The organism is Fibrobacter sp. UWB13 (genome assembly GCF_900177805.1).
Taxonomy (GTDB): Bacteria; Fibrobacterota; Fibrobacteria; order Fibrobacterales; family Fibrobacteraceae; genus Fibrobacter.
The window spans coordinates 402,061-459,571 of the sequence record NZ_FXAX01000001.1; the positions used below are offsets into that span (position 1 = coordinate 402,061).

At 49.4% G+C, this 57,511-nt stretch carries 52 protein-coding genes and 3 tRNA genes (2 of these 55 running past the window's edge); 35 read left to right on the forward strand and 20 right to left on the reverse strand.

The window, feature by feature from the left end; all coding sequences use genetic code 11:
* The 3 genes from B9Y77_RS01780 to B9Y77_RS01790 form a co-directional block, all read left to right on the forward strand.
* A protein-coding gene (locus B9Y77_RS01780) for a hypothetical protein (protein WP_085490240.1) crosses the window boundary here: on the forward strand, positions 1-272 show its end. It extends 1,045 nt beyond the left edge of the window; only the last 272 of its 1,317 coding nucleotides appear in the window; the start codon falls outside the window, past its left edge; the stop codon is at positions 270-272.
* 36 nt (positions 273-308) lie between these two features.
* Positions 309-1,193 carry a hypothetical protein gene (locus tag B9Y77_RS01785; protein WP_085490241.1) on the forward strand — a complete coding sequence of 295 codons (885 nt, stop codon included), beginning with the start codon at positions 309-311 and terminating at the stop codon, positions 1,191-1,193.
* A 133-nt stretch (positions 1,194-1,326) separates the two neighbouring features.
* Positions 1,327-2,433 (forward strand): hypothetical protein, encoded by a 1,107-nt coding sequence (locus B9Y77_RS01790; protein ID WP_085490242.1) that lies wholly within the window; start codon positions 1,327-1,329, stop codon positions 2,431-2,433.
* Positions 2,434-2,553: 120 nt separating this feature from the next.
* Here B9Y77_RS01790 and leuB read toward each other — a convergent pair whose 3' ends face one another.
* Positions 2,554-3,645 (reverse strand): 3-isopropylmalate dehydrogenase, encoded by a 1,092-nt coding sequence (gene leuB / locus B9Y77_RS01795; RefSeq protein WP_014547244.1) that lies wholly within the window; start codon positions 3,643-3,645, stop codon positions 2,554-2,556.
* Positions 3,646-3,829: 184 nt separating this feature from the next.
* On the reverse strand, positions 3,830-5,038 hold the full coding sequence (gene metK / locus B9Y77_RS01800; RefSeq protein ID WP_085490243.1) for a methionine adenosyltransferase: 1,209 nt from the start codon (positions 5,036-5,038) through the stop codon (positions 3,830-3,832).
* Between the two features lie 234 nt (positions 5,039-5,272).
* Between metK and B9Y77_RS01805 the strand changes: the two genes are divergently transcribed.
* From B9Y77_RS01805 to B9Y77_RS01825, 5 genes are all read left to right on the forward strand, one after another.
* A complete protein-coding gene (locus B9Y77_RS01805) occupies positions 5,273-6,037 on the forward strand; it encodes a Nif3-like dinuclear metal center hexameric protein (RefSeq protein ID WP_085490244.1) in 765 nt (254 codons plus the stop codon).
* A 174-nt stretch (positions 6,038-6,211) separates the two neighbouring features.
* Entirely contained in the window at positions 6,212-7,132 is a 921-nt protein-coding gene (locus B9Y77_RS01810; protein ID WP_085490245.1) for a M23 family metallopeptidase, read from the forward strand.
* 49 nt (positions 7,133-7,181) lie between these two features.
* Positions 7,182-8,435 (forward strand): lamin tail domain-containing protein, encoded by a 1,254-nt coding sequence (locus tag B9Y77_RS01815; protein ID WP_085490246.1) that lies wholly within the window; start codon positions 7,182-7,184, stop codon positions 8,433-8,435.
* A gap of 61 nt (positions 8,436-8,496) precedes the next feature.
* Complete coding sequence (locus B9Y77_RS01820; protein ID WP_254899883.1) at positions 8,497-9,207, forward strand: hypothetical protein; 711 nt, start codon at positions 8,497-8,499, stop codon at positions 9,205-9,207.
* 25 nt (positions 9,208-9,232) lie between these two features.
* Positions 9,233-9,979: a hypothetical protein gene (locus tag B9Y77_RS01825; protein WP_139260812.1), complete on the forward strand. Its 747-nt coding sequence runs from the start codon at positions 9,233-9,235 to the stop codon at positions 9,977-9,979.
* A gap of 118 nt (positions 9,980-10,097) precedes the next feature.
* On the opposite strand, the gene B9Y77_RS01830 is transcribed toward B9Y77_RS01825, so the two are convergent.
* The 7 genes from B9Y77_RS01830 to B9Y77_RS01860 form a co-directional block, all read right to left on the reverse strand.
* Positions 10,098-10,173, reverse strand: a tRNA-Asp gene (locus tag B9Y77_RS01830).
* Between the two features lie 25 nt (positions 10,174-10,198).
* A tRNA-Val gene (locus tag B9Y77_RS01835) sits at positions 10,199-10,273 on the reverse strand.
* Positions 10,274-10,279: 6 nt separating this feature from the next.
* A complete protein-coding gene (locus B9Y77_RS01840; protein WP_073424350.1) occupies positions 10,280-10,471 on the reverse strand; it encodes a hypothetical protein in 192 nt (63 codons plus the stop codon).
* A gap of 201 nt (positions 10,472-10,672) precedes the next feature.
* Positions 10,673-10,748 (reverse strand) — tRNA-Asp (locus B9Y77_RS01845).
* Positions 10,749-10,845: 97 nt separating this feature from the next.
* Entirely contained in the window at positions 10,846-13,122 is a 2,277-nt protein-coding gene (locus B9Y77_RS01850) for an HD family phosphohydrolase (RefSeq protein WP_085490248.1), read from the reverse strand.
* A gap of 11 nt (positions 13,123-13,133) precedes the next feature.
* Positions 13,134-14,096 carry a PhoH family protein gene (locus tag B9Y77_RS01855; protein WP_085490249.1) on the reverse strand — a complete coding sequence of 321 codons (963 nt, stop codon included), beginning with the start codon at positions 14,094-14,096 and terminating at the stop codon, positions 13,134-13,136.
* Positions 14,086-14,445: a hypothetical protein gene (locus tag B9Y77_RS01860; RefSeq protein ID WP_073424347.1), complete on the reverse strand. Its 360-nt coding sequence runs from the start codon at positions 14,443-14,445 to the stop codon at positions 14,086-14,088. The genes B9Y77_RS01855 and B9Y77_RS01860 overlap by 11 nt, the downstream gene beginning before the upstream one ends.
* Before the next feature lie 82 nt (positions 14,446-14,527).
* Here B9Y77_RS01860 and B9Y77_RS01865 point away from each other — a divergent pair, with 82 nt between their 5' ends.
* The 5 genes from B9Y77_RS01865 to B9Y77_RS01885 all read left to right on the forward strand — a co-directional run bounded on the left by B9Y77_RS01865 (position 14,528) and on the right by B9Y77_RS01885 (position 24,046).
* On the forward strand, positions 14,528-15,904 hold the full coding sequence (locus B9Y77_RS01865; protein ID WP_085490250.1) for a M24 family metallopeptidase: 1,377 nt from the start codon (positions 14,528-14,530) through the stop codon (positions 15,902-15,904).
* A gap of 50 nt (positions 15,905-15,954) precedes the next feature.
* Positions 15,955-19,380 (forward strand): MFS transporter, encoded by a 3,426-nt coding sequence (locus tag B9Y77_RS01870; protein WP_085490251.1) that lies wholly within the window; start codon positions 15,955-15,957, stop codon positions 19,378-19,380.
* Between the two features lie 118 nt (positions 19,381-19,498).
* Positions 19,499-20,416 (forward strand): hypothetical protein, encoded by a 918-nt coding sequence (locus B9Y77_RS01875; RefSeq protein WP_085490252.1) that lies wholly within the window; start codon positions 19,499-19,501, stop codon positions 20,414-20,416.
* Between the two features lie 114 nt (positions 20,417-20,530).
* A complete protein-coding gene (locus tag B9Y77_RS01880; protein ID WP_254899884.1) occupies positions 20,531-22,855 on the forward strand; it encodes a DUF6055 domain-containing protein in 2,325 nt (774 codons plus the stop codon).
* Between the two features lie 126 nt (positions 22,856-22,981).
* Positions 22,982-24,046, forward strand: coding sequence for a sialate O-acetylesterase (locus B9Y77_RS01885; RefSeq protein WP_085490254.1), 1,065 nt, complete (start codon positions 22,982-22,984; stop codon positions 24,044-24,046).
* A 99-nt stretch (positions 24,047-24,145) separates the two neighbouring features.
* On the opposite strand, the gene B9Y77_RS01890 is transcribed toward B9Y77_RS01885, so the two are convergent.
* A complete protein-coding gene (locus B9Y77_RS01890) occupies positions 24,146-25,531 on the reverse strand; it encodes a TrpB-like pyridoxal phosphate-dependent enzyme (protein WP_014545144.1) in 1,386 nt (461 codons plus the stop codon).
* A gap of 379 nt (positions 25,532-25,910) precedes the next feature.
* On the opposite strand from B9Y77_RS01890, the gene tgt reads away from it, so the two are divergent.
* From tgt to B9Y77_RS01920, 5 genes are all read left to right on the forward strand, one after another.
* Complete coding sequence (tgt, locus tag B9Y77_RS01900; protein WP_085490256.1) at positions 25,911-27,053, forward strand: tRNA guanosine(34) transglycosylase Tgt; 1,143 nt, start codon at positions 25,911-25,913, stop codon at positions 27,051-27,053.
* 21 nt (positions 27,054-27,074) lie between these two features.
* Complete coding sequence (locus tag B9Y77_RS01905) at positions 27,075-28,037, forward strand: DUF2156 domain-containing protein (RefSeq protein WP_083555643.1); 963 nt, start codon at positions 27,075-27,077, stop codon at positions 28,035-28,037.
* Positions 28,038-28,080: 43 nt separating this feature from the next.
* Positions 28,081-28,524, forward strand: a complete 444-nt coding sequence (locus tag B9Y77_RS01910) for a hypothetical protein (protein ID WP_085490257.1) — start codon at positions 28,081-28,083, stop codon at positions 28,522-28,524.
* Positions 28,525-28,661: 137 nt separating this feature from the next.
* On the forward strand, positions 28,662-29,834 hold the full coding sequence (gene nirJ1 / locus B9Y77_RS01915; RefSeq protein WP_085490258.1) for a putative heme d1 biosynthesis radical SAM protein NirJ1: 1,173 nt from the start codon (positions 28,662-28,664) through the stop codon (positions 29,832-29,834).
* Positions 29,815-30,906: an Lrp/AsnC family transcriptional regulator gene (locus tag B9Y77_RS01920; RefSeq protein ID WP_085490259.1), complete on the forward strand. Its 1,092-nt coding sequence runs from the start codon at positions 29,815-29,817 to the stop codon at positions 30,904-30,906. The genes nirJ1 and B9Y77_RS01920 overlap by 20 nt, the downstream gene beginning before the upstream one ends.
* Positions 30,907-30,911: 5 nt before the next feature.
* On the opposite strand, the gene B9Y77_RS01925 is transcribed toward B9Y77_RS01920, so the two are convergent.
* A complete protein-coding gene (locus B9Y77_RS01925) occupies positions 30,912-31,577 on the reverse strand; it encodes a hypothetical protein (RefSeq protein WP_073424336.1) in 666 nt (221 codons plus the stop codon).
* Positions 31,578-31,711: 134 nt separating this feature from the next.
* Here B9Y77_RS01925 and hemA point away from each other — a divergent pair, with 134 nt between their 5' ends.
* Positions 31,712-33,016, forward strand: coding sequence for a glutamyl-tRNA reductase (gene hemA / locus B9Y77_RS01930; RefSeq protein ID WP_085490260.1), 1,305 nt, complete (start codon positions 31,712-31,714; stop codon positions 33,014-33,016).
* A gap of 11 nt (positions 33,017-33,027) precedes the next feature.
* Positions 33,028-34,071 (forward strand): hydroxymethylbilane synthase, encoded by a 1,044-nt coding sequence (gene hemC, locus B9Y77_RS01935; RefSeq protein WP_085490261.1) that lies wholly within the window; start codon positions 33,028-33,030, stop codon positions 34,069-34,071.
* A gap of 146 nt (positions 34,072-34,217) precedes the next feature.
* On the opposite strand, the gene B9Y77_RS01940 is transcribed toward hemC, so the two are convergent.
* On the reverse strand, positions 34,218-34,775 hold the full coding sequence (locus B9Y77_RS01940; RefSeq protein ID WP_085490262.1) for a deoxycytidylate deaminase: 558 nt from the start codon (positions 34,773-34,775) through the stop codon (positions 34,218-34,220).
* A gap of 54 nt (positions 34,776-34,829) precedes the next feature.
* Between B9Y77_RS01940 and cobA the strand changes: the two genes are divergently transcribed.
* The 5 genes from cobA (at position 34,830) to hemL (ending at position 40,540) form a co-directional block, all read left to right on the forward strand.
* Complete coding sequence (gene cobA, locus B9Y77_RS01945; protein WP_085490263.1) at positions 34,830-36,464, forward strand: uroporphyrinogen-III C-methyltransferase; 1,635 nt, start codon at positions 34,830-34,832, stop codon at positions 36,462-36,464.
* Complete coding sequence (locus tag B9Y77_RS01950) at positions 36,464-37,384, forward strand: NAD(P)-dependent oxidoreductase (RefSeq protein ID WP_073424332.1); 921 nt, start codon at positions 36,464-36,466, stop codon at positions 37,382-37,384. Before cobA ends, B9Y77_RS01950 begins: the two co-directional genes overlap by 1 nt.
* A 5-nt stretch (positions 37,385-37,389) precedes the next feature.
* Complete coding sequence (gene hemB, locus B9Y77_RS01955) at positions 37,390-38,355, forward strand: porphobilinogen synthase (protein ID WP_073424331.1); 966 nt, start codon at positions 37,390-37,392, stop codon at positions 38,353-38,355.
* Positions 38,356-38,422: 67 nt separating this feature from the next.
* On the forward strand, positions 38,423-39,232 hold the full coding sequence (locus B9Y77_RS01960) for a mechanosensitive ion channel family protein (protein WP_073424330.1): 810 nt from the start codon (positions 38,423-38,425) through the stop codon (positions 39,230-39,232).
* 21 nt (positions 39,233-39,253) lie between these two features.
* A complete protein-coding gene (gene hemL, locus B9Y77_RS01965; protein WP_073424329.1) occupies positions 39,254-40,540 on the forward strand; it encodes a glutamate-1-semialdehyde 2,1-aminomutase in 1,287 nt (428 codons plus the stop codon).
* Between the two features lie 98 nt (positions 40,541-40,638).
* On the opposite strand, the gene B9Y77_RS01970 is transcribed toward hemL, so the two are convergent.
* Genes B9Y77_RS01970 through fabF form a run of 4 tightly spaced genes read right to left on the reverse strand, consistent with a single transcriptional unit; the run spans position 40,639 to position 44,556 of the window.
* A complete protein-coding gene (locus B9Y77_RS01970) occupies positions 40,639-42,366 on the reverse strand; it encodes an AMP-binding protein (RefSeq protein WP_085490264.1) in 1,728 nt (575 codons plus the stop codon).
* 18 nt (positions 42,367-42,384) lie between these two features.
* On the reverse strand, positions 42,385-43,155 hold the full coding sequence (locus tag B9Y77_RS01975) for a polysaccharide deacetylase family protein (protein WP_085490265.1): 771 nt from the start codon (positions 43,153-43,155) through the stop codon (positions 42,385-42,387).
* Positions 43,156-43,158: 3 nt separating this feature from the next.
* A complete protein-coding gene (locus B9Y77_RS16165; RefSeq protein ID WP_254899885.1) occupies positions 43,159-43,290 on the reverse strand; it encodes a hypothetical protein in 132 nt (43 codons plus the stop codon).
* 15 nt (positions 43,291-43,305) lie between these two features.
* Positions 43,306-44,556 carry a beta-ketoacyl-ACP synthase II gene (fabF, locus tag B9Y77_RS01980; RefSeq protein ID WP_073424704.1) on the reverse strand — a complete coding sequence of 417 codons (1,251 nt, stop codon included), beginning with the start codon at positions 44,554-44,556 and terminating at the stop codon, positions 43,306-43,308.
* A gap of 243 nt (positions 44,557-44,799) precedes the next feature.
* Here fabF and B9Y77_RS01985 point away from each other — a divergent pair, with 243 nt between their 5' ends.
* From B9Y77_RS01985 to B9Y77_RS02030, 10 genes are all read left to right on the forward strand, one after another.
* Positions 44,800-45,126: a hypothetical protein gene (locus B9Y77_RS01985; RefSeq protein ID WP_139829237.1), complete on the forward strand. Its 327-nt coding sequence runs from the start codon at positions 44,800-44,802 to the stop codon at positions 45,124-45,126.
* Positions 45,127-45,358: 232 nt separating this feature from the next.
* Entirely contained in the window at positions 45,359-46,351 is a 993-nt protein-coding gene (gene nirJ2 / locus B9Y77_RS01990; RefSeq protein WP_085491413.1) for a putative heme d1 biosynthesis radical SAM protein NirJ2, read from the forward strand.
* 2 nt (positions 46,352-46,353) lie between these two features.
* Positions 46,354-46,926: a tRNA adenosine(34) deaminase TadA gene (gene tadA, locus B9Y77_RS01995; RefSeq protein ID WP_254899886.1), complete on the forward strand. Its 573-nt coding sequence runs from the start codon at positions 46,354-46,356 to the stop codon at positions 46,924-46,926.
* A 67-nt stretch (positions 46,927-46,993) separates the two neighbouring features.
* A complete protein-coding gene (locus tag B9Y77_RS02000) occupies positions 46,994-47,842 on the forward strand; it encodes a hypothetical protein (protein ID WP_073424324.1) in 849 nt (282 codons plus the stop codon).
* Complete coding sequence (locus tag B9Y77_RS02005; protein ID WP_085490267.1) at positions 47,839-48,555, forward strand: right-handed parallel beta-helix repeat-containing protein; 717 nt, start codon at positions 47,839-47,841, stop codon at positions 48,553-48,555. The genes B9Y77_RS02000 and B9Y77_RS02005 overlap by 4 nt, the downstream gene beginning before the upstream one ends.
* A gap of 9 nt (positions 48,556-48,564) precedes the next feature.
* Positions 48,565-49,482 carry a hypothetical protein gene (locus B9Y77_RS02010; RefSeq protein WP_085490268.1) on the forward strand — a complete coding sequence of 306 codons (918 nt, stop codon included), beginning with the start codon at positions 48,565-48,567 and terminating at the stop codon, positions 49,480-49,482.
* A gap of 7 nt (positions 49,483-49,489) precedes the next feature.
* On the forward strand, positions 49,490-51,388 hold the full coding sequence (locus tag B9Y77_RS02015) for a fimbrial protein (protein WP_085490269.1): 1,899 nt from the start codon (positions 49,490-49,492) through the stop codon (positions 51,386-51,388).
* 2 nt (positions 51,389-51,390) lie between these two features.
* Positions 51,391-52,041, forward strand: coding sequence for an OmpA/MotB family protein (locus B9Y77_RS02020; protein ID WP_014545120.1), 651 nt, complete (start codon positions 51,391-51,393; stop codon positions 52,039-52,041).
* Positions 52,041-52,706, forward strand: coding sequence for a hypothetical protein (locus B9Y77_RS02025; RefSeq protein WP_085490270.1), 666 nt, complete (start codon positions 52,041-52,043; stop codon positions 52,704-52,706). Before B9Y77_RS02020 ends, B9Y77_RS02025 begins: the two co-directional genes overlap by 1 nt.
* A gap of 41 nt (positions 52,707-52,747) precedes the next feature.
* Positions 52,748-54,046, forward strand: coding sequence for an FISUMP domain-containing protein (locus B9Y77_RS02030; RefSeq protein ID WP_085490271.1), 1,299 nt, complete (start codon positions 52,748-52,750; stop codon positions 54,044-54,046).
* Positions 54,047-54,233: 187 nt separating this feature from the next.
* On the opposite strand, the gene argH is transcribed toward B9Y77_RS02030, so the two are convergent.
* The 4 genes from argH to B9Y77_RS02050 all read right to left on the reverse strand — a co-directional run.
* On the reverse strand, positions 54,234-55,637 hold the full coding sequence (gene argH / locus B9Y77_RS02035) for an argininosuccinate lyase (protein ID WP_085490272.1): 1,404 nt from the start codon (positions 55,635-55,637) through the stop codon (positions 54,234-54,236).
* Between the two features lie 76 nt (positions 55,638-55,713).
* Positions 55,714-56,163 (reverse strand): hypothetical protein, encoded by a 450-nt coding sequence (locus tag B9Y77_RS02040; protein WP_085490273.1) that lies wholly within the window; start codon positions 56,161-56,163, stop codon positions 55,714-55,716.
* A gap of 71 nt (positions 56,164-56,234) precedes the next feature.
* Positions 56,235-57,257, reverse strand: coding sequence for a hypothetical protein (locus B9Y77_RS02045; protein ID WP_085490274.1), 1,023 nt, complete (start codon positions 57,255-57,257; stop codon positions 56,235-56,237).
* Positions 57,258-57,459: 202 nt separating this feature from the next.
* On the reverse strand, positions 57,460-57,511 hold the 3' portion of the coding sequence (locus B9Y77_RS02050) for a lysophospholipid acyltransferase family protein (protein ID WP_254899887.1). It continues 725 nt past the right edge of the window; only the last 52 of its 777 coding nucleotides appear in the window; its start codon lies beyond the right edge, outside the window; its stop codon occupies positions 57,460-57,462.

Below are 57,511 nucleotides of genomic sequence, written 5' to 3' on the forward strand. Positions count from 1 at the left end.
ATTCTGTACCACTATCTGATTCATCGAAAAAATGTCTAAAAAGTACCCTTGATAGCTTGAGCGCTTTGCATGCAGAGAAATCAGCAGATGACGTTTCACGTCCTTGTGACAATCCTCAACCTCTAAGGTTTGCATGTGCCGATGGAACTGAAAGCGAATCGCTTGAGTATGCAGAAATACAAGAGGAATTTAGTAAGATGGTAGAATCTCTTGGTGGAGTGGCTGCAACTACCGATTCCCTCTTTAACTATTGCATGTCTTTAAATAATTGATTTGTAATTGAATCATAAAAACGAGTTAGGGTGAAAATGAAAGTTTCTAAAATTGCTTATGCCATGTTGATGGCTGCTGCGTTGACAGCTTGCTCGGATGTCGGTGATTCGGTGATGGATCCTGCTCTGAGTGAACAAGATAATCGCGTAGCTCTTGACAATATCACGGTCGAAGGCCATGCCTCGCATCTATCTGCATCGACCGCAACAAATTCAACGATGTTGCGACGTGTGGCGGATGCGGGTACCATGGTAAGGATGGCGGAACTAGATTCCGTTACCTTGGATACAACGGGTGTGGTGTTCTATAGCCGCTGCGATGGTTCTACAGGTGAGTTTTCGTTTGACCATGTCTCACTGAACAGTCCGTATGTGAAAATTGAACTCGCTCCATATGCGGAAAGCGAATCATGGCAATGGAATGGCGACTGGTCCTTTGATATGTTTGATCAGGAAAAAGACCGTTTTGTGGCATCGTATGGAGTGATTGTCGATTTGAGAAAATCGAGAACCGTCGACATAAACGTGATGACATTTTTGGAAACATTTCGTTTGCATCGTTTAGTTTACTTAGACTATAGTTTGGCTGAAGCTAAAGAACGTGCCGATAAAGAAATCATGAGTGCCGCTGGGCTTCCGGGCGAAACATTCGATTTTGATAAACGAGAATTTGCTCATAATCCGGGCCACTTGATTGTCAATAATCTGTTAGAGGATTTGATTCTTGAGTGGTCTGTCAATCTATCGCCATTGCAAATTGCAAATTCCTTTGGCTACACGGGCTCGCTTTCTACGAATAATCTTATTAGAGATTTTTTTATCAATGAGCTAAATGCGTGGAAAGAACAAAAGCCAGAAGGCGATAGCGCAATTGTTTTTATAAATGGGTTTATAGCAGCCCTTCAAGGACAAAGAAAATAAAAAATCATAGGAGAGAGAACCAAAAGGCGGCTAGAGAAATCTGGTCGCTTTTTTTTATTTGAAAAAGTTTGTTTTTTATGTATAAACTTTGTATATTTGGCGTTACGATTAAAATAAAAAAGGAGTGTTATATATGAATTACAAAAAGATTGGCGTGGGCCTTTCTCTTTCTATGGCTATGGGCTTTATGGCGTGTGGTGACGATTCTTCGTCTCCGATTGCGGCTTCCGATACGCCTGATAAGCAGGTCTCTTCTAGCTCTGTTGAATCGTCTCCGAATTCTAGTTCCGATGTTGCTAGTTCTTCGAGTGCTGCTGAAGAACCGTCTAGCTCTTCTGTAAAAGAAGCTGATCCCTGTGGCTTTGCGGCTACGGACGATGTTTGGACGATTTCGTACAAGGGGAGTGATGGCAAGAATAATGCTAAGATTACGACAACGTATGAAATCAAGGGTGAAGACCTTGTCATTCGCGATTCCATCCGCTATACGGGCGGCATGACGAGCATGATGTGCCGCATTGACCCGACTTCGTCCAATAAGTCTTCTGATGGTGCGTTTGTGGGTGAACGCTCTTGCGATGAAGATGGCAACACGGTTATCTATGTTTCTAGCACGACGGAAAAGGGTTACTTTGCAAATAATGCTCGCGAAACGGTTTTCAATGCTGTGCAGAATGCATGCAAGGCCGCTGTTGGGGATGGCAACTACGATAAGATTACATTTGAGCCTGAAACCAAATGCGACTTTACCATGGATGATGCTGAATGGAGCTACTTCTATAAGGATGAGGACTTGAAGGGCGATACGGTTCCCAAGAAGAAGCTTGTGTTCCTTGATCCGGAAGATGGACGTTATGTCAATATGAACTACTCGATTTACCCGATGTCTCATATTGAATGCGTTGCCAAGAACTTTGCCGATTTCAGCGGCATCCACTACTGCTCTGCTGATGCCTATTTCAATATTGCATCTTCTAGCACGTCCTTTGATAAGGCTACGCTTTTTGAAATTGAACAGAAGGCTTGCAAGGAATTTTTGCCGGCAGAATCTAACACGACCGAAGAACCTGAAAACAATCAATCTGGTGAAACGCCGGCAGGTGACATGGTCTCTTGCGATATCCCGGGTGTCTTGGGCGAATGCCTTGAATTCCCGGCAGGTAGCGATGAAGCCATTGCGATGACGGCTCAGTGCGAATCTGTTTTGGAAGGTACGCTCGGCACGGGTTGCGCTAAGTAATAAGCGTAGTCAGCCTCACAAGGGTTTGATTTCCCATCATACAAAAAAGCGACCGGAGAAATCCGGTCGCTTTTTGCAAAGAATGGTGATTCCGGCACGGAGGCCGGAATGACAATGCGATTATGCGAGTGCTTTAATGATGGCATCACCCATACCAGTTGTGCCGACCTTGGTGCAGCCTTCTTGGTAGATATCGCCAGTGCGGTAGCCCTGAGCTATGACCTTTTCGCAAGCAGCTTCGATAGCCTTTGCAGCTTCTTCTTCCTTGAAGGTGTAGCGGAGCATGAGGGCCACGGAGAGGATCTGTGCGAGCGGGTTAGCAATACCCTTACCTGCGATGTCCGGAGCAGAACCACCGGCCGGTTCGTAGAGACCGAAGGAACCTTCGGCGATAGAAGCGGACGGGAGGAGACCCATGGAACCAGTGAGCATTGCGCATTCGTCGGTGAGGATGTCGCCGAAGAGGTTCGGGCAGAGGAGCACGTCGAATTCACGCGGGCGCTTGAGGAGCTGCATGGCAGCGTTGTCCACGTAGAGGTGTTCAAGAGTGAGTTCCGGATAGTCCTTGATGACTTCGTTCACGACTTCGCGCCAGAGTACGCTCGTGGTGAGCACGTTGGCCTTATCGATAGAAGCGACTTTCTTGTTGCGGAGCATAGCGGCGTCGAAAGCGAAACGAGCGATGCGTTCGACTTCGTAGCGGCTGTACTTCATGGTATCAAAACCGATTTCTTCCTTGGAACCCGGAACGCCTTCGCGGCCCTTCGGCTGGCCAAAGTAAACGTCACCCGTCAGTTCGCGGACGGTGAGGATGTTGAAACCGTCGCCAACGATGTCAGCACGGAGCGGGCATGCGCCAGCGAGTTCCTTGTAAACGCGGGCCGGGCGGAGGTTGCAGAAAAGCTTGAAGTGCTTGCGGAGCGGGAGGAGTGCGCCGCGTTCCGGCTGGAGGTTCGGCGGAAGGTGTTCCCACTTCGGGCCACCGACAGAACCGAAAAGAATACAGTCAGAAGCTTCACCGAGCTTGAGGGTGCTTTCCGGAAGCGGAGAACCGCTTTCGTCGTATGCTGCACCACCGACGTTTGCCCATTCGGCGTTCACGTCGAAACCGAACTTCTTGGAAACGACGTCCAACACGCGGACAGCTTCTTTCATCACTTCCGGACCGATACCGTCGCCCGGGAGCACTGCAATCTTGTAATTCTTGCTCATTGTTAATCCTTGTTTAAATTTGAACGCTGTAAAGATAGCAAAACGGAGCCTGGAAATAGAGGAAATTGTGCGACAAAGGCGCGAAAAATAAAAAACGATCCGCATTTTATTGCGAATCGCTTTTATTTAATTTGTTTGAACTAAACGGTCTTGTCGACGTTGTTAAAGTTCAGCAGTGGCTTTTTTAGACGTCGTATTCAGCAATAATTTCTGCTGCTTTTTTCAAATCTTCAGCCTTGTCGGTCTTTTCCCAAGTGAAACGTTCACCGGTACGGCCGAAGTGACCGAGAGCGGCGGTGGCGACATAACCCGGCTTGCGGAGGTCGAGCATCTTTTCGATGCCTGCCGGAGAAAGGTCGAAGTTCTGTGCGACAATTTCTTCGATCTTGCGGTCGTCGATCTTGCCTGTGCCAAACGTGTTCACGAGCACGGAAACCGGCTTGGAGTAGCCGATAGCATAGGCAAGCTGCACTTCGCAACGGTAGGCGAGGCCTGCTGCGACAATGTTCTTGGCGACATAGCGTGCGGCGTATGCTGCGCTGCGGTCGACCTTGGACGGGTCCTTACCGCTGAATGCGCCACCACCATGACGGCCCATGCCACCGTAGGTGTCGACGATGATCTTACGACCTGTGAGGCCGCAGTCGCCGTGCGGACCACCGACAACAAACTTGCCGGTCGGGTTCACGAGGTAACGGGTCTTCTTGTCCAAAAGCTTGGCAGGAATAACCTTCTTGATAAGCTTTTCGATGATTTCCTTTTCGATCACGGAGTGCTTGAGTTCCTTGCCGTTCACCTTGTCGTCGTGCTGGGTAGAGATGACGACGGTGTCAACGCGGACCGGCTTGTCGTTTTCGTCATATTCGACGGTGACCTGGGACTTAGCATCCGGACGGAGCCACTTAATCTTGCCCTTTTCGCGGAGGTTCTGGATTTCTTCCATGAGCTTGTGAGCGAGGCTGATCGGGAGTGGCATGAGTTCCTTGGTTTCCTTGACGGCGTAGCCGAACATCATACCCTGGTCGCCAGCACCCTGCTGGTCGTCTTTCTTACCGACGGCAGCCTTGGCGTCAACGCCCTGGGCGATATCGGGAGACTGCTTGTCCATAGCGACGAGCACGGCGCAGCCCTTGTAGTCGAACTGGAGGTCCGGGTTCACGTAGCCGATGTTCTTGATCGTGTTGCGTGCAACTTCCTGGAAATCGATAACTGCCTTGGTGGTAATTTCGCCGCTGATAACGACGAGGCCGGTGTTCACGAGCGTTTCGCAAGCGACACGGCTATACGGGTCCTGGGCGAGGCAGGCGTCGAGGATGGAGTCGGAGATCTGGTCGGCAACCTTGTCCGGGTGGCCTTTAGAAACGGATTCAGAGGTAAAAAGATAATGTGCCATTTGGGGCTCCTATAATAATTCTTTCATTTTTCTTTCTATGCGTAAATTTAGTTAAATGCATAGATTTTGACAACGAAAAAATAATCCAAAAGGCTTTTTTGTGCCCTAAATCGCGTTTTATAGTTGTAAATAAAAATTATGTATCTATATTATCTATAGCTAACGATAAGAGTTGGATGGTGGAGAGTTGATTCTGGCATGGTGTCAGGATGTTTTGTTCAACAAGGAGAATTTATGGATCTGTCTTTTATGACCGCATGGTTTGATGACCTGCTTGACCCGAAATCCTTTAATGATTACTGTGTAAATGGCCTTTGTGTCGAGGCTAGTGATAAGGTGACTAAAATCGTGACGGGCGTGAGCCTGCGTGACCAGTTGATTGATGCCGCCATTGCCGAAAAAGCGGATTGCATCATCGTGCACCATCCCAATGGTTTCTGGAAGGGCGAGTCCCAGCTCCCGGTTGGCAAATTTGCTGAACGCCTTCGTAAGTTGATGAACAATGGAATTTCCGTGTTCGGTTTCCATTTGCCGCTTGACGGACACCGCGAAATCGGTAACAATGCCGTGATTGCGAAACTTTTGGGCTTGAATCCAGTCCATGAGTTTGTTCATGTCGGCATGCGTGCCATTGGCGTGATTGCTGAATGGAATACGCCTGCGACTCGCGAAGAGTTTTTGGATTGCCTGAATACTACTTTTGCTCATGGCGTGCAGAACCAGTTCTTCTATGGTCCTGAAGAAATCAGGCGTGTTGCTATTTGCAGTGGTAGTTGCAGTGTGTCTGACATCAGGGAAGCTATGGAAATGAACTGCGATGCTTATATTACGGGTAGCATCAAGGAAGAAGTTCCCATATTCTGTCAGGAAAACGGGGTGAACCTTGTCTCTTGCGGGCACCATAGAACCGAGATTTTTGGGGTCAGTGCCCTTGCTTCTAAGATTCAAACCGAACTGAGCATTCCGTCTAAATTCATCGATTTGGACAACCCGATTTAAGTGGGGTTCGCATCATAAGCCTCATGTAAACTTTTATTAGAAATGGCTTGTGACGGTGCTAAATGGCTATAGGTTTGTTACAAAAATGGCACAATTTTCTATATATGGCTTGTAATAAAAAAATACGGATAAATCCTTTGAATTTTTAGTGCCATTTATTTACATTATCGTCTGATGAATTTTGTGAAGGCATCCATACACTTTCAGAAGTCGTCACGGGCTTTGACCGTGAAGGTGCCTTCGTTTATTCTCCGCGGTTCTCTATTTATTCGAATTGTCGTTGTTATCGGATTTATCCTTTTCCTTGTACAAGTGCTTTCGACCTCCGTTTATGACGGTGTGTTGAAGCATGCTTTTTCTAGCCGTCAGAAGCTGAACAAGGAACTTTCACAGATCCAGAACACGGTGGATTACATTTCCAGTACGTCCAAGGATTTTTTCAAGGCCGAAAAGATGCTCCATGCTAAGCTTGGACTCCCGCTGCCGGATGAAGCTTCTCGCAAGCTTTCGACAGGTGGCCATATTGAGCCGAATGTTCAGCTTTTGCGCAAGAGTTCCCCGGTGTTTGAACGTACCGCCAAGATGCACGAAGATGTCTGGCGTATCTTTGGACAGATCCAGAACAACGAAGAATCCTTTAATTCTCTGACCAAGTACATTGATCAGAGCCGTTCTGTTTTACGCTATATCCCGTCGATATCGCCGACGAATGGCCGCTATGCATCTGCCTTTGGCCCGCGTGTACATCCGGTAACGGGTGAAGTTGGCAAAATGCACCAGGGCATTGATATTTCCAACGACCGTTGGACTCCGATTTATGCGCCGGCAGATGGCGTGGTTGAGATTTCCCAGTTGAGTTCTTCTTTTGGGAATTTTGTAGTCCTGAATCATGGCAATGGTCTCAAGACCCGTTATGGGCACATGCAGATGTCCGCCGTGACTCCGGGTGAGTTTGTACATCGTTATCAGATTCTTGGTTATATGGGAAATACAGGACGTTCTGTCGGTCCGCACCTCCATTATGAGGTCTGGAGAAACGGTGTCCCGGTAAACCCTCTTCCTTATATTCTCCCTAACGACTATGAAGTCGACTAATTCCCGCTAGCGTTATTACGCATGGTGGGTGCGCCCAGGGGAGGGTGCAATGAAAAATTATGGTGTCGTGCCGGCGGTGAGCTTGGCGCTTTTTTCGTGGGTATTATCATGCCCGGTGTTTACTGAATTCTATCCGGACCCGAAAGATGTTTCGGACCAGGAGGGCGAGTACGTCGAAATTCGCATGGACGATTTTTGGGCTGAATCGCTTTATGTGCAATTTGAATCCAAGGCGGTAATGGCTTTTGCTTGGCCGGAGGCGGAGCGCTTTGTGCTTGTGCATGACTCGGTGCAATGCCCTGCTCGGGAGGCTGCTCAAGATGCGTCGCAGGCGGGTACTGCGTGTGGTTCGCTTGGGAAAATCTCGCTGCCGAATTCACGAGAGTCCGTTTGGAAAGTATGGGCGGGGACGTGTATGGATTCTGTGACAGTTCCTCATCCTAAACCAGGGAAGGTAATTCAGCGTGTGGGGCTGACGGACAAGTGGGAGTTTGTTGATGCTTCTAAGGCGGTGTCGCTAGATGCTTCGGATTCTCTATTGATGGAAAAAGTGTCGACGGGGATGGCGCAGTTGCGCGTGACGGAAGTTCATCATTGCCCGGAAGAGCCTATGCCCGAATGGGTGGAACTCTATAATGCAAGCGAGATTTCTTTGCCCTTAGATGCGTTCCGCTTTTGCGATCGCGGAGGTGCGCTAGGGAAGGAGGGCGATTCGATTCAGCCTTACCAGGCGCTGCTGGTAAGCAAGGATACATCGTCTCTGCGGGCTGCACTCAACATTCCCGATATTCGGATGATTCAGGTGTCGCTAGGTTTCTTGAATAACACTGAAGGGATGCTCCGGCTTTGCTTTCGTGATGAAACGATTGATAGCGTTTATTGGAACAAGGGAACTGTATCGTGCCCGGCTGGATTTAATCCGTTCTCGATGCGGCGGGAGTTTACACCGGGGTATTTGCCTCATGGTTCGCAAGTGTATGCTCGGAATGTGTCTCAGACGGGCGGAGCTAATCAAGTGGCGACGAGTCTAGTGGCGGCAAAAGCGCCTGTTGTATACAAACTATCTTCTCGTGTAGTTTCAAAAAAAGGCTCTCCGCTTCGAGTGCGTGTAGAATCTGAACACAATGTTGTGCTTTCGCTTTTGGATTCGGCGGGCCGTTGTGTTTGGAAGTCTGTAGTTTCGGCGATGTCGAATGAATGGGTGAAAGTCCCGGCGCAGGAATACCTTGGAATTGGTGCTGCATTTGTTTCTTTGTCTGTGGGGGAGTACGAGGATGTGGTCGGTATTCTTGTTCGCCCGTAAGGGATTTTGTACGTGTTTGTGCGCTCAGCTCTGCATAGGTTTGATTTGTTTTTGGGGGGGGGTGATTGTTCCGGGACGAGCTTTGGCTGCGGAGGGGCGTGCTTCGTTTGCTGCGCTCTTGGCGGGAGGGCTTTCGCCTGTTGGGCTTGGCGGTTACCATTCGACTCCGGCACGGTATGCGATTCCGTCGTATGGCGTTTCGTATTATTGGTTGGACGATGTGGACGAAACTTCGTGGAACTTGTCGCTTGAATTTGGGAACGATGCTTACCGCGTAGGCACTTTTGTGGCTTACGAGTCGATGGATTCGCTGTATCGCAATTTGTATTCAGAAGTCTCTTATGCGAAAACATGGCTGCATTTTGCACTCGGGATGAGCTATGGACTTGGTATAGAATGGAATCCTGGCGAGGTTCTTTGGACGCGTCACCGATTCAAGTGGGCTGGCTCCTTTATTTGGCATCAAGTCTATTTGGCTGGGATGCTGAGTGGCTTTACGGATGAGGGCGTTTCGCCTGCGGTGGGTGTACATTGGATTTCGGACGAGGCCGTTTCGGCGTTTGCGGAATTCGATTTCGATTACCTGTATGTGGGGGCGAGTTTCTGTTGGAAATTTGTGGAGTTAAGCTCGTCTTACCGATTCCCGGACTTTGCCGTAGCCTTAGGGATTTCGTTCAGCGGATCGCATTACGGCGCCTCGTATGCTAGAGGTTTTAAGCACAATTCAATAGGCTGGAATTGCGTTCAAGTTTCGCGATGGCTTAAAAAATGATGGAGGAAAAAGCTAAATTTGAGTCATGAAGAAAGTCGTCCTTTTATTGATTGCTTTGTCTGTATTTTGTGTCGCTAAACCGGCTAAATCGCAGCCGAAATCGAATGCGAAGGTTGTGGCAAAACAAGAAGTCGTAAAGGACGAAGTCACTACAGCCGAAGCTGATTCTAGTGCTTTGCAAGTGGTTGATGCTGAATCTCCCGAGACTCAGGCGGCTGATGATTCGCTCAGAGATTCTACGTTCACGTTGTATATCCATCCATTTAACTTTATGGTGCCTTATTCGCACTTTTGGGGCGGCATCAACGTTCCGAATGGCTTTACGGACTATCCGATATTCAATTTGACGTTTGAATGGAAGCTGCAGGAGAAGATTTCTCTGGTGTCCATGCCGCATTACGTGCGTGTGGACCGTTCTGATGATGGCTACAAGATTTACGATATCGGCTTGCAAGAAAGTTTTCGCTTGTATGGCGTTGGTGGCAAGCGCTGGCGCTATTTCCAGGCGGGATTCCTCCTGAACCATTTGAAAATCGATACGGACGAACATGGCGATTTTAATGGATGGCTTTGGGGCTTTATGCTTAGTGGCGGCATCAAGAAAGTTTTGAATGATGGGGAAGGCTTCTTAGGGCGTTTTGCCGTGTTTGCCGATGCTGGGTTCGGTTATGTCTGGACGAGCAAATTTGAAGCGGATCGCAAGAACGCCTTTTTTAAGATGGACAAGGGGCTTGTCATCGACTTGAATGCTGCGATAGGCTTCCAAATATAGACGAAAGAACGCCACTTTGTGGCTACAGACTAGAGACTAAAGCCTTGCTATGCAAGGCTTTAGTCTTTGTGTAGCTTAATAAAAACGAAAAGTCCTCTCTTTCGAGAGGACTTTTTCGCGGGATAGACGAGGCTTGAACTCGCAACCTCCGGCGTGACAGGCCGGTGCTCTAACCAAAATTGAGCTACCACCCCAAAATCGTTTCCGATTCTTCGGTAGTGGACGATAACGGATTCGAACCGCTGACATTCTGCTTGTAAGGCAGACGCTCTGAACCAGCTGAGCTAATCGTCCAAATAATTACTTGTCTTTTTCCTTGCCGCTGTAGAGAATTCCGAGAGGAATGATCACAACGTAAGCAATCGTCAAGATAATTGGTGCAACCGAGAGGCTAACCGGATTATCTGCAGGACCAGTGGCGAGGCAGATGAAACCAATAACCAGTAGTAAAATGCCAATACCGATAAGAATAAGATTCTTTTTGTTCAACATTTTCTACAACCTCGAGTTACGAGCCAAATATACAAATATTAAAAGTCTTGTCAACCGGAAACGGTGTTTTTCGCGAAAAAAAGTGAAATTTTTATGGAGGTGGGGAATGTGACTGAATCCTTCCGCCTTCGGCGTCAGGATGACGGCGCGAGAGGGACCGTACAAAAACGAAAAGTCCTCTCTTTCGAGAGGACTTTTTCGCGGGATAGACGAGGCTTGAACTCGCAACCTCCGGCGTGACAGGCCGGTGCTCTAACCAAAATTGAGCTACCACCCCAGTGGTTTGTTTCAGTCTTCCAACCGAACGACCCAAATATAAAAAGAATTAATTAGTGTGTCAAGGGATATAGGCGTTTTTCTTTATTTTTTTTCGTCTATCTCTGTCCAGGGTATTTGACGCGGGTGTGGTACGTGCCATCGAGACTGTGTAGGAATGCTTCTTCGAGCTTGGAAAGTTCCTTTACAGACAAATTGCTCTCGTTGAACTGCCCATCCATGAACTTGTCAAGAATCGTCTTGTGGATCATGGATACGAGTGCTTCGGAGGAGGTGTCTGTCATGGAGCGGCTGGTAGCCTCGATGACGTCGGCGAGCATGAGAATGGCTGTTTCCATGCTCTGCGGACGTGGTCCCTTGTAGCGGAAATCTTCTTCCTTGACTTCTTTACCGGTTTCCTTGGCGAGTTCTGTTGCCTTGTGGTGGAAGAACTGGATAAGCGTTGTGCCATGGTGTTCCTGAATGCCGGTGGCGACGAGTTCAGGAATCTTGTATTCTTTGGCGAGCAGCATGCCCTGCGAAACGTGACCGGTCAAAATCTTGACGGACTGGTACGGATCGAGGTTGTTGTGCGGGTTCACGCCTTGCTTCTGGTTTTCGGTGAAGTATTCGGGGCGCATCGTCTTGCCGAGGTCGTGGTAAAGAGCCATCACGCGGACGAGGAGCGAATTTGCGCCAATGCTTTCGGCAACGCTTTCGGCGAGGTTCGAAACCTGGATGCTGTGGTGGAACGTGCCCGGAGCAAGTTCCGAAATGCGCTTGAGAGCCGGACGGTTAAAGTCCGACATTTCCATGAGCGTAAGCACGGTCGTAATGCTGAAGACCTTTTCGACAACGTGGATCAAAAGCACGGAGGCGACTGCGGTAAAGATGATGATGTTTGCGCTTGCGGCGATGAGCGTCTGGTAGAACGTCGCGAAGTTGAAGCGGTTGCGGAGGAGAAGCATGATGCTTACAGATGCGGCTGCTGCAACGACACCTGCAATCATGCTCCAGGCGAACTGCACACGGTAGCGCATACGGAAGAGCGGGGCAATCACGGCGATGTTCACGACCAAGCTTGTGAGCGTTGCGGCGAGGTCATAGCCGTTCAAGATGCCGTAGAATCCGGCGGAGAAAGTCGCAAATGCAAGTCCCATGCGGGCATCGTAAAGCACAACGGCAATCACGGGTGTAAACGTAACCGGGTACAGCCACATGAAGTCGATGGCGTCGGGGAGGATGCTGTCCGGTCTGTTGAGCGAACCCGAGAGGTTGTGGATAATCCAGAACGCAAGGAGTTGCAAAACTGTAAGGAATATGAGGCTCCACAACTGGCGCGGTGTCTTGAACATCGTACGCGTAGGCGTGTAGAGGCAGAACATGATGAGAAGTGTAATGATGATGACGAATACAAGCACGTTACCGTACGGGGCGGTAAGCATCTTCGAGTTTTCTTCGTTCTGCTGTGCTTGCTGGAGAGCGTCAATCTTTTCAAGAATTTCCTTAGTAATGGGGGCACCCTGGGCTACGATTTCCATGCCACGGGGAACCATGCCCTTGATGAGCGTGACCTTGTTGCTCGCGTCGAGCTTGCGGGCTTCCGTTTCTTTTTCGAGATAGAATACGTTCGGGCTTGTGAAAACGTAGAGGGCTTCGTAGAAGGCACTCTGTAATCCTTGTTCGGCGGAGAACGAGTTCTGTAGTTGGCCAAAGGCTTCTTCGATGCGGCGTTGCATCGGCTGGACTTCGCTGATTTCAAGCGTGCTTTCTTCGTTATCCTTGATGAGCGAAATGTTTGGCTTGTTGTAAATGATGTTCTTGATCTGCTTGATGTTGTAGCTGTTGCAGAACAGGCTGACCTCGGTTTCCGTCTTGGCGAGGAGCGTGTTCGAAACGCCCTTCTGCATCATCTGGTAGAATACGGACATCAAGGAATCGCGGGCGATAGAATTCGTGCTGAGCGGCTTGATGGCGGTAATGGAAAGGCGCTGTTTTAACTGGTCGTAGATGCTGGACGCTTCCTTGATTTTTTCTTGCATGGAGGCGCTGCCGTCATCTTTGCTACTGCTGATGAGCGCTTGCATTTTGCCGTACTGCTCGAGCTTTTTGAGGTACTGCTGTAGTTCTCGCAGCTGTCGAGTCGTTTCGTCGGCGTTGAATTCAAAAATGGCGTTGATCTTGTCTGCGGCTCGAGCTTTTTCGTTCTGGATTTCCTGCTCGGTCTTCGGGACTTCGAACTTGAACGGGGCAACAATCGTCCTTGTACTGAGCTGGCCCAAGTGCGGGCGCTCGGCGCGGAGGGCAATATTCTTGTCCGGGAATAAGAGAATGGCGATAAGGATTAAAATAACCCAGCCAATAAATAAATGAATCTTTTTCTCTTTCTTGTTCATTTAATGCTCTTCTATTTTTTTTGCTCGTTCTGTTCGTAAGCTAGCAAAATGTCCTTGACCAGGTGGTGCCTGAGCACGTCTGTAGCGCTAAATTCGACTTCGGCAATTCCCCGAATCCCCTGGAGAATTTTCATCGCGTGTTCGAGACCGGATGTTTGGCCTTTGGCGAGGTCAATCTGGCTTGTGTCGCCGGTAATAATCGCCTTGCTGTGGGGACCGAGTCGGGTAAGGAACATCTTCATCTGGGCGATTGTCGTGTTTTGTGCTTCGTCGAGGATGATGAAGGCGCGTTTAAGCGTGCGGCCGCGCATGTAGGCGAGCGGAGCGACTTCGATAGCGCCTGTTTCTTCGTAACGCTTGAGCTTCTCGGCGGGCAAAAGCTCGGAGAGGCTGTCGTGGATCGGGCGGAGGTAGGGGGCAATCTTTTCTTTGAGATCACCGGGCAAATACCCCAGCGATTCGCCGGCTTCGACGGCGGGGCGCACGAGGCAGATGCGTTCGGCTTCGCCGCGTTCAAGGCTCGCGACGGCAAGCGTTACCGCAAGGAATGTCTTGCCTGTACCTGCAGGGCCTTTTGCAAAAATGATGTCGTTTTTTTCGACTGCCTTGACCAGTTCCGCCTGTGCGGGCGTCTTGGCGGAGACGCTGATGCCGAACCTGTTCCTAAAGACAGGGCTGTCGGGGATGAGCTCGGTGTAGCTTGCTTCGGAAGTCTCCTTAGGACCGAGCATGCGTTCGAGCTGGGATGCGTCTAAAATTTCGCCGTTGCGTGCGGCAATTTTGAGCTGGTCGAGAACGGCCAGCAGGCCTGACAAGTCGGCTCCTTCCTGGGGAACTAGGTCCAGACCCGGAAGACGGGTGCGTATTTCAACGCAAAAACGGCTCTCCAGTAATCGGAAAACCGTTTCACGTTCGCCTGAAATAACGCGTTTCAGGTTGTCAGACAGTGAGTAATGCCTTATACTACTCTTCATCTGTAGAAGGTTGCTGAATCGGGAGACCAAGCTTGGTCCTTGCGTCGAAGATTTCCTTGCGGAGCTTGTGGTTGTCTTCGTTAGCGGCGACTGCTTCGTCCTGAGTCTTCTTCAGAGTCTTTTCGTTGATGACTTCCTTAGGAGCCTCTTTCTTCGGCTGAACAGCCGGCTTAGCGGCTTCGGCCTGGTTTTCGCTGTAACCCGTGTAAGAAGAGGATTCAGATGTGGATTCGTTGCTTCCCGTATAGCCTGTGTCGCTGCTGCTGCTAGAGTTAGAAGAACCTGCGCAAGCTGTGAAAAGTGCTACAGAAACAGAGGCGAGAACTAATTTCCATTTTTTAAGAGACATTATTAAGCTCCATTCTAGTCTTTGATGGCTAAAATATATATAGTTGTGGCAGAAAAAATGTTAAAAAAGGTAAAAATTGACTATGCAAGCACGTAAAAATGACGTTCAGGCCTATTCTCAGGTCTTTTTATCGTCCAAAAATTACGAATCCAAGAAAATTTATGCGAAAAGACGAAAGTCTTTGATGGAAAAGCTAGACTCTTTTTGCGTTTTTGCCGGGATGATAGTTGAACCGGGGGGCGAGGAAGCCTTTGTACAAACTTGGACTCGCTTTGTGCAGGACCCGGCGTTTCTGTATTTGACCGGTGTGAACCAGGCGGGGTGCTATCTGGTACTGGACCCGCGTGCCATGCGTTCGACGCTTTTTGTACCGCGCAAGGACCCGTTCAAGGAATTCTGGAACGGCAAGCGCCTTGGCTTTGTGGATGGCGAAAATGTGGTTGCTCGCTTGACGGGTGTCGAGGATGTTCGACCGATTGACGAACTTTGGGATTTTGTCGAGTCGCTTGCGAAGAAATATGCGAATGGCAAAAATGCGGTGGACCATGCTTATGCTTTCTATTACGAGAAGTTCAAGGGTGATCACAACGAAAAGCTCAAGAACGATTTGAAGAAGGTGCTCCGCCCTTATAAGTTGAACGTCAAGAGCTGTGCTGACATGCATTTTGAAGACCGCCTGGTGCTGGAACCGGAGCGCATTGATGATGCCCGCGTGGCGCAAGAGATCACGGATGAAGCGTTCCGTGCACTTTTGCCCGAGATGAAGAACATGAAGACCGAGCGTGATGTGGCGTTGTTCCTCAATTACGAGATGCAGCGCCGTGGCGATGGCGACCTTGCGTTCCCGACGATTATTGCAGGTGGCAAGAATGCCTGCTGCCTGCATTATGTGAAGAATGACGAGCAATTGCGCGATGGCGAACTTGTGCTCTTTGACTTTGGTGTGCGGTTCGGGACGCTCCACAGCGATATCTCGCGTACAATCCCTGTAAACGGCAAGTTTGACCCTCTTCAAAAAATGTTGTACGAAATTGTGCTTGAGTCTGCAAAGGTGTACCAGCGCGTGGTACGTCCGGGAGTTGCTCTCAAGGAAATCGGCATGATTTGCTGGGAATTCATTATGATGGAACTCGACCGCCGCCTTATAAAGGGGGCGAAGGGGAGTTTCAAGCTCCTGTACGATAAGAGGCCGCATGGGGTGAGCCACTTTATCGGGGAGCATATTCACGAGGGCGATCCGGGTTCCCGTTCCTTGGATGTGGTGTTAAAACCGGGAATGTTAATTTCTTGTGAGCCAGGACTTTACGGAGATTTTACGGCGACAATTGATGGCAAGCGCTACCGCGAAAGTATCGGCATCCGCATCGAAGATGATTTAATTATTACAAAAAGCGGTTTTGAAAATATTTCGGAGCATATTCCGCGCACAGTAGGGGAGATTGAGGCGCTCATGAAGTGATTTTTCTATCTTTGGACAAAAGGACATTTTGCAAAAAAAGGGTTTTGTAAATGTGGAAAGTTAAAGGTTCTATAAGATTCTTCTTATCTATCCTTGCAACAGCTTTTGTTCAGGCGGGTGTGTTTATTTACGCCCAGAAAATTCTGTCGGGATCGTTCTTTGCCAAAGACGGTATCATCTGGCAGAACTTCATGCTCCAAATCTTCTTCCTCGCGCCATACGTGTTGATGGTGTTCTTTGCGGGGTTCTTTACCAATAAGTTCTCAAAGAACAAGGTGATGGCTTGGTCGTCACTCATGATGACGCTATTTGTGATAGCGCAGTCGGTCTTGGTGACGGTCGATTTCCCGCGAGTCGCATTCTGGCTCTCCATTGGGCTGAGCTGCGGTTTTGCCATCCACAGTGCGGCAAAGTACGCGATTCTTAAGGAAATGTTTGGCGTGCGCAATTTGAGCTACGCTAACGCATTCCTCCAGATATTCAGTATCAGCGGTATTATCGCGGCGTCCTGGCTTGCGATTGTCGGCGTGAACCTGATCAACTTGGACCAGCTCGTTTCTTACGAAGCAGTGCGTCGCATTACGGAAAAGTCCGTCGTGATTCCGTGGATTTTGACAGCGGTGAGCGTGCTGGGTACGGTTGCGAACTTCATGATTCCGCGCGTGAAGTTCGAAGACTTAAACGTGAGCGTTGACAAGGTCAAGCGCCACTTGAGTCTCGGTTTCCGCGTGCCGACGCTCCGTGCGTCTATCATCGCCCTTTCGATGTTCTGGGCTTTGGCTCAGGTGTTCGTGTTGATTTACCAGGACGTGTCCGGTTCTTCGACCGTGAACATGATGCAGGACTACATGTCGTTTGCGATTGTGGGCCTCATGGTCGGTACGATTGTGGCTGCACACTTCTCCAAGGACTTTATTGAATCCGGCTTTGTGCCGCTTGGCATGTTTGGCGCCTCAATCTGCATGTTCCTCGTGCCGTTCCTTGTGCATCCGGTTGCACTCGTTGTGCTTTATTCCATGACCGGTTTCTTTGGCGGTCTCATCTTGGTGCCGGTGAATGCGCTTTTGCAGTATAACACGCGTCCGAACAACTCCGGTTCTGTGATTGCACTTGCAAACTTGATCCAGGCTGTGGTGCTTGTGGCGTTCCTGTTCGTGTTTACGATGATGGTCCGCAATACCGATGTCCGTCCGCAGAACTATTTCATTGGTCTTGCCGTGATTTCTGTGGGTGTGTTCGTCTGGTCGATTTCCAACTTGCCGCAGGCAATGCTCCGTACGCTTTTACGTTTTGTGTTCAGCCGCTATAGAATTCGCGTGTTGAACGTTCAGAACATCCCGAACGAAGGTCCGATTCTTTTGGTCGGTAACCACCACAGCTTTATTGACTGGGCTATGGTGCAGATGGCTTCTCCGCGTCCGCTTTGCATTGCAAGTAACAAGGACCATTTCGACAAGTGGTACTTGCGCGCCGTGCTCAAGCGCTTGGGGATGATCCGCATCGATAACCGCAATCCGAAGATTGCGATGGACAAGATTCATGCCGCCCTCCTCGCAGGTAAGGCTGTCGTGATTTTCCCGTCGGGCGAAGTTTCCAAGTCTCCGCACGTGGAACCATTTACGATTGATTATTCCTCCGCTGTCGATGGTACGAAGGCTCAGGTAATTCCGTTCTACATCCAGGGCTTGTGGGGCTCTAACTATAGCTATAGCTCCTCGAACATGTTCGGTGCTTCGGCTGAACGTTCGGTGACGGTCGCTTTTGGTGAAGCTCTCCCGGCGAACACGCCGCCTAATGAAATCCGTGCCATTATCCGCCGCATCTCGATTGACGCTTGGAACTACGCTGTTTCGTTTGTGCACCCGATTGCTGATAGCTGGATCCGCACTTACAAGAAGTATGTGAAGAACGGCCCTGCTATTTATAGCCCGGATGGCGCTCACTTCTCGGGTTACAAGCTGATGGGCGCTGTGATGGCGTTCCGTGGCTACCTCAAGAAGACGCTTGGCAAGAATGAACAGAACGTGGGCATCATGCTCCCACCGAGCCCTGCGGGCGTGATTGTGAACCTCGCTCTCTGGGTGATTGGCAAGACGAACGTGAACTTGAACTACACGTCTTCTGTCGATAATGTGAAGTTCTGCTGCGATCGCGCTGAATGCTCGACCGTGATTACGAGTCGCCAGTTTGTGCAAAAGCTGAAAGGCCGTGGCAATGATTACTCGCAGATTGCATCGGACAAGGTGCGCTTGCTCTATGCCGAAGATATCATGAAAGAAATCCCGAAGGCAAAGATTGCTGCTTTCCTTGTGCTTTGCATCCTCATGCCGAGCTGGCTTATTCGCCTTGTGTTTGTGAAACATCGCAACATGGACGACAATGCTGTGATTGTGTTTAGCTCTGGCTCTGAAGGTACGCCGAAGGGTGTGGAACTTACGCAGCGCAACTTGATGGGCAATATCCAGCAGCTTGCTTGCATTTTGAACGTGAGCCGTGGCGATGTGATGCTCTCGGAACTCCCGCTGTTCCATAGCTTTGGTCTTACGGTGACGACGCTTTTGAACCTCACGGAAGGCTGCCCGATTGTAGCTGTGGCTGACCCGACCGACGTGAAGACGATGTCTCGCGTTTGTGCGGAATTCCAGGTGACGTTCTTGGTGGCAACACCGACGTTCCTCCGAGCCTTTACGGTGAGCCGCTATGTGCACCCGTTGATGTTTAAGTCTGTGCGTATTATTATCGCTGGTGCCGAGGCTCTCCGTCCGGAACTTGCAACGGCATTCCGCCTCAAGTTCGGTAAGGAAATTTACGAAGGTTACGGCTGTACGGAAACGGCTCCGGTGGCATCGGTCAATACCGAAAATACGTTGTTCGATGACTATACCACGTTGCAGGTGAACAACAAGCCGGGTACAGTGGGTCCTGCGCTCCCGGGTACGCAGTTCTTGATTGTCGATCCTGAAACAAACGAACCGCTCCCGACTGGTGAAGCGGGGATGATTCTCATTGGCGGTTGCCAGGTGATGAAGGGCTACCTCAAGGACGAAGACCGCACGAAGAGCGTGATTGTCCAGAAGGATGGCATTCGCTATTACCGCACGGGTGACAAGGGCTATCTCGATGAAGACGGCTTCCTTACAATTGTGGACCGCTACAGCCGCTTTGCTAAGCTCGGCGGTGAAATGATTAGCCTTGGCGCTGTCGAAAAGAAGATTCAGGATACGCCTGTGTTGCAGGGCTGTGATTACGTTGTTACGGCAATCCCGGATGCCACGAAGGGCGAAAAGATCGTTCTTTTGTACCAGGGCGAAAAGGATCCGAAGGACGTGCTCTCGGAATTGCGTGCAAGCGGCATGCCGCCTCTCATGCTCCCGTCCGCTGCGTTTAACGTAGACGTGATGCCGAAGCTTGGTTCTGGCAAGGCTGACTTTGTGACCGCAAAGAAGATGGCAAAGGAACTGGTGGAGAAAAAGTAAGCGGCGGAGCCGCAGTTACTAGTTATTAGTTGGTAGTTATTAGATTAAAGCTTGGCGGCTATGCCGCGATTATTATGACTAATGACCATTGACTAATGACTAAAGACTAGGAGAAAAAATGAAAAGCTTGACCCCTGTACGTACTGCGCGTTTGGTTGCATCGCTGATTGCAATCCTTGGAATGTTCTGTTTTGCAGTCGAGCGCGCTCTCACGAAAGTTTGCCTTATGGCAAAAGATGGCGTGCAGATGGGGCTCAACCGTTATTCGAATTCTTTCACAGGTCGTTTTGCGGCCGAGAATTTTTCGGATGACAAAAAGCTTTTGGATGTTCTTCGTCAGGCGAAGGATTTGTTGCCGGCGGCAGATAACGCTTTGCTCGTTCTTTTCATCTTGAGCATTGTTCTTTTTATTATTGCTGCGTTTGGCCTTGCTTTCCCCAAGCAGTTCTGCCACATGCTCGTTGCAACGAAGCTCCTCAAGTGGCAAGACGGAATTGTGTTGCAGGACATGAAGCTTTCGGGAACTCCGTCAGAAGGACCTCGCATTTCTGACAAACTTAAGGAACTTTGCGGAAAGATTGCTGCTGCTGCGAAAAAGGTTCAGCCGAAGTACTGGATTTTTATCGGCTGTTCGCTTGCGTTTGTGCTTGTGCTCGTATTTGGCGTGCGCGGTTGTTCGACGCCGAGCGTTTTCGGAGGCTCTCAGGCTGTGTCCGAAGATTTGACCGGGCAGACTTTGTACTATATCCAGGCGCAAAAGTCTTTCTTTGCAAAGACAAACAAGGTGGGGGGGCCGAAATCGCTCCAGATGCCGGATTCTTTAGTGTCTGATTACTTTACGTATCGCGTGACGGGCGGAAAGTTTACGGCAACGCTGAACAAGAAAGTCAAGGATTGCCCTGCTGGTAGCCGCTGGTCGGTGAGTGCCTCAACCAAGGGCATTTTTACGGTTGAATTAGTGCTTTATCGCTCTGCGCCAAAAGACACCAATTGCGTGTTCATTTCGCCTGATTTCAAAAATCTCGGAAGAAAGTAACCTCATACGGGGTGTCCCTAGACAACAATTTGCTAGTTGATTCTTGCGCTTGAGGGGGCGAGAATATATATTAGTAATACCTAGAATGTTCTAGGGTTGTTTATGGGTGGTGGTATGAAATTTACGCAGATAGTCTGTGCTATGGCGGTGGCGTCGTTTGCCGACGTGACTTGGGTCCCGCAGTGTGAAGATAACGGCTTTACGCTAATCCGTTCTTCGGAACATTTTGAAGTTTGCAAAAAGCCAAAGACCGACGATGGTGCGGCGAATAATGTTTCAATCTCGACTTCTGATGCCGAGGGTGTGCTCCAGTCGCTAGAAAAGGTGTATTCGTTCTACATCGATTCGCTCGGCTGGATGTTGCCGTTCCCGAAAAGTTCGGACAGGAAACTCAAAAGCAATATTTATGTGTTTGAAACATTGCCGTCCTTGTACGGTGGTCAGGATTATGTGAAGGCTTTGAATGGCGAGTATGGGCCTGGCATGTGGATTGGAGTCGGGGCGCTCAAGGATTATTGGGGAACATCGCACGAGTTCGCGCATGGTTTGCAAGGCGTGGCCGGTTGGCTCGGAAACAACAGTCACTCGGGTTGGATGGCAGAATCGCATGCGAACTGGATGGCGCATCAGTACAATCCGAATGATGCTCATTGCTCTGAATATCTGATTAACTTTCCGTACTTGTATTATGGCTCCACGCGAGACCGCTATTGCAATTGGCAGTTCCTGGAACATTTGAAAGAAGAATTTGGTGGCGGCAATAAAGGCGCGCACGAGGTCAATCGCATTTGGATGGAATCGATTCGCGACGGCGAAGATGGTCGCATGGAACAGACTCCGTTTAGTGCGATGATGATGGTTTACGGCTGGTCGCTCGAAGAACTGAATAATCAGTTCGGCAAATTCGCGATGAAGAATGCAACGGTGGAGTACGCTCCTGCCAAGAAAACTTTGTACAAAAAGTCCTGGGGCGATTACGAATTTGCGACTCGTCGAACGCACGATGGCTGGGGAGACTTGTATCGCAGACATTCTCGCGTGACCATGCTGAACAAGATGAAATGCGAAAGTTCCGAGAATTCGGATGGGAATGTCGCGGCCGAGAATTGCGTGGACCGTTACATTTCGCCGAGTTACTGGGCTCCGCAGCGCTGGGGCTATAACTTGGTGCGCATTTATCCGGATTCGGCGGGGAAGGTGACGGTCAAGTTCCGTGGAATTGTGCAGGAAAAGCCGACGGTCAATGGCTACACTTGCTTTGGCGACAATACAGATTATTACAAGGGTAAAACTTATAAATGGTGCAATTACGCACCGGACAAATTGCCGGATCCTGCATCGGGTTGGACGGTTGGCTTGGTCGCGGAAGGTGCTGATGGCACGCCGCGTTACAGCGAAATGAAACACGGCTCAGGTTTCAATCTTGAAATCGAAACGAAAGCGAATGACAAGGCTTTGTGGCTTGCGGTAACGGCGACTCCGACCGAAATGCAGACGATTCTTTGGGACCAGTTCTATTACAGCATTTATCGTTATCCGTACATGATTGAAGTTGTGAACGGCGCGCCTGAAGGTTATAACAAGGACTTTTGGAAGCCCGCTGGATTTAATGGAACGACTGCTTCGGGCTATTCGCAGCACGCGAATGGTGGTGGCTGGGTCAGCAATAAGGCGAAAGTGTCTACGACTGCTTACGTGGGGCCCAATGCTGTCGTGAATGGCGGTACAGTCTCTGGCGACGCCCGGATCGAAGATTTCGCCGTTGTTAACGGCGGCACCATCAGCGGTAACGCCGTGGTGCGCGGGCGCGCTCTTGTGACTGCTGGCACGATTGGCGATGATGCTGTGCTTGAAGATGATGCTTGGCTTGTGAGCGGGACGATTAGTGGCAAGGCTAAAGTCGGTGCGCTTTCGATTATCGTGAATAGTACTGTGACTGATAACGCTCAAGTTTACGGCGTAATGTGGGCGGTAAATGGCAAGAAACTTTCCGGCACGGCTCAGCTTCGCGGCGACCTCGAAAACAACTTCGATAAAGAAATCTCGAAGGGAATTTTCTATGGCATGGTCAATACTGACATGCTGAACAATGCGAACTTTGGCGCAAACCTCACGACGCCCCCGACGGATGCGACTGCAAGCATTGAAAATGCCAAATGGTATGCTATTGCGGATGATTCCACGCAGACAGATCCGGGGCATACAACGGGTATTGTTTCTAGGGTGGCGGCGCTCCAGTTAAGTGATGTGAATGAAGCTTATGATGTGTTTGATTTGAATGGAAAACATCTCGGTTTTGCGAAAGTAACACCCTCTGAATGGAGTGCGCTTGGCAATAAAGCTTTGCAAAAGACACTACGTGCATCAGGATTTAATGCGGGAATGTATCTAGTTCGTGCAAAACGATCGCATCGTTTGATTCGCGTGAATGTAAGGTGAAATCGCCATTTCTGATGTAAAATGTGCGGCCTCTTGTCGTTTTGGCAATAAAATAAATTTGAGAAACCTCGAAATGGGGTTTCTTTTTGGTTATAATAATATTGGTTGGATATTTATGGAGTAAAAATGGTTAAAAAGTTTTTGTTTTCGCTTGCTGTTTTGGGAGTGGCGTCTTTTGCTCAGGACCCGAACTTGCATATTTACCTCGCTTATGGGCAGTCCAATATGTCGGGGCAGGCGACCATTACGGATACGGACCGTCAAACGAATCCGCGTTTCTTGGTGTTACGTGCAGGGAATCATTCCAACCAGAAAGTTGGTGAATTTTATCCGGCAGCTCCTCCGATGGGCCATAGCGGTTCCAAGGTCGGCATTGTCGATTTCTTTGGTCGCAAAATGATTAAGGAACTCCCGGATAGCATCACGGTGGCGGTCGCGAATGTGGCGATTGGCGGGCAGAGCATTGACTTGTTCGACAAGGACCGCAATGCGGCTTATGTGCAGAATGCCAAAAACAAGAACGATACTTGGTGGATTCAGTATCTGAATGAATATGGTGGCGATGTGCACAAGCGCATTGTCGAAATGGGAAAAATTGCAAAGCAGAAAGGCGTCATCAAGGGATTCCTTTTCCACCAGGGCGAAGCGGATTACCAGATGAAGGACTGGCCTGAACGCGTCAAGAAGGTTTATGACCAGTTCATTGAAGAACTGGAGCTAGACCCGGAAAAGACTCCGATTTTGCTTGGGGAACTTGCGCCTACGGGCGATTTGGGCTGGCGAAACGATGTCGTGAAAGAGGCGGCGGACTTGATTCCGAATGGCTATGTGATTTCGGCTCAGGGGTGCCCTGCGATTAAGGAACCGAGCTACACGTTGCATTTCACTCGCGATGGATACCAGACTTTGGGCGAACGCTATGCGGAAAAGATGCTTGAATTGCTCAAGGCTCAGGAACCGGCTCCAGATTCCTCTAAAGCTGATTCCTCGAAGGTCGCGCCTTCTGATTCGATAGGTCGTGATTCTACTGCTTCGGATAGTACAAACGCTATTCGCAATTCGGCTGTTGCGCGTGCTGTGGAATCGCATTTACCGAGACTTTTCTACGATGTTCGCGAACATAGTTTGTTTGTTCGATTCAAGAAAAACGGTGTAGAACATCGTTATCGTTTGACCGGGCGGAAACAATAAAATTGTTGTGGTTATAATGAAAAACGTCCAGCGAGCGCTGGACGTTTTTGCTTAATGTCTTTAGATCATCACGTGATGCCTCGCGGCATCTCGCTGAAATTAACCTTCGACTTTCGGAAGCTGGGCGAGGCTCTTGGCGATGTCTTCATCCGTCGGAATGTAGTCGCTCATTTCGCCGTCGTTGAACTTCTGGTAAGCAACCATGTCGAAGTAACCCGTGCCGGTGAGACCGAACACGATGTTCTTTGCCTGACCAGATTCCTTGCACTTGAGAGCTTCGTCGATCGTTGCGCGGATGGCGTGGCTGGATTCCGGAGCCGGGAGGATACCTTCGGTCTGGGCGAAGAGCTTTGCTGCTTCGAAGACCTTAGTTTGTTCGACAGACGTTGCACGCATGAGTCCCTGATCGTAAAGTTCAGAGAGGATACTGCTCATGCCGTGGTAGCGGAGGCCGCCAGCGTGGTTTGCAGACGGGATGAAGCTAGAACCGAGGGTGTACATCTTGGCGAGCGGGCAAACCTTACCGGTATCGCAGAAGTCGTAAGCGTACTTACCGCGAGTGAAGCTCGGGCAGCTTGCCGGTTCCACAGCGAGAATATCGTAGTCGGCTTCGCCACGGAGCTTTTCGCCGATGAACGGGCTCACGAGACCGCCGAGGTTAGAACCACCACCAGCGCAACCGATGATGAGGTCGGCCTTCACGCCAATCTTGTCGAGTGCGGCCTTCGTTTCGAGACCGATGACGGACTGGTGGAGGAGCACCTGGTTCAGCACGGAACCGAGAACGTAGCGGTAACCCGGCTGCTTCACGGCGGCTTCCACAGCTTCGGAAATAGCGCAGCCAAGGCTACCCGTGGTGCCCGGAAATTCGGCGTTGATCTTGCGGCCGATGTCGGTCGTCATGGACGGGGACGGGGTGACGGATGCACCGTAGGTGCGCATCACTTCGCGGCGGAACGGCTTCTGTTCGTAAGAAACCTTTACCATGTAAACCTGGCAGTCCAGTCCGAAGAAGGCGCTGGACATAGAAAGTGCTGTACCCCACTGGCCTGCACCCGTTTCAGTCGTCACGCCCTTGAGGCCCTGCTTCTTAGCGTAGTACGCCTGAGCGATAGCGGAGTTGAGCTTGTGAGAACCCGAGGTGTTGTTGCCTTCGAACTTGTAGTAGATGTGTGCCGGAGTGCCGAGAGCCTGTTCGAGGAAGTAAGCGCGAACGAGCGGAGACGGACGGTACATCTTGTAGAATGTGCGGATGTCTTCCGGAATTTCGATGTAAGCGGTATCATTATCGAGTTCCTGCTTGATGAGTTCATCGCAGAAAACTGGCTGCAGGTCTTCGAAAGTCACCGGCTTGCCGGTACCCGGGTTCAGAAGCGGAGCGGGCTTCTTCTTCATGTCGGCGCGGACGTTATACCATGCCTTCGGAAGTTCATCTTCGTGGAGATAAGTCTTGACCTGACCATCGATCTTGAGCGAGTTTCTCATATAGTATCCTTTAAATTTGTGTAACCGCATCCAATTATATTAAATCGAATTTGCGTTGACAACAGCACTTGTGCAAAATGACCAATGTATATGATTAACATTGATTGGCGGTGGTGCTTTCTTGAAATTTTAAAATTTTTTAATATATTGTTTCTATCACCATCATAAACATTAGGAGTTCCTATGGCCATTGACCACAATCTCTTAACGGGACAGTTTCGTCCTCTTGGCGAAAACAAAATTGAGCATACCCTTTCTGCAAGCCAGAAGGTTTTGCCTACACATACGGGGAAAAGCGCAGTGCGCCATTTGACCCCGCGAAACCGAAAGCCGAAACTCGAAAAGTCGTAACGGCGAGAAGATTTCTATTTTTGGTTTCGTGAACGAAAATCCTTTTGAACTGTTAAAGAAATCTGCAAAGTCCAAGGCGCGTCTTGGCGTGATCCATACGGCGCACGGAGACGTGACAACGCCCGTGTTTATGCCTGTAGGCACAGCCGCGACGGTCAAGGGGCTTACGAGCCGTGACATCCGCGAACTCGATGCAGAAATCATCTTGGCGAATACGTACCACCTCTATTTGCGACCGGGCACAAAGCTCATTGCAGAGGCGGGTGGCGTGCAAAAGTTCATGAGCTGGAACAAGCCGATGCTTACGGACAGCGGCGGTTTCCAGGTGTGGAGTTTAAAGCAGTTCCGAAAGATTACCGAAGAAGGCGTCCAGTTCAAGAGTTTGCTGGACGGTTCTCGTCATTTGTTCACGCCCGCGAGTGTGATGAACGCGCAACGTGAAATCGGTGCGGATATCATCATGGCGTTTGATGAATGTACGCCGTACCCGAGCACTGTCGAAGAGGCGGAAAAATCGCTTGCGCTGACGCTCAAGTGGACGCGCGAGGCGAAGGAATGGCTTTTGGCAAATCCTCCGATTCACGGCTATCCGCAATTTTTCTTTGGAATTGTGCAAGGCGGCATGCACAAGGAATTGCGACAGAAGTCTATCGAGGCGCTCAAGGAAATTGAGCCGGATGGTTATGCAATGGGCGGGCTTTCTGTAGGCGAGCCTGTCGAGACGATGTACGAAATTGCAGACTTTTGTACAAACTTATTGCCCGAAGATCGTGCCCGCTATGTGATGGGCGTGGGAACGCCGTGGAATTTGCTGGAGCTTGTGAAACGTGGCGTGGATATGTGCGACTGCATTTTGCCTGCGAAGAATGCACAGGATGGATTAGTTTATACGAGCCGAGGCGTGCTCCGCTACAAGGGCGCGAAATTTGCGCACCAACACGATTTGCCGCTTGACCCGAACTGCGATTGCTATTGCTGCCGTAACTATAGCCGTGCGTATTTGCGCCATCTGTTCAAGGAAAAGGAACCGCTTGGCTGGACGCTTGCGGCAATTCATAATTTGCATTTCTACATCCACTTGATGAAGTCCGTGAAAGCCCATATTGCAGACGATACTTTTGAAGAATGGGCGGACGAGCAAATCAAGATTTTGCAGCAGAGCGCTGAGTAGATTTTTTTATAAATTGAAAGTATGCTAGAATTTCGAATTCCAGAACTTTCAGATCGAGAAAATGTGGCGAGGGCGGTGGCAGAATCCGGTTATATCGGGAGCGATGCTGCGTTTGCAAGCCTTTTCTTGTGGCGCAAAAAATATGGCACACTGATGGCGTTACAAAATGGTTTCCTTTTCCGCTATTATCAAGGCGAGGGGAGCCGTCGCGGTTACGCTTTTCCGCTTGGTGCCGAAGACCCGCGTGAAGCGCTTGACGCAATTGTTCAAGATGCGAAAGAATCGGGCCGTCCGTTGGAATTCTGCTTGGTTGATGAAACTCGTGCGCATATCCTTTGGGATTATTTTAAGAAGTCCATCCAGTTTGTAAATGACCGTGGCGATAGCGATTATATTTATTCTGCGGAAAGTCTTGCGACTCTTGCAGGGAATACGTATCGCAAAAAGCGAAACCATATTTCGAAATTCAACCGTTCGTATGAACATTATGAACTGCGCGAAATTACCGCTGATAACTATGTGGACGCTCTCGAAGTTGAAAAAAAGTGGCTGCAAAATTCTATGTCGGGCGAAGAGCCTTGTGAACCGACATGCGAATGCGAAGAAGCTGCTTGGGCAGAACGGTCTACGGATGAAAAATCGCGTATGGCGGAGCTTTGTGCAATAGAAGAAGCGCTTAAAAATTTTGATGCGCTTGGCTTGAAAGGCGCAATCCTTTATGTGAATAATGCTCCTGTTGGCATGACGATAGCTTCTGAAATAGCCCCTAGAGTCTGGGATATCCATTTTGAAAAAGTCATTGGCGAGTATGCGGATAATGGCGGCTATGCCGTTATCAATAAAATGTTTGCAGAAACGCTTACTGGTGTAAAACTTATCAATCGCGAAGAAGATATCAATATCGAAGGACTCCGCAAGGCAAAACTTTCGTATTACCCGCTTATTATTTTGGATAAATGCCATGCTCTCCAAAGTGCTTTCTAAATCATCTTGTGCATCGTGCAAGTTTTGCTGTTCCTTTAGGCGAATGAGCCTTTGGGAAACACCTCTTTTCCCACATGAAATTGCAGAGAAATTAAGTCACGAAAATGAATATGGCGTGGTGGGCGAGTTCCGCATGTCTCAAACGGTGCAGGGAGTGCGCTTTGGCCGCTTGGTGCTTGAAAATAACTATCGCTCAGATGATCCCGAAGAAGAAGTGCCTTGCACATTCTTGGATTCGCAAAAAGGTTGCATTTTGAAGGGCGACGATAAACCATTTGATTGCAGTATTTGGCCTCTTAGAATCATGGACAGAAATGGTGAGCTTGTTATTGCGCTCACGCCAACGTGCCCATCAATTGGATCAACTCCGGGTGAAAATCTTGTGGAACTCGTGAAATCAGGTCTCGGTGAAAAAATCTACGAGTATGCCAAAACGCACCCTTACATTATCAAGGAATACCATGAGGGATTTCCGATTATCGGGTAGAAATTTGGGTCATGTAATCTTTTTTTGAATCAAAAAACATAAATATGGATACTCGTGGATGGCGGATTGCTGTCAGAATATTTCTATTTTTGGGTCATTCTTTGTAGTCGTTGTTTTTGTGTTTTTGGAAGACCCTGATGATCAGTATTACTAAGCTTTTGATGGATACCCCGAATTTCGGGGATTCTCTTCGTTATGAACCGCGTGCCCACGAATCTAAGAACGGTGTGGGCCCGGGCCGTGGTCCGGTGGTGGTGTGGAACTGCACCAAGACTTGCAACCTGAAGTGCGTGCATTGCTATGCCCGTTCAGAGGCTATCAAGTACCAGAACGAACTTTCACACGAAGAGGGAATCAAGCTTATTGATCAGCTTGCAGATTTCCATGTGCCGGTGATTTTGTTCAGCGGTGGCGAACCGCTTTTGCGCCCGGACTTTTTTGAACTCGCGAACTATGCGGCAAGTAAGGGCATCCGTCCGACGATTTCGACGAACGGCACTTGCATCACGCCGGATGTGGCTCAGAAGCTCAAGGCGATGGGCGTGGGCTACGTGGGCATAAGCTTGGATGGTTGCGAAGAAACTCACGACAAGTTCCGTGGCAAGCAGGGCGCGTACCAGATGGCTTTGCGCGGGATCCGCAATTGTGTCGCGACGGGTCAGAAGGTTGGACTCCGCTTCACGATTACAAAGTACAACTATCAAGACCTGAACGCTATTTTCGATTTGCTCGAAGCGGAAAACATTGATAGAGTTTGTTTCTATCACCTTGTCTATAGCGGTCGCGGAAGTGCGATGGTCGATAACGACTTGAATCACGAAGAGAGCCGCAAGGTGATGGACTTGATTATTGATCGCACTTTGGACTTTAAGAAGCGCGGTGTGAACAAGGAAATTTTGACGGTCGACAACCACGCCGATGCCGTTTATCTGTACCAGCGCATGAAGCGCGAAGACCCGGAACGCGCGAAGATTGTTCTGGATTTGATTCAGCGCAATGGCGGAAATCGCAGCGGTATGGCATTTGGCAATATCGATAGCATTGGCAATGTGCATCCGGACCAGTTTACGCAATATATTACGCTCGGAAACGTTCGCGAACGCAACTTTGGCGACATTTGGACAGACTTGTCAAATCCGATTATGGCTGGCCTCAAGAACCGCAAACCGCTTTTGAAGGGGCGTTGTCCGAAGTGTGCTTACTTGAATTTGTGCAACGGCAATTTCCGTACGCGTGCCGAAGCTGTTACTGGCGACTTCTGGGCTGAAGATCCGGCTTGCTATTTGACCGATGAAGAAATTGGGCTGTAACGCCTCTCGCGATGTGCCGCAAATGCTGAGTCAAAAACTTCTCGCGATTATTCAAGACGGCTTTCCGTTGGTGGAACGCCCGTATTTGCGCTTAGCAGAAATGTTGAACGTTTCTGAACACGAAGTTTTTGATGATATTGAGAAAATGCGCGTGTCCGGCGTAATTCGACGTATTGGTGGCGTGTACGATTCCAAAAAACTGGGCTTTATTTCGAGACTTTGTGCAGGAAAAGTACTGACTTCGGAAAATGATTTTGCGGCGGAACCGCATGCGCAGACTCCGATGGAAAAGTTCGCTGCAGTCGTGATGAGCGAACCTGCGATTACGCACAATTACATCCGTAGTCACGAATACAATGTTTGGTTTACGGTCATTGCCGAAAATGAATCTGCAATCCAGGTGGTTGTGGACCGCGTGTGTTCGCAAACATATTTGCACGATGTCCATGTCCTTACCGCCACCAAGAAGTATAAAATCAATACGGTGATGTCATTAGACGAGAGACGTGGTTCGGCAGGCTCACCAACCTTGACGAAAGACGAAATAGGCGAGAGTGCCCCGGCTTTGCGTCATTCTGACAACCGAAGGTTGGAAGAATCCAGTAATTTCTTGGGAAAACTCACTGACTCCGACAAGTTCCGCATCCACATTGCTTGTGATGATATCCCGCATACGCTCACTCCGTTTAAGGACTGGGGTGTTTCTTGCGATGAACTTCGCGAAGATTTTGCTACTAAACGTATGCGCCGCTTTGGGGCGATCCTTCGCCATCAAGATGCGGGTTTCCCCTGCAATGCGATGGTATGCTTCTCTCGTCATTCTGAGGACCGAAGGAACGAAGAATCTAGTAAAGTCTTGGCTCTTGCGAAAAAACACTACATTTCGCATTGTTACGAGCGTCCGTCTTTTGAAAATTTCCCGTACAACTTGTATGCAATGATGCATGCTCAGACGCCTGAAGAATTAGACGCCTACATCAAGGAATCCGTGGCGTTGCTTGATAACCCGGAATACGTCGTTCTCCATTCCCTCAAGGAACTCAAGAAAACGAGCTTCAGATTTTTTGCGTAGTATCGCTAGAATCGATAGCCTATACCGATGTTGGTAATGCCCTTTGCGCCCCAAAGTAAAAACGGCACTTGGAATCGAACGGAAACGGGGTAGCCAATCTCAAAACCTAAAAGGGAAATGTGTCCCATGGGAATGACTCTATCGGACATAATTGAAATTCCCGCATCAAGTTCAAAAAATGGGTTGACGAATCCCCCTAAATTACCATTGATTTTTAGTTTTGCCATAACCGTGGTTATAGGAGGATCATATATAAACAAATTTAGGATAATACCTGTTTCGATGTAGTCAAATGCGTATCCGTAATCGATGGATACAGCTCCATAAGAACAAGAAAAAAGTTTTTCACATTTATCATCAAATAAGTGGCTTAATCCGGCACCAAAATCAAATAGTGTTAAAAAGTCATACTCAAAGCCAATACTATGATGTTTGATTTGACTCTTTTTGTTTTGATTGGATCCGTTTGCCTTCGCCATGCTTGTATCGACTATGATTTTTTGCTTTTGGTCTTTTTTCCAAATGGTGTTGGTGTCGATAATTCCTTCGCCAGCTTGTGCGTTTTCTACATACGTTCCCATGTCCCAAGCGTTTGCATGGACCGCAAAAAATAGAGAAATAACAGCGCAGAGTAAAAATCTTTTTGTCATGCCCTTGAATAACTTAGCCAATTAATTCGGTTTCTATAATTTATATATAATAATTTTTTGAAAGAAAAAGTATTTTTCGATTAAGAAAATGCTTGTGTCATGGCGAAATACCCTAGATTGCATTTGGTGGAGTGTAATTTTTCTATCTTTGGGCTATGCGCAAAATTTACATGGCAGGCATGAGCCACAAGGTGGCTGAAATCGCAATTCGCGAAAAGTTTTATATCCCGATGGATGTAAAGACTGAGGCGTTAACACATTCTCCATTTGATGAACTTTTGATTCTGGCAACGTGCAATCGCACGGAAGTCTATGTGGCGAGCGACCGTGAAATCACTGATGGTGAACTCGTTCGTTATGTGTGTGGACTTGCCCGTCAAGACTACGATGATTTTGCGAAGTTCTTTTATTTTAAGTCGGGTGACGATGTTGCGCACCATGTGATGAATGTGTGTGCCGGGCTTGATTCTGTCGCTATGGGCGAGGATCAAATTTTGCACCAAATTGGCCGTGCGTACGAAACGGCGCACCAGCTGAATGCGACGGGCAATACGCTGAACAAGCTTTTCCAGAGCGCGATCCATACGACAAAGCGTATCAAGACTGAGACGAACTTGAGCAAGCTCAGTTGCAATATTCCGTTCTTGGCGATGAAGCAAGTGCAGAAGACTTTTGACGATCTTGAAAATCGTACCGTGTACATCGTGGGGCTTGGTGAGATGGGCTCGCTGATGCTCAAGTATGTACAAGAGAATACGACCAAGATTTTTGCAAGTAGCAAGACTTTTGCAAATGCCGAAAAATTTGCAGATGTGCTTACGCCTGTGAAATTCGAAGACCGCTACGAAGTCCTTGGCAAGTGCGATGTCGTGATTCTCTGCAGCGCTTGCCAGGAACCGATTGTCACGAAGAATGAGTTTGAAAAGACAATTGCATTGTGTCATCCTGAGCGAAGCACGGTGTGTGAAGTCGAAGGATCCTGTGAAGGTTCGTCTGCTGTGACAGACCCTTCAAAGCGCTTGATTATCGATCTTGGTAGCCCGCGCAATGCAGAAGCTTCTATTGGTGAACTTCCGGGCGTTGAATACGTTTGCGTTGATGACCTTGAAAAGATTGTTTCTGAAAATCGTCGGTTGCGCATGATTGAACTTGATGCAGCGCAGAAAATTTTGAAAGAAGGCCTTGATGAATTCTTGCATTGGAACCGTATGGATGAGGTCTCCAAGCAAATTCATTTGCATGCCGAAAAAATGCTTACGACGGCAAATGAAGAATCTGAAAAATTATTGCGCTCCATGCCGGAACTTTCGGAAGATGACCGCCATCGCATCCAGATGATGTACGAACGATTTGCGAAGAAAATGGCGAATGACTTTTTGTATAAAGTCAAGGCTGAAAATTCGCCTGAAGATGTGCAGGTGTTCCTCAAGTGCTTAGATTCAAAATCTCCTAGAAATTAGAGGGGCTTGCTGTGAGTGACTTGAAATTACGTATCGCAACGCGCAAGAGCGCTTTGGCTTTGGCCCAGACGACGATGGCGGCGGATGCTATTGTCGCTGCTAATTCTGTTATTGGGAATGCCGCCGATTCTAATAATGCCCGCGATTCTCTGACTTATGAACTGGTCTCCATGACAACCGAAGGCGATCGCCGTTTGGATAAGTCTCTGGCGAGCTTTGGTGGCAAGGGCGTGTTCATCAAGGAACTGGAAATTGCACTCCTTGAAGGTCGTGCTGATATTGCGATTCACAGCTTGAAGGATATGCCAGCCGAAGTGCTGCCGCAGTTCAAGCTTGCTGCAGTCTTGAAACGTGCAGACCCGCGAGATGCGTTCCTTTCGCGTGGTGGAGCTGCTGGAATCCGCTTTATGGATTTGCCTGCAGGTGCTCGCGTGGGAACGGGAAGTATTCGCCGTGTGGTACAGCTGAAAGCGCTCCGCCCGGATTTGGAATATGTGCCGATTCGCGGAAACATCCAGACTCGCATTGGCAAACTTGCGGAACTTGATGGTGTTGTGCTTGCGGCTGCGGGGCTTAAGCGTATGGGGCTTGCAGACCAGGTAACGGAATATTTTAGCACCGAACAGATGCTCCCCGCCAGTGGTCAGGGAATCCTTGCGATTGAAACTCTTGCCGATTCTGACACTCGTCATCCTGAGCGAAGCACTGTGTGCGAAGTCGAAGGATCGAGGGCGATTTGTAACGACCTTGCGCAGATTCTCGCTCGCGTGAACGATGTTGCGACATTCTGCATCGCTTCTGCTGAAATGGCGTATTTAAAGGCGCTCAATGCTGGTTGCCAATTCCCGGTGGCAAGTTTCGCGGAATTTGTTGACGGTGGGTCTAATAGAATTGCGCAGACTTTGAAAATTCGCGGCATTTACTGGGACGAAAAATCAGAAAAACTGCTCCGTGCAGAAGTCGCCGGAAACGTTGATTTGAAATCTGCGGACTCTGTCCAGCAATCTAAGAATTTGGGCGTCGAACTCGCCTGCGCAATTCAAAAGCAACTATAAATTACATTGTCATTCCCGACTCCGTTCGGAAATCGCCATCTTGTATCGCAAAAAAATATCCGCACATTTTTTGTGTGCGGACATGATTTTGTATAGCCAAATCTTTTCGTCATTGCGAGTCGCGGAGTGACGTGGCAATCTATACGTTATTTCTTTTCTGGCTTCGACACAACGGGCTTGATTCGTTTGCCGCAAAGTGTTACGATAATTCCTGCCTGTGCGAACATGTAATAAGCCGTATCTCGGCTGTTGTTCAGCGTGGACTTCGGATCGTAATCGTCCTTGGTCACGAATACTTCGGCAACGCCCGAAAGGCTAATGTCCAAAGAGCAGCGTTCGCACGGGAATCCAATCACGTAGAGCTTGGAACCTGGAGGAACCTTACCGCGAGCATAGTGGAGTGCGTTGATTTCGGCGTGGACCATGAACGGATACTTGTTTGCCTCGAATTCATGGTGGCTCAAAAGCTCGCCCGAGTCGGCGTCTAGCAAATCGTAAGCGAGGAGTTGCTTTTCGCGCGTATACGGAACGGTCTCGTCGTCAAATCCGGCGGGAGCTCCGTTGTAACCCGTGCTGATAACGCGCCCGTCGGCGCTTACAAGAACGGCACCCATTTGGGTATTTTGGTCTTTGGAAAGGCGTGCCTGGGCACACATCATCTGCGTATAGACTTCGTCGCGAAGCTTTGCTCTAGAACTATTCATGCTAAAAAATATAGGCAAAATTTTAATGGCGAAGTTTTTCTAAATTTGGTTTCGATGGAAAATTCGAATCATTTTGGCAAAGTTTATTTGATTGGCGCGGGTCCTGGCGATCCTGGGCTTTTGACCGTGCGTGGAAAGTCAATTCTTGAAAAAGCCGATGTTGTGGTTTACGATCGTTTGGTTTCACCGGGCGTGCTCTCGTTATGTAATCCGAAAGCAAAGATGGTGGATGTGGGCAAAATGCCGACGCACCACAAGGTGAAACAGTACGAAATCAATAAGCTCTTGGTAAAATTTGCCGTTGAAATGCCGGGTGCGACCGTTGCACGTTTGAAGGGCGGTGACCCGTTTGTGTTCGGTCGTGGTGGCGAAGAGGCTTTGGAACTTGTCGCTGCAGGCGTCGAATTTGAAGTTGTGCCGGGCGTGACCTCTGCCATCGCTGTGCCTGCCTATGCGGGCATTCCCGTGAGCCATCGTGGAATTGCAACAAGTTTCCATATCATCACAGGCCACGAAAAAGAAAAATCCGTCGTGGACCCTATCGCTGCACTCCAGGGTGACTGTCATTATGGAGCCGAAGGCGATAGAATCCAATGCAATCTTTCGCTGGACTTCGAGACTCTCGCGAAGTGCCAGGGAACGCTCATCTTTTTGATGGGCATTGCCAATATGGACTTTATCGCACATCGATTAATTGAATGTGGCAAAGACCCGAAAACTCTGCTTGCATTTATCGAAAAAGGAACAACCCCGAACCAGCGTACCGTTATGGCAACGCTTGAATCAGCGGGCGAGACCATTGTCCGTGAAAATGTGACGGCACCCGCAATTACGATTATGGGTGGCGTGGTTGAACTGGGCAAAACTCTTGCTTGGAAAAAGAATTTGCCGCTTTCGGGTAAGCGTTTGGTTGTAACGCGTGCCGCAAAACAATCTAGTGGAATTACAGCTCGACTGACAGCCCTCGGTGCCGAAGTTATCGAAACCCCGATGATTGAAACACGGGATGTTTTCCCTTGTTGTCATGCCGGACTCCGTTCCGGCATCTCCAATTCTTCTGAAAATAAGGTTGCTGAGCCTGTCGAATTCGAAGACCTCAAAAATTTTGACATTCTTGCTTTCACGAGCACGAACGGTGTTGAATGTTTCTTTAAGCAGTTGTTTGCTGCGGGTTATGACGTACGTGTGCTTGCCGGCAAGAAAATTGCAAGTGTCGGAAAGATTACCGAAAAGAAGTTGCTTGAATACGGCATCCGCTGCGATTATGTTCCTGAAGACCATACCGGTGAAGGACTAGGTCTGTTGCTACAAAAAGTGGTTGGCGACGAATCCCGAATTCTTCTTTTGCAGGGAAATCTCGCTGACGATACTTTGCTCAAACTCTTACCGAAAGCAACACGTTGGATTGTTTACGAAACACTGCCGATTGCTGAACTCCCGGATTGGAAACGTGAAGCTATTGCCTCTGCTGATGCAGTCGTCTTCGCCAGTTCTAGCGCTGTCGAGAATTTTAGCAGTATTGTTTCCACACATTCCGAAAACGCCTCTCGTCTTTCATTCTGCATAGGTCGCATGACTGAAGCTTCCGCGAAAAAGCATGGCTTTGAAACCGTCACCTCCGACGAAACAACGATGGATTCGCTCGTCAAAAAAATCGTGGAATATTACACGATGGGGGAGAATGCTTAATGAAAGCTATTCTTATCATCGCTCACCATTGCATTTTGCCGGGTGCATACAAAGGATTCGAAGAAATCCTCGACCGCTTGCATCATGATTTGCCCGGTACGCGTGTGGCGAGCACGAGTTTGTTGGATTTGGAAAATGACCTCCGCACGCTTTTGCGCGAAGATGTGGAATCGGTGACGCTTTTGCCGTATTTGCTGTTGAATGGTCAGCATACAAAGAATGACGTGCCGCGTGTTGTTGCAAAATTGCAGGCGGAATTCCCGCAAATCCCGATTACGCTTTTGCCTTGCCTTGGCGATTGGAAAGAATTCTCGAGCATGGTTGTCGCCGGTGTCCGCTCGGCTCAGAACGCGTGTACTTGTGCCCCTTTGTCATCCTGGAGCCACGAATGTGGCGATAGGATCCACTCAGAGCGCGCCCATAGCTCAAACCTCTTCTCCATCGAATTGAATCTCGAAGGGCGTAACGTTCTCGTTGTGGGTGGCGGTCGCATTGCTCTGCGCAAGGTGAAAACGCTAATCCCGACTGGCGCTCATATTACCGTTGTCGCACCGCAATTCGACCCAGAATTTGAGATGCTCAAGGCTGACGAGCCGTCTTCTATCACATTAAAACAGCGCCCGTACGAACCGCTTGACTTGCGTTGCGTTTTCATGGTCTTCATTTGTACCGACCAGCCTGCTGTAAATGCCCAAGTTTCTAACGATGCACGCGCTCGTCGCATTCTCGTGAATAACGCTTGCGATTACCTCGACGGCGATTTCATTGTGCCTGCCCGCATGGATTTTGGCGAAAACATTGCCGTGACCGTCTCTACGCAGGGCCGCGCTCCTTCGCTCGCGAAAAAGCTCAAGCAGAAAATCCAGACCGAATGGGCAGAAGACCTTGTGCAAATTGAAAAAGATTTCAAAAAGGAATAGTTATTATGATTATTCGTCCTCGTCGTTTACGTAGAAATGAAGTTATCCGCAACATGGTTGCAGAAACTGCTGTAAATCCCGATGCCCTCGTTTACCCGATGTTCGTGGTTGAAGGAACGGGCGTCAAAGAAGAAATCCCGTCTATGCCGAACCAGTTCCGTTTCTCGATTGATGAAATCTTGAAGGAACTTGAAAGCTGTGTCGCGCTTGGCATCAAGTCCATTTTGCTGTTCGGTATCCCGGATCACAAGGACGAAATGGCAACTTCTGCATACGATAACGATGGCATTGTGCAGCGTGCAGTACGTGCCATCAAGGCGAAGTTCCCGAGTTTGTACGTGATTACGGACGTGTGCCTTTGCGAATACATGAGTCATGGTCATTGCGGCATCATTAAGGATGGCGATGTGGATAACGATCCAACGCTTGAACTTTTGGCAAAGACCGCTGTTTCTCAGGTGGCTGCTGGTGCCGACATGGTGGCTCCGAGCGACATGATGGATGGCCACATCACGGCTCTCCGCGAAGCTCTTGACAATGCGGGCTTTACAAATACGCCGATTATGGGTTATAGCGCAAAGTTCGCTAGCGCTTATTACGGTCCGTTCCGTGATGCTGCTGATTCCGCTCCGCATTTCGGCAACCGCAAGAGTTACCAGATGGACGTGCGCAATGGTCGCGAAGCGCTCCATGAAGTGGAACTCGATCTTGAAGAAGGTGCAGATATCGTGATGGTAAAGCCTGGCCTCGCATTTCTCGATGTGCTTCGCCAGACGGCTGAAATCAGCAATGTGCCGGTTGCTGTGTATAACGTAAGTGGTGAATATTCGATGGTCAAGGCTGCTGCAAAAATGGGCTGGATTGATGAAAAATCGATCATCCGCGAAAACATGATTGCGTTCAAGCGTGCTGGTGCAGATATCATCATCACGTATCATGCCAAGGAAATTTTGGAAAATAAAATTCTGTAAAATAAGATTTTGTAAAAAGGCAATCCCGGAACAGAGTCCGGGATGACAATTAAAAAAGGATGCTAAAATGAAAGAATACGAAGCTTTCTTGAAAAATATCGGTGTCACGAATGCTATTGCTCAGGACATCGTTGAAATTGCGACAGTGCTTATTGTTATCGCCGTTATCTTGGCGATTATCAAGTTTATTCTTAGTTTTGCCATTAAGAAGGGCGCTGATGAATCGGTAAAACCGCTACTTTATTCGCTGTTCTCTTATGCGCTGTACATTGTCGGTTTGCTCATGATTCTGCATATTCTCGGTGTGAACACCGCTGGAATCGTGACTGTAATCGGTGCCGCTTCTCTTGCCATTGGCCTTGCTTTGAAGGATACGCTTGGCAACATTGCGTCGGGAATCCTATTGCTGTTCCTCCATCCGTTCCGCGCTTCGGATTATATCGAATGCGGTTCTTTGAAGGGAAAAATTGTGGGCGTGGGTCTTTTCAACACGACTCTTATTTCGTTGGATGGTCTTTATGTTTCTGCACCGAACAGCATGTTGTGGGGCGCTCCGATTGTCAACTTTAGCCGCAATCCGAGCCGCCGCCTTGATTTGGCTTTTGGCATTGATTATGCGGATTCTGCTGAAAAGGCGATGAACGAAATGAAACAGCTCGTCGATAACGATCCTGAAGTTTTAAAAAGTCCTGCCCCTTCATTCTTTGTGTCTGCGCTTGAAGATAGCTCGGTGGCTGTCAATTTGAGAATTTGGGTCAAGACCGCAAATTACTGGGATATGCGTTGCAAGTACATGAAGGCTGTGAAGGAACGCTTTGACGAAGTCGGTATTTCTATCCCGTTCCCGCAGCGCGTTGTGCATATCGTAAAGGAATAATCTGCAAGGCAGGGCTTGTATATGAATCACTCTTTAAGCGAAAAGTTGTTTGCAGAAGCAAAAACGCTCATGCCGGGCGGCGTGAACAGTCCTGTGCGTGCGTTTAGCAATGTGGGGGCGACTCCTCCGTTTATCAAGCGCGCCAAGGGCAGCCACATTTACGATGTGGATGGCAACGATTACATTGATTATGTGGGCAGCTGGGGCCCGATGCTTTTGGGGCATGCGCACGATGCAGTGATTAAGGCTGTTGCCGATACGGCTCAGAATGGACTCAGCTTTGGTGCTCCGTGCGGTCTTGAATCGGAACTTGCGAAACTCGTGATGAGCCTTGTGCCAAGCGTCGAGATGATTCGCATGGTGAATAGCGGAACCGAAGCGACGATGAGTGCGATTCGTGCGGCTCGCGGTTTTACCGGTCGCGATAAGATTGTGAAATTCGAAGGCTGCTATCATGGCCATAGCGATAGCTTGCTCATCAAGGCAGGCTCGGGAATGCTCACGACGGGCAAGCCGAGCAGCAAGGGTGTGCCTGCGGATTTGGCAAAGTACACGCTCACGCTCCAGTACAACGACGTGGCTGGCGTGCGTGAACTTTTTGATAAAATCGGCGACGAAATTGCGGGCGTCATCGTGGAACCTGTGGCGGGCAACATGGGCGTTGTGCCTGCGAAGCCTAAGTTCTTGCAAACACTTTCGGAAGAGACGAAAAAGCACGGAGTTTTGCTCATTGTAGACGAAGTTATGACCGGTTTCCGCGTCGGTATTCATTGCGCACAAGGGCTTTACGGTATCAAGCCGGATCTTACCACGTTCGGTAAGATTATCGGCGGTGGCATGCCGGTGGGCGCTTATGGCGGTCGCTTGGACGTGATGCAGCAAATTGCCCCGCTCGGTGGAATTTATCAGGCGGGGACGCTTTCGGGGAACCCGGTCGCGATGGCGGCAGGGCTTGCCACTATGCGTGAACTGCATACTCATCCGGAATACTATGTACACGCTGAAGCCATGACGAAACGCTTGATTGCTGGGCTTAAGACTGCGGCAACTGAAGCGGGTATTCCGCTTGCGACAAACCAGGTCGGTTCCATGGGCTGCATCTTCTTTACTGAAGGTCCGGTTACATGCTTTGCAGATGTGCAAAAGTCTGACTTGGAACTCTTTCGTCGCTACTTCCTCGGGATGCTCGACGAAGGATTCTACTTTGCGCCGAGCCAGTTCGAAGCCATCTTCGTGAGCGCCGCTCACACCGAAGAAGAAATCGACCGTACCATTGAAGCCGCGAAGCGCGTTTTCAAAAAATTGTAGCGGCGGCGCATCCCGTTAAGCGTTACCCTAGCGGTCCGCGCATCTTGTTAAAACGAACGCATCTCGCAAAAAACGCACCCCGAAGGGTGCGTTTTTCATTATTTCTCGTCTGACGTTTCGCTTGCTGCGTTTTCCGCATTCGCTTCATCTGGAGCTGTCACATTCTCGGCGGTATCCTTATCGCGGATGGTCGCACGGCGAATCTTTCCGCTAATCGTTTTTGGCAGTTCCGTCACAAAGTCAATGATGCGCGGGCTCTTGTAGCTAGCGGCAATGTTCTTTGCAAAAAGCTGGATTTCCTTTGCAAGTTCCTTGGACGCTTCGTAACCCTTTTGCAAAACGACCGTTGCCTTGACCGCCTGGCCGCGAGACTTGTCTTCGACGCCCGTGACAGCGACTTCCAAGACGGCGGGGTGCTTGTGCAGCACTTCTTCCACTTCGAAGGGGCTGATGCGGTAGCCAGAACTCTTGATCAAGTCATCGGTGCGGCCCACAAACCAGAAGAATCCGTCCTTGTCGCGGTAAGCCGTATCGCCGGTGTGATACACTCCGCCTTCAAAGACTTTCTCGGTGCGTTCTGCATCGCGATAGTAACCGCCGAACATGCCAAAAGGCTTGCCCTGGTCAATCTTGATAATCAGTTCACCGACTTCTTCAGCCTCGCACGGCTTGCCTTCCGCATTGATGATTTCCATCTGGTAACCTGGAGAGGGTTTGCCGATAGAGCCCGGATGCGGTTCGCTAAAGCCAAAGTTACCCGTGGTAAGCGTGAGCTCGGTCTGTCCGTAGCCTTCCTGCATGCGGATGCCCGTCTGCTCATAGAACCTGTTGTAAATATCCAAGTTCAACGCTTCGCCTGCAGTCGTGCAGTACTGCAAACTCGAAAGGTCGTATTTGCTGAGGCCATGCTGCAAAATGTAGCGGTACACTGTCGGCGGTGCGCAGAATGTCGTCACCTTGTATTCCGCCATCTTCTCGAGTAGCTTGCCCGGGATGAACGTGGTCATGTCGTAAGTGAATACGGCACTCCCTGCAATCCACTGCCCGTAAATCTTGCCCCAGAGAGCCTTTGCCCAGCCTGTTTCGGCAACGGTCAAATGGCGTCCTCCGTCCACAACGTGTTGCCAGTACTTGGCGGTCACAATGTGTCCGAGCGGGTACGTATAAGTGTGTGCCACCATCTTCGGGTTTGAACTCGTGCCACTCGTGAAATAGACGATCATGATGTCGTCGTTATGCGTAGCGGCATCGCCAATGGGGCGTTCAAACGTCGATGGGAAAAGTTCGTAGTCGTCGTAGAAGCTAATCCAGTTCTGGCGAGCTGTCTGACCAACGGTCACGAGCTTTTCGACCGATTCGCACTTGGACTTTGCCTTGTCCACTTCCTTTTGCAAGGCGGGGTCGTCGTATGTTACGACCATCTTGATTTCGGCGGCGTTGAATCGGTATTCCAAATCCTCGGCGGCGAGCATGTTCGTTGCCGGGATGGCGATTGCGCCAATGCGGTGCAGAGCGAGCAAGAAAAACCAGAATTCGTAGCGACGGCGCAAGATGAGCATCACGCGGTCGCCCTTCTGGATACCTTGTTCTACAAGGAAATTCGCCGTGCGCTGGGAGGCAAGCGACAAGTCCTTGAACGTGTAAATGTGGCTTTCATCGTTATCGTCACACCACACGAGGGCTTCACGCTTCGGCTCCGTCTTGGCATATTCGTCAACAACGTCATAAGCGAAGTTAAAATCGTTCGGAATCGTTATCTTGAAATTTTTATACAAGTCTTCATAAGACTTGTAATCAATTTTAGATAGAAACTTATTTAAAATCATTTGTGCGAAGTCCTGAAATTACAAGTCCTTGTACATGATTTTTTCGCGCAAGGTCGAAATGTAGCGCACCATGTTCAAAATGCGTTTCTCGCCAATCGTTCTGAAGTCTTTATCGTGGAACACCAGGCGGTGGACTCCACCCGGCAAGAGCATACGAAGGCAAGCGTAAGTCTGCGCAATGCTGAGGAGTGCGGTAGGCAAAATCGAGAAGCTAAGCGTTGCGGAATTCGTCTTCTTGATGTTGCCTTTGACCTTCTGGTAAATGCCGTGGAAATCTTCGTAGTAGTCGAAAATTTCGAGAGCCTGTTCCTTGAGGTACTTGTTGCCAAACCAGACCGGCGGGATAAAGCCGGAGGGCTTGCCGTTGCCGTGTGCTTTCCAGAGAGCAAGGCTGCGCTTGAGGAGTGCTTGCGTGAAGCGTTCGTCGATGCCTGCAAATTCTGCTTCGTTGTTCGAAACGAGGAGCGCGAGCTTGCCTGCAATGCTACGGTTCAGCGAAAGGTCTGCGCGGTGGCGTGCACCGTGGAGCATAATTTCGTAGCCTTCCTTGACAAACTTGTCGAGCTCTTCGCGGAACTGTTCGGCTTCGGATTCCGGGGCAGCACCAAATGCGGGGATGACCGCAATGCTGATGGGGGAGCCTGCCGCTTCTGCAAGCTTTCTAATCTGGATGGATGCCTTCTTGAAGTTGTTCACGCTAAAGCTGTGGTAGCAAAGGATGAACTTTTTCTTCTTCTGGATGGTCGCTTCGGCCGCTTGGATGTCGGCGATATCTTTATTCTGTTCCATAAGCTACTCTTGTTCCTTAGATTTTGTGGAAATGTCTTCTTCCAACTTCTGCGAGATGAAGAGGTGGTAGAAAAAGAACAATACTGCACTGCAGATGGTTGCTTTAATCCAGGATTTTAAAAGCCAATCAGCCATAGCGACTCCTTTGTTTTAATCTTTAAACTTTTTGATGACGACGATACCGTTGTGACCGCCAAAGCCAAGCGAGGCGGATACTGCAACATCGATGTTTCCTTCGACGCCCTTGTGTGGCACGTAGTCGAGGTCGCATTCTGCATCCGGATTGTCGAGGTTGATGGTGGCGGGGTAGAACGAATCGCGGATGGCGAGTGTACTGATCATCGCTTCGATAACGCCTGCTGCACCGACGCAGTGGCCGGTCATGCTCTTGGTACTAGAGACCTTGATCTTGTAGGCGTGTTCGCCGAGCGCAATTTTCAGCATCTGCGTTTCGGTGAGGTCGTTCAGGTGCGTCGAGGTGCCGTGGGCATTGTAGTAGTCCACATCCGTCGGGGCGATACCTGCGTCCTTCATAGCCTTGATCATTGCCTTGGCGCAGGTTTCTCCACCCGGGCGCGGGCTTGTAATGTGGTAAGCATCGGCAGAAGAACCGTAACCGGCGACTTCGGCGTAAATCTTTGCACCGCGGGCCTTGGCGTGTTCGAGTTCTTCGAGCACGAGGATGGCGCCAGCTTCACCCATGACAAAACCGCTGCGGTCCTTGTCGAACGGGCGGGATGCCTTTTCCGGGGCGTCGTTGAACTTGTCGGTGAGGGCGTGCATGCCTGCAAAGCTCTTGATGGAGTAGTCCGTGATGGCACTTTCGGAACCACCGGCGAGGCAGACGTCGAGTCGACCCGAGCGGACGGCGTCAAGGGCAACGCCGATGGCGTCCGTGCCGGAGGCACAGGCGGTGCAGACTGTCCAGGCAGAGCCTGTGATGCCAAGTGCGATGGATACGTTTGCGCATGCTTCGTTTGCAATGAGTTCGGGCATGGCGAGCGGCGATACGCGGCGGCGACCGCCTTCGAGGTACTTGCAGTAAGTTTCTTCGACAACGTCCATACCAGCAAGGCCGTTTCCGGCGACAATGCCGGTCGTGTCAGCGGCGATTTCTTCCTTCGTTAAGCTTGCGTCCTTGACCGCTTCGTTAGCGGCGGCAACGAGGAACTGCGTGAAGCGTGCCATGCGGCGGGCTTCCTTCGGGTCGATGCCATGTTCTTCGGGCTTAAAATCCTTGACTTCTGCCGCAATTTTCACTGGGCAGTTCGTGGCATCGAACAATGTGATCGGACCGATGCCGCATTTGCCTGCCTTAATGGCGTTCCAAAGTTCGGGGGCGGACTTGCCTACGGGGGTCACCGCACCCATACCAGTAATAACAACTCTTCTTCTATTCATAAAAATCTGCATTGTCATTCCCGCCACTGAGCGGGAATCTCCTTTTCGGATCGTTCTTTTCTAAGATAGTATTTTTGCAATGGGAACGATAATTATATAGTGGTATAATAGGATATATTGCAAAAATGACGTGGAAAAATATTTTTTTTTGACATTTTTTATTATTTTATTGTCAATAATCAAACTATCGAAGGAGAAAATGTGAAAAAATTTACTCTTGGTACCGTAATTGCTGCAGCTGCTTTGTTCTCTGCTTGTAGCGATGATTCCTCTTCTAGCACTCCGTCTCATGTGGATTCGTGTGATCTCAATGCTACGATGTTGAGTCTTCCTGTTCATGCATGTGTGGAATCGAGTGATGCGACCAATGCAGAATCATTGTGCAATGAAAAATTGGCTGCCGCAGTTTCCAAGTTCGGGGGTACGACAACTTTTGGCTCCGGCTGTCCGTCGGGATATGTGAAAACCTGCCAAACAGAATATGATGGCAGTCACTTTAACGTTTTAATCTACGATCAGGTTCTTGGTGCAATGGATTGTGATCAGATTACATCGTTACTCGAACAGTAATCTTACTCGTGGGAGAGGATGCCCCAGTGGTGCTTTGAAAATATGTGATGCAGAACTGGTTCCAGGACATCCCTATACTATTTATGTCTACAATGAAGAAACTGCGCAAATGAGCTGTAGACGCATTCGCGGTTTTTAATCGCAATGGGTATTATTGCGTTGCCCGGATTTTTACTTCCGGGCATTTTCTATATTTGCAGGTGAAAAAAATATTTTGAATGAGGTCTATGGCATGATCGTCTCTTGGATGACAACGAATAAGTGTAACTTGACGTGCAAACACTGCTATCAGGACGCAGGCGAAAACAAGTCTGCCGAACTCACGACATCAGAAGCGCTCAAGCTCATCGACGAGATTGCGAAGGCCGGATTCAAGATCATGATTTTTAGCGGTGGCGAGCCGATGACGCGCCCAGATATCGTGGAACTTGTGGCCCATGCCCGCGAACGTGGACTCCGCCCGGTTTTTGGCACGAACGGAACGCTCATCACGCATGATTTGGCGTTCAAGCTCAAGGAAGCGGGTGCCATGGCAATGGGTATCAGCGTTGATAGCATTGATCCCAAGCGTCATAACGATTTCCGTGGCCTTCCGAACGCCTTTGAACTCACGTTGATGGGTATCGAAAATTGCAAGGCGGCAGGTCTCCCGTTCCAAATCCATACGACCATCATGGACTGGAACCAGAACGAAATTTTTGACATCATGGACTGGGTCAAGGAAATCGGTGCCGTGAACCATCAGATTTTCTTCCTCATTCCGGTGGGTCGTGGTAAGGAAATTGAAGGCCATGCGCTCCGTGTTGCCGAATACGAAGGTTTGCTCCGCAAGATTATGGAAAAGAGCCGTACGCTCGGAATTCCAGTGAAGCCCACATGCGCTCCGCAGTTCCTCCGCATTGCAGATCAGCTCGACATCAAGACTCGTTACAGCCGAGGTTGCCTCGCTGGCCTCGACTACTGCATCGTAAGCCCTATCGGCAAGGTGCGCCCCTGCGCTTACATGATGGAAGAAGCGGGTGATGTTCACGATACGCCGTTTGACGAAATCTGGGCAAATGCCGAAATCTTCAAGCAGTTGCGTACAAAGGCCTATAAGGGTGCTTGTGCCAAGTGCAAGTTCAATGACCGTTGCGGCGGCTGCCGAGCCCGTGCCGCTTACTACCATGACGGCGACTACATGCAGGAAGACTCTTACTGCGCCTACGGAAGAGGGTTGAAGTAGGTATGAATAACGTAACCGATAGCAACGCCAATCTCTCGTCACTCGCCAAGGTTGGTGAGCCTGTCGAACCACGTCTCTCGTCTGACAATTCCGACGACGTTAAATTCATGCGTATGGCGCTTCGTCAGGCGCAGATTGCCTTTGACATGAAGGAAATTCCGATCGGTTGCGTTATCGTAAAAGACGGAGTCGTGATAGGGAAGGGTTACAATCAAGTCGAACAGCTCAAGGACGCGACGGCTCATGCCGAAATCATCGCGATTGGCACGGCTGCAAGCACGCTTGACAACTGGCGCTTGGATGGCTGCACGCTCTACGTGACGCTTGAACCATGTCCCATGTGCGCTGGCGCTATCCTCAACAGCCGTGTTTCTCGTATTGTTTACGGTTCTCCGGATTCACGTTTTGGCGGTTGCGGCACAACGATTGATGTCATTACCGGCAACGCCCTCAAGCGCGCCGTTGAAGTCACGGGAGGTATTCTCGCAGACGAATGCTTGGGCCTTCTGAAAGGCTTTTTCCAGCAGATGCGCCTTGAAAAAGGCGATTCCGGTAACAAGGGCGACCGCGCTTAAGCCGTTTATACCGCTTTTTCTCTCGTCTCTAGTCTCTAGCCTCTCGTCTAATATCTATATTCAAAGCATGAATTTTACCAAGTTTAGCGCATTCTCCGCGCTCTCAACACTCTCTATTGCGTTAATGACCCTTTGTTCCTGCGAACGGAACGAAATCCATCTTTCTTTTAACACGAAGACCGTTTCTCCGCAGACCTTCGTTCTTGAATCGACGCTGAATGCGAGCATCCCAGGCGATTCCATCAACGAACCCGAATCCATGCGGACCCACGTGAATGTCCGCAGCACGATGAGCCTTCTCATGTCGTATGACGATGGCTCGGGCCGCTTTGAGATGAAAATCGATTCCGTCGATTACACAAGCGACAAGCGCTCCGTTGATGAATTCCGCAACATTGAAAAGTATTTATCCATTCAGAATTTCCAGTTCAAGCTTGATCACGATGGCATCATCACTGACCCGACTATCGAAAATGCGGTCGAAATGCCTTCCGAAGATGATCTGAATCTCATTCCGCTTTTCCTCAAGGCTCAGCCGCTTCTCCCCGAAAAGCCGGTCAAGCTTGGTGAATCTTGGGAACGCCAGATGCCGATTTTCGGCAAGGGCAATAGTTCCACGACCGTTTATAAGACATTCACGCTGCAAGACGTTTTCCTCCAGGATGGCGTGCGCATGGCTAAAATACACATGGGCGTGAAATACCTCGAACTCCCGGACACGACTTCGAATTTACAGCTGAAGAGCAGCGACTATGTCGTGGGCGATGGCATGGTTCTCTTTGATGTCACTCATGGAATTATATCATCTGCCGAAATGAATCTCGTGGCTGTTATTGATGTTCGCGACCTTGTCGCAGGCGATACGCTTCCGAGCATGAATGTCAATCAAAAAATCACCTTGAGGAACGTCCAATGAAAAATTTAATCTGTTCCTCTCTTGTGGCCGTGGCGACAATTGCTAGTGTGGCTGTTGCTTCGGGTATGCCGTTTCCGGTGGCTGAAAACAACAAGGTCTTTTTGCAAGAAAAGGATAGCCCTTACGTGCTTGAACAAAGCGTGGTTGTCGGCGCTACGGATACGCTAGTCATTGAACCGGGCGTGACCGTTTTGATGGGCGAATTTGCAAAGCTCATGATCCAGGGCTCGGTAAAAATTGCGGGTACAAACGATAAACCCGTTGTCTTTAGCGGAGCCGATTCTGTGGCAAACTGGAATGGTTTCCACATCATGTCTAGCGCACAACCGTTTGAAATAAAGAACTTGACCGTCGAGAATGCGTTCCGCAATACGATTTTCCGTTCTAGCGGTACTCTCGAAAACGTCAATTTCTTCAATAACTATTATGGCCTCTGGGTCGATGAAAGCCCCAATGTGACGCTTGCCCGTTGCACGTTTGCTCACAACCGTTATGCCTTGTCTGTGAGGGCAGGTCGTGTTGTTTCGAACGGTACAAGCATCTCCGAAAACGTCTATGGACTTTATCTCGAAACCGAAGGCAAGCTCGATGGCGATACGGACTTGATTCGCAACAACCAGGAATCCGATATCCGCAGCGAAGCCGCTGATTTGAAGACGAGTAAAAAGCGCGTCCGCCGCAACGTGTGGCACAACATCGAAGCGCGTTTCTAAGAGGTAGTCGTGGAAGAAGCTTTCCGTAGAGCCATACGTAAGATGACAGGGGCAAGCGTACGCTTGGCCGTGCGTCCGAATCGCTCGGCTATTGTCGCGACGCTTTCTCAGTCCATGATGGTCACGTGGTCAATTGCGCTCTTTGAACATCTTGATGCCATGCTCAACAATCCGGAAGCAAATGTTGGCAGTTCCGAGCTCATCTCGTATAGCGAGTCTGCCTGGAAACTTTGCGAATCTGGCTTCCCGCAGATTTTCAAGGATTGTGAAAAACTTTATAGCGAGTTCCGCGCCAAGTGGATCCAGCGTTTTTCAACCGATGAAGTCTTGCGACTCTTGCTTGAAGGCGGTGATTTCTTGGTCCATGACGAAGAAAAGGGCTGGGCTCTTACGGTCAAGAACAACAAGCAGGACATCAACAACTTTTATTCGGCGACGATCCACTTGCTCGTGAGCGATGCCGAACCGTTGTTTGTGCGTATGCATGGTCGCGTGATGCAGTTGCAAGAAAAACTTTGCAAGTACTGGCTTTCTGAAAGTGCGGTGGACCCGGTGTCAAAGCTCTTGCCATGCCTCGAAGCTTCGCTTCGTGAAAAAGAAAACGCCATGGTGGTTTCGCTCCGTACGTCCTTGAATTCGCTTGCGAAAAAGCGTTTTGCGGCGGCGTTCGCCTCTAAAGGTCCAGTCCGTTACTATTCGTCCGCGATGTCCTGTGCTCGCAATGTGGGGCGCTACTGGAACCCGCATTACGCATACGAAAACTGCTTCCTTGCGTTTACGGATGATTTTTGTGATTACGCTCAGGGGCTTACGACTCAGGTTATCGAATGGTACCAGAGCAAGTGGTCTCTTTTCCTTCGCGGGTTCTCTCGCGGTCAGTTGAACTTGTTTGAAACAGTCGCTCCTTATCAAGCGCAGAATGTGTAGGTAAAAAATGAAAAATGCATTCAATACGATTCTTATTTTGACGGTGGTGGGTTTTGTAGCCCTTATCGCAGGCGCTCTCTACTTTGGCGCCCCGGCATTTGGCTGGATCATCATGATTGCTATCATGGCTGTTTACTTGGTGGAGCAATTTTCTGCCATCCGCAAGATGAAGCAGATTATCGCCGAAGATGAAGTTATCGATTCTTGCGAAAAAGGGAACGCTTATCCGGAACCGGGAACGGGCGTTGTCGCGAAGAGAATTGAACTTGCAAAGCGTCTGTTGCAAAAGAACATCCGCCTCGATTCCCCGATTGCCTTTGACGTGCTTTCGTCGGGTTCTTCGATTCCGCTCAACCGCAGCGTGGGTTCGACGGTCATCCTCCTTGGCCTTATGGGTACGTTCTTCGGCCTTATGCAGTCTGTGGCAACCGCCGGTGGTGCGATTGACAATTCCACGACGCAAGGCACGCTCGATACGATCCAGGTGCTTTTTCAGAACATGAAGGGCATTTTCGGTACTAGCCTTTGTGGTTTGTTTGCCGCTTTGATTTTGAGTGCAAGCCGCACGGTGCTCAGCTCCAAGCGCGATGATTTTATGGCGCACCTCGATACATTCACGCTCGATATGCAAGAAGATGAAAGCGCAGAAGGTGTGATTGAAGAAGACAAGAACGAACTTGAACGCCTCTTTGAATCTGTTGAAAAGAATTTGTCCGTGATTGCATCTTCCGTGAAGGAAGGTTTGGCTGGTGTTGTTTCGATGGTGGGCGAGGAACTCTCTGCCATGACCTCGAAGCTGAACCAGGATGTTGTGGAATCTGTCCAGAAGGTTTCTACGGAAATGACTTCTTCTATCAAGACTGTCAACGATTCTCTCGCTGGTGCTGTGGCGAATATGAATGAATCGACGCAGAAGTTTGGCGAACTCGTTGGCGCTTCTGTGACGAACGCTTTCAGCCCGATCAACGAAAATATCGGTGCACTCTCCAAGTCTGTTGAGGCAATCCCGTCGAAACTCGATGATAAACTCAATGGTATTTCTGTCGCTTTGAACGCAAGTCTCGAGGGTCTTTCTTCAGGCGTTAAGTCTTCGCTTGATGGAGTTTCTGGCAATGTGGAAACCGCACTTTCTAAGGTCGCCTCTGAAGTTAAAGCAGGCCTTGATGGCGTTGCATCCGATGTTAAGGCTGGCCTTCAGGATGTGGCGAAGGGCACGATGGATGTGGCATACCTTACTAAGGATGCAATGGACGAAGCTTCTAAGAGCATCGGTGATTCCGTCGCCGAACAGGTCAAGCAGTCTAGCGAACAGTGGGCTGACTTTATGCAGCGTCTCGAAGACAAGACGACTGCCAACGTGGATTCCCAGCGCGAAGGTCTCGAAACGCTCAAGAACGTGGCTCTCCAAGTTGCCGAAAAGGCCCAGGCGGGTTCTGCAGAACTTTCTCAGAATGTCTCCGAAAAGCTCGGTGCTCTTTCCTCCGACATTCTCGGTGCATTCCAGAAGCTTTCTGAAACGTCGAGTGTGCTTCTCGAAGCTCAGAAGGCTCTTACCGAAAGCATCGACAACCGCGTGGTCAAGGAAAAAGAAGCCACGGACGCTCTTGGCGGAAACATTGTGGAAACCGCAGAACTTATGCGCGTGAACCAGTCCGAACTCAGTGCAAACCTCGAAATGCTGCGTAGCGGCCTCGAAACGATTCTCGAAAAGCTCTCCGGCGATACCGCAGAACACGAAGAAGAAGACAACTTTGTTGAACACCTCAACCAGTCTCTCGAAGCCTTCCATGAACGCGCGAGCGAAGTGCTCATGGAAAATGCGGTCAAGACTCAGGAAATCTTGCTCGAAGTTCTCGAACAGACACAGCGTTCTGCAATTCCCGCTCAACCTAAAGCTGAAGGTTAATCATGCGTCGCAATAGAGACGAAAATAGCAATCCATGGATGGCGTACACGGACTTGGGCGTTGCCCTAGTTTCGCTCTTTATCCTTGCGTTTGTGGCGATGGCGACCCTCAAGGAACAAAAAGCGGAAGACTTGACGCGTACCGAAGAAGAAGTGCTCAGCTGCCAGGAACAGATGCGTAAGATTGCGGCCGAACGCAATGCGCTTTTGTCCAAGAGCTTGCAGACCTCCATTGAAGCAGGCCTTATCGCGCTCGAAGATGGCAAAATCCAGATTCAGGCGAGCTTCCTTTTCCCGATTAACGGAGCAAACCTCACTAAGGAAGGCGAGGGCGTGATTCGCGGTATCAGCAAGGGTCTTTTGGAAGCTCTTGATTCTACGGACGTGATCATGGTGAGTGGCTTTACGGACGACATTCCGTTTAGCGGCTCGACATCTTATACGAACTGGAACCTTTCTACAGAACGCGCCGTGAACGTGGTCAAGATGCTAGTGAAAATGGGTTTCCCGCCCGACAGGCTCTTTGCCGCTGGCTTTGGCGAACACCGCCCGAAGTACCCGAACGACAGCGAAGAACATCGCCGTTTGAACCGTCGCGTGGAAATCGGTGTAACCCCGCTCCAGTCCAACAAAACAGCTGAGGTAACGCCCTAATGGAAGAGCTTACCGAAAAACTGTCCGAAATCAAGGCTAGCATTGATGCCATTCGCAAGACTGGCAAGCTTTCGCATTGGCGGATGGTTTATGCGGATACGCTTTACACGCGTGCCCAGGAATATGTGGCAGTGGACCGTTACCCCGAGGCAAAACTTGTGGCGCAGAAGCTGGACCGCTGGATTCAAGCCCACAAGCCCGCTCTCGAGACAAACAAGGGCGATGCGCGTCCGCCGATGATTTTCTGGAATGCAGACTTGTTGAACAACATAGTTAAACGCATCCGTACGACACTCAACACGAAAAAAATGCTTGTGCCGTCTACGGAACGCGATTCCATCAATCGTCGTTTGAACATTGTCGATGGCTGGATCCAGAAAGGCGAATATCTCGTTGCGCATGACGAACTCTTGGCGCTCCGCAGTGCCTTAATCGCACGACTTCGCCGTAGTTACCGCGCCCGCATTGTCGCATCGTCTGCGTACAGTGGCGGATACGTTCAGCCGGCGGGTTCGACCGTGGGTCTTTACAACTCCCTCCACACACTCGAAGAAACATTCCACATTGTTGGCGAACACGACCCTATTTGGATCGAAGACTTCCTCGAAATTTACAACGATTTGTTCAGAATTGTAGACAGATTAGTTCCGCAAGACAAAAAATAATATACATTTATCTGTGTAAATAACGTTAAAAGGGGTTCTTTATGAAGCTGAAGAATTATTTTCTGTTAGCCGCTTCTGTTGCTGTTGGTGGTCTTGTAGGTTGCTCTCCTGCTGATGAACATGTTTTAAAGAGTGTTGAACGTCCTGCTGAAATTAAGGATGGCAAGCTTATAGACAGTCGTGATGGCAATGAATATAGTGTTACTTTGATTGATGGCCTCTATTGGATGGCGGAGAACCTTCGTTATGCTGATTCCACGAGCATGAAAAATCTCAAGGGCAACTCCTGGTGCCATGAAGACGATAAAAAATGTACCAAGTATGGTCGCCTTTATTCCTGGACTGCGGCGATGGATTTGGATAAAAAATTCCTTTCAACGTATGGCGCACGTACTAGTGGTAGTAATATACAAGGTGTTTGCCCTGCGGGGTGGCATTTGCCGAGTCCGTCTGAATGGCAGAATTTGATGCAGTATGTGGATTTGAACAACAATGGGGAAGGATCCGGCACGAGCTTGAAGTCCATAAAAACATGGGATGAATCTGACAAGGTGCCTGCTCCGACGAATCGCTTTGGCTTTAACGCTTTGGCTTCTGGACGCCGCAACAATGATGGCGAAACGTTCCTCAGCACAGGTCAAATTGCGTTCTTCTGGGCTGCAAAAGAAAAGGATGCGGGAACGGCTTATGGCTTGCAGCTTCGCAACGATGTTGAATTATTACAGGAAGGCAATTTTTATAAAGACCATGGCTTGTCCGTTCGTTGTGTTGTAAGTAGTTATAATGCGCGTGTCACGGGGGCGCTCGATTCTTCGTTCATTGACGAAATCCCACATAACTATGGTACTTTGAAAATCGATGGTCAGTCTTATAGAACGATTGAAATTAAGGGTGTTACTTGGATGGCTGACAACATGAACCTTGATGTCAAGGGCAGCCATTGCTATAATGACGACAAGGAAAACTGCAAAAAGTTCGGTCGACTTTATACTTATGAAGCTGCCAAGAGTGTTTGCCCTGATGGATGGACACTGCCGTCTTCATCTGTCTTTACGAGCTTGGCGGGAACGGCTTTGTCGAATGTCCATTTGCGTTCTACAACAGGCTGGAGCGATAAGGCTTCTAAAGGTCTCAATTCCTGGGGCTTTGATGCCAAGGCTGCAGGCGGTCGCGAAAGCAGTGGTTACTTTGACTTGAAGACAAGCGCTTACTTCTGGCTTTCGGATGCTCCTGACGGAGACAATGCTTTAGCGGCATGGATCAATTACTATAGCATACCTAGTGCAGTCCTCCGCAGTACTTCAGATGAATTCTCCGTCCGCTGCATCAAGGCTGAATAATTTTTTGACGGAACAACATTTACGCAAAAATGCCGTGCAGTTCAACTGCACGGCATTTTCACATTTGTAATGTCACCCCGGATTTGTACAAGTACAAAGCCCTTCGGCTCAGCTATGAAAATGCAAGTATTTTCGCAGCGTTCGCCTTGGTTGCTTTTATTCCGGGGGCGCCATTTTTCGGAGGCAATTACTTCTTGAGCTTCTTGAGGAGTGCGGCTGCCTTCGTGAACTGCTGCTTCACGGACTTCGGACCCGTACCGCCTTCAATGTTACGCTTGCTTACGCTGTATTCGAACGTAAGCGTCTTCTTCATCTTGGCGACGTCCGGGACGCCTGCGGCGGCCCAAGCCTCGTCGGAAAGTTCCGTGAACTGCTTGCCCTGGCGTGCTGCATCGCCGACGAGGCTTCCCACGATGTGGTGGGCGTCGCGGAACGGAACGCCTGCTTCCACGAGCAAGTCAGCAAGGTCTGTTGCGAGGAGCGCCGGGAGCATCTTGGCGTGCATTGTCTCGAAGTTGAAACGAGCCGTTTCCAAAGCTTCCTTCATCACGCGGAGAATCACCTTCACGTTGTGGACGCTATCGAATACCGGTTCCTTGTCTTCTTGCAAGTCGCGGCTATAGCTGAGCGGAGCGCCCTTCACGAGCGTATAAAGCGAAGTGAAGTTTCCGAGCATACGGCCAGACTTTCCGCGGATAAGTTCCATGGAGTCCGGATTCTTCTTCTGCGGCATCATCGAAGAACCGCTGGAGAATGCATCGTGCAACGTGAGGAATCCAAATTCGCAAGTGCTCCAGTTTACAAAGTCTTCGGCGTAGCGGCTCATCGTGTTTGCGATGATGGCGAGGTCCGCTTCGAATTCGAGCATCATGTCGCGATGGCTTACGGCGTCAATGCTGTTCGGGCTCACGTCCTTAAAACCAAGGGCTTCGGCGACGAGAGCGCGGTGGTACGGAAATGCTGAACCTGCCATGGCGCCACTGCCGAGCGGGAGCTGGTTATGCAATTCAAGGAAGTTGTCGAGACGCTTCACGTCACGGCTCACGGCAAAGAACATGCTCATGAGGTAATGGCTAAAGTAAATCGGCTGGGCCTGCTGCAAGTGCGTGTAACCCGGCATCATCTTGCCAAAGTACTTCTTGGCAAGGTCCAAGACCGTTTCCATAAGTTCTACTTCAAGGGCGCGGATTTCTGCAGCGCGGTGACGCATGTAAAGCTTGAAGTCCGTGCAGACCTGGTCATTGCGGCTGCGGCCCGTGTGGATTTTTTTGCCGAGTGCACCGATGCGTTCCGTGAGCACGCGTTCTACAGCCATGTGGATGTCTTCGTCGCTATCGCACCAAAGGTTCTTGCCGGCGTGATAATCATCGAGAATGCTCTTGAGGCCATCGCAAATCTTCTTGTAGTCTGCTTTAGAAAGAACGCCCGATTCCACGAGACCCTTGCCGTGTCCGATACTACCTTCGATATCTTCTTCGATGAGTTCCGCATCAAACTGCAAGCTGAAACTTAAATCGACCATGCTCTGAGCCATGCCACTAGCAAAGCGGCCCGTCCACATGTTAGTCTGGGTATCTTTCTTCTTAGCCATTGTAAACCTCAAATAAAAAAGCCGTGAAATCGGCTATGATTTCTCGGCTAAAGATAAAAATTTTTAGAGTATTTTGTTAGTCCCAAACGCTCTTTTTGACCGGAGCTTGGACGGCAGGAGCTTGATTATTGCCTTGAACATTGGGATTCATTCCGTTGGCGTTGATGCTCATGCAAGTGTACAAGTTGTAGGTCTGTACACCGTTAATAAAGCATTTGGTCTTGATTTCTTCATCGCGGCTGAACTTTGTGCGAGCGACCTGTATTCCGTTGACGTAAAAATCGAAGTTTCCGTTCTTCATGCCTCTAGTGCATTTGCCAATCACATCGACTTTCTGACCGAATCTGTCCACGTAATGCCATTCCGCGTGGTTCATGTGGTAACCATCACAATTGCAAGGCTTGTACTTGTCAGCTTCTTCCTGATATCTGTCATACGAGCCAGCACAAGAACTTAAGAGAAGCGTGGTTGCACAAGCCATCGCGACACAGCTCAGTTTCTTGAAAATCTTTTTCGTTTCAATCATACAAAACCTCAAATAAAAAGCCGTGAAATAATGTTGTTTTCACGGCTAAAGATACAAAATATTATTTGCTGTTAGATACCAAAACCGAGACCCAAGCTGAACTTAAATCCGTTGATGTAGTAGTTCTTGGTTATGACTTGAGTATTCATGCCGTAATCTCCGACCTTCTGGTCTTTGTATTCGACAAACGGAGATTCAAAGAAGTCCGCAAAGTACTTGACCTGTGCAATGAACATCACGCGGCTAGCACGGTTGAGAATCACACCACCGCCAATTTCGCCGGTAAGGCCACTAGAGACCACTTCGTCGTCTTCGTCATAATAGCGATAGGTGTCGAGTTCGACGCTGCGTCTGCTATATGCAAGGCCGCCACCGATAAACGGAGTGATGTTCTTGGTGCCAAACGGGTAGTAGGCAGAGAGAGTCAAGCCAGAAAGGGTCGGTCTATGCGTTTTCTTGGAATCGATATTGTGGATAGACCAGTCGAAGCCGAACAAGCAGTTTCTGGCATCGTAGAGAACGAATAAACCAAAGCCACCTTCGAATTTTGCTTCGGGATTGACCGGAACCATACTTGTAATCTGGCCACCGATATAAGAGGACATGCTCTTCTTTTTGCGGGTCTTCGTTTCCTGTTCGGTCACGGAGTAAATATCGTCGTCATCGGTTGCCTTCTTGTCTGTACCGATGTTACGAGCGACGCGCTGGATAATCGGGTCAAAATCGTCCGGATTCTTTGCTTTAAGGCGGTCGCTCCAGACGGCAGTTTCGTTGTTTACGTCATAAAGCTTGAACGAGGTAATGACGTTTTCGCCGAGGCGGGTGAATTCTGCAATGATGAACTTGGAGCAGTTCTTTTCGATTGCCTTCTTGTTGGCGGCAACGCGGTCGCCAGCCTTGACGGAGTCTTGTTCGGTGTAGTTGAGCAAGATGAAGTTCTTGTTATCTTCGATATAGGTGTTGAGGAGTTTTTCGGCAGGCAATGCGAAATTCTCGTTTAACCCGATCATGTTGAACGGAGCCATATAGACTCGTTCGGTAGCGTAAATTGATGCTGCAAGAGCAAGAGATGCCGCTAAGATTTTTTTGATCATATTGCTAGTCCTCGTTTATGCTCGTTAAACTTTACATAAGATTGCTTAAATGAGCAGTACTATGTAAAGCTCATGAACGGTTGTTCTTACATATAATCTAGCAAAAGTAAGGAAAAAATAAAAGAACTTTTTTGCCTAAAATGTAAAATAAACGATGAACTGAGAATATATGGGGCTGATTTGCAAAAATAAGTGATAATATTCACTTGTTTGGAAGCTCTGCCTCGAGAATATCCTTCATTTTTTTCGTCAGA

Excerpts from the sequence above, each read along its gene's own strand:
- metK (WP_085490243.1), bottom strand. The coding sequence starts at position 5,038 with ATGGCACATTATCTTTTTACCTCTGAATCCGTTTCTAAAGGCCACCCG.
- leuB (WP_014547244.1), bottom strand. The coding sequence starts at position 3,645 with ATGAGCAAGAATTACAAGATTGCAGTGCTCCCGGGCGACGGTATCGGT.
- hemA (WP_085490260.1), top strand. The coding sequence starts at position 31,712 with ATGCGCAAAATTTACATGGCAGGCATGAGCCACAAGGTGGCTGAAATC.
- B9Y77_RS01885 (WP_085490254.1), top strand. The coding sequence starts at position 22,982 with ATGGTTAAAAAGTTTTTGTTTTCGCTTGCTGTTTTGGGAGTGGCGTCT.
- B9Y77_RS16165 (WP_254899885.1), bottom strand. The coding sequence starts at position 43,290 with ATGGCTGATTGGCTTTTAAAATCCTGGATTAAAGCAACCATCTGCAGT.
- tadA (WP_254899886.1), top strand. The coding sequence starts at position 46,354 with ATGAATAACGTAACCGATAGCAACGCCAATCTCTCGTCACTCGCCAAG.
- B9Y77_RS02045 (WP_085490274.1), bottom strand. The coding sequence starts at position 57,257 with ATGATCAAAAAAATCTTAGCGGCATCTCTTGCTCTTGCAGCATCAATT.
- B9Y77_RS01910 (WP_085490257.1), top strand. The coding sequence starts at position 28,081 with ATGAGCCTTTGGGAAACACCTCTTTTCCCACATGAAATTGCAGAGAAA.
- B9Y77_RS01950 (WP_073424332.1), top strand. The coding sequence starts at position 36,464 with ATGAAAGCTATTCTTATCATCGCTCACCATTGCATTTTGCCGGGTGCA.
- B9Y77_RS02040 (WP_085490273.1), bottom strand. The coding sequence starts at position 56,163 with ATGATTGAAACGAAAAAGATTTTCAAGAAACTGAGCTGTGTCGCGATG.
- B9Y77_RS01865 (WP_085490250.1), top strand. The coding sequence starts at position 14,528 with ATGCAAGCACGTAAAAATGACGTTCAGGCCTATTCTCAGGTCTTTTTA.
- B9Y77_RS01875 (WP_085490252.1), top strand. The coding sequence starts at position 19,499 with ATGAAAAGCTTGACCCCTGTACGTACTGCGCGTTTGGTTGCATCGCTG.
- hemB (WP_073424331.1), top strand. The coding sequence starts at position 37,390 with ATGATTATTCGTCCTCGTCGTTTACGTAGAAATGAAGTTATCCGCAAC.
- argH (WP_085490272.1), bottom strand. The coding sequence starts at position 55,637 with ATGGCTAAGAAGAAAGATACCCAGACTAACATGTGGACGGGCCGCTTT.
- B9Y77_RS01960 (WP_073424330.1), top strand. The coding sequence starts at position 38,423 with ATGAAAGAATACGAAGCTTTCTTGAAAAATATCGGTGTCACGAATGCT.
- B9Y77_RS01825 (WP_139260812.1), top strand. The coding sequence starts at position 9,233 with ATGAAGAAAGTCGTCCTTTTATTGATTGCTTTGTCTGTATTTTGTGTC.
- B9Y77_RS01970 (WP_085490264.1), bottom strand. The coding sequence starts at position 42,366 with ATGATTTTAAATAAGTTTCTATCTAAAATTGATTACAAGTCTTATGAA.
- B9Y77_RS02000 (WP_073424324.1), top strand. The coding sequence starts at position 46,994 with ATGAATTTTACCAAGTTTAGCGCATTCTCCGCGCTCTCAACACTCTCT.
- B9Y77_RS01880 (WP_254899884.1), top strand. The coding sequence starts at position 20,531 with ATGAAATTTACGCAGATAGTCTGTGCTATGGCGGTGGCGTCGTTTGCC.
- B9Y77_RS01805 (WP_085490244.1), top strand. The coding sequence starts at position 5,273 with ATGGATCTGTCTTTTATGACCGCATGGTTTGATGACCTGCTTGACCCG.
- B9Y77_RS01850 (WP_085490248.1), bottom strand. The coding sequence starts at position 13,122 with ATGAACAAGAAAGAGAAAAAGATTCATTTATTTATTGGCTGGGTTATT.
- B9Y77_RS01975 (WP_085490265.1), bottom strand. The coding sequence starts at position 43,155 with ATGGAACAGAATAAAGATATCGCCGACATCCAAGCGGCCGAAGCGACC.
- nirJ1 (WP_085490258.1), top strand. The coding sequence starts at position 28,662 with ATGATCAGTATTACTAAGCTTTTGATGGATACCCCGAATTTCGGGGAT.
- B9Y77_RS01785 (WP_085490241.1), top strand. The coding sequence starts at position 309 with ATGAAAGTTTCTAAAATTGCTTATGCCATGTTGATGGCTGCTGCGTTG.
- B9Y77_RS02015 (WP_085490269.1), top strand. The coding sequence starts at position 49,490 with ATGAAAAATGCATTCAATACGATTCTTATTTTGACGGTGGTGGGTTTT.
- B9Y77_RS01920 (WP_085490259.1), top strand. The coding sequence starts at position 29,815 with ATGAAGAAATTGGGCTGTAACGCCTCTCGCGATGTGCCGCAAATGCTG.
- B9Y77_RS01860 (WP_073424347.1), bottom strand. The coding sequence starts at position 14,445 with ATGTCTCTTAAAAAATGGAAATTAGTTCTCGCCTCTGTTTCTGTAGCA.
- hemL (WP_073424329.1), top strand. The coding sequence starts at position 39,254 with ATGAATCACTCTTTAAGCGAAAAGTTGTTTGCAGAAGCAAAAACGCTC.
- B9Y77_RS01810 (WP_085490245.1), top strand. The coding sequence starts at position 6,212 with ATGAATTTTGTGAAGGCATCCATACACTTTCAGAAGTCGTCACGGGCT.
- B9Y77_RS02005 (WP_085490267.1), top strand. The coding sequence starts at position 47,839 with ATGAAAAATTTAATCTGTTCCTCTCTTGTGGCCGTGGCGACAATTGCT.
- B9Y77_RS01940 (WP_085490262.1), bottom strand. The coding sequence starts at position 34,775 with ATGAATAGTTCTAGAGCAAAGCTTCGCGACGAAGTCTATACGCAGATG.
- B9Y77_RS01840 (WP_073424350.1), bottom strand. The coding sequence starts at position 10,471 with ATGTTGAACAAAAAGAATCTTATTCTTATCGGTATTGGCATTTTACTA.
- cobA (WP_085490263.1), top strand. The coding sequence starts at position 34,830 with ATGGAAAATTCGAATCATTTTGGCAAAGTTTATTTGATTGGCGCGGGT.
- B9Y77_RS01870 (WP_085490251.1), top strand. The coding sequence starts at position 15,955 with ATGTGGAAAGTTAAAGGTTCTATAAGATTCTTCTTATCTATCCTTGCA.
- B9Y77_RS01890 (WP_014545144.1), bottom strand. The coding sequence starts at position 25,531 with ATGAGAAACTCGCTCAAGATCGATGGTCAGGTCAAGACTTATCTCCAC.
- B9Y77_RS01905 (WP_083555643.1), top strand. The coding sequence starts at position 27,075 with ATGCTAGAATTTCGAATTCCAGAACTTTCAGATCGAGAAAATGTGGCG.
- nirJ2 (WP_085491413.1), top strand. The coding sequence starts at position 45,359 with ATGATCGTCTCTTGGATGACAACGAATAAGTGTAACTTGACGTGCAAA.
- B9Y77_RS02030 (WP_085490271.1), top strand. The coding sequence starts at position 52,748 with ATGAAGCTGAAGAATTATTTTCTGTTAGCCGCTTCTGTTGCTGTTGGT.
- B9Y77_RS02025 (WP_085490270.1), top strand. The coding sequence starts at position 52,041 with ATGGAAGAGCTTACCGAAAAACTGTCCGAAATCAAGGCTAGCATTGAT.
- B9Y77_RS01790 (WP_085490242.1), top strand. The coding sequence starts at position 1,327 with ATGAATTACAAAAAGATTGGCGTGGGCCTTTCTCTTTCTATGGCTATG.
- B9Y77_RS02020 (WP_014545120.1), top strand. The coding sequence starts at position 51,391 with ATGCGTCGCAATAGAGACGAAAATAGCAATCCATGGATGGCGTACACG.
- B9Y77_RS01855 (WP_085490249.1), bottom strand. The coding sequence starts at position 14,096 with ATGAAGAGTAGTATAAGGCATTACTCACTGTCTGACAACCTGAAACGC.
- B9Y77_RS01815 (WP_085490246.1), top strand. The coding sequence starts at position 7,182 with ATGAAAAATTATGGTGTCGTGCCGGCGGTGAGCTTGGCGCTTTTTTCG.
- fabF (WP_073424704.1), bottom strand. The coding sequence starts at position 44,556 with ATGAATAGAAGAAGAGTTGTTATTACTGGTATGGGTGCGGTGACCCCC.